The following is a 57,671-nucleotide window of genomic DNA, read 5'->3' as shown; positions in this document are numbered from 1 at the left end:
TCTCCACGGTGGTCAGCCTGCTGTTCCTGCCGACCATCTACGCGATGCTTGATGACATGAGCACGGCGGTGTCGCGGATCATCCGGCGCGCGCGTGGCCGCGGCGTCGAGGCCCCGGTGGTCGAGCCCGGCGCAGAATCGGTTTGAGGGTGCATGGAGGCCCGTTGGGCGGGCCTCCTTTTTTTCGGACCGCACCCACGTATGGCATCCATCTACGAATGGAAACGGCGGTCATCACCCTGGTACGTAGCCCGGCACTACCTGCGGTTCCCCATTCGTGCACAAAAAAGGCCACGCATTGCGTGGCCTTTCGATTCACAGCCAGCGCGGGAATCACCCCGCGACTTTGCCCCACACCTGGAACCCGGTCAGCCACAACCCGAGCATGCTGCCCAGGTTGGTCAGCATGAAGGTCAGCACCACGCGCGTCACCCGGTTGCGGTACCAGCCCTTGATGCTCTGCGCGTCGTCGCGCAGCTTCAGGAAATCCTCGTAGGCAGGCTTGCGCAGGCGCGCTTCCACCAGGGCCGAGAACGCACCGGTCGGGATGCTCAAGCGGAACGGCTTGAACGGTGCCACCACGATCGCGGTCAGGATGCTCAACGGGTGGCTGCCGGCCAACAGGCAGCCCAGGCCGGCCAGGCCGCCGGTATACATCGCCCAGACTGCCAGCAGTTCACTGCCGACCCCCAGGCCACCACGGTAGAAGCCCACGCCGATGCCGGTCAGCACGATGGCCAGGATCGCCAGCGTGATCCACGGAATGTTGCGCTTCTTCGGCACGTCTTCCAGCGACTCGCGCAGCGGGCCCGGCGCATCGGTGTCGGTTTCCAGGTACTTGGCCAGACCGGCCAGATGACCGGCGCCGACCACCGCCAGCACTTCGCGCTGGGCCGGGTCATGCACTTCGCGCAGGCGCGTGGCCATGTAGCGGTCGCGCTCGCCGATGATGGTTTCGTACAGGGCCGGGCTCTCGCTGGCGAACTCGCCGAAGCTGGCTTCGAGCATGTCGCCCTGCTTGAGCTTCTCGATCTCGTCTTCGCCGACTTCCTCGGAGGCGAACAGGCCGGCGCCCAGGCCCATCACCAGCTTGATCTTGCCGAAGAAGCCCAGCCGCTGCGAGGCGCGCTTGAAGGTCAGGCCGACCTCGCGGTCGATCAGGTGCACCGGCAGGTTGCGTTCGTTGGCCATCACTACCGCGCGCTTGAGTTCGGCGCCGGGCTCGATCTCCAGCTGCTCGGCCAGGCGGCGCTGGTAGGCGGCCAGGGCGAGGTTGGCCGCGAACAGGGCGACGCGCCCCTTGCGGATCACCTCGACCAGGTCCAGCTTGGCCAGGGCGTCCGGGTTGGTCAGGGCCTGCAGGCGCTGCGCGTCCAGTTCGACCGCGACCGCATCGAAGCGGCCACTTTCAATTGCACGTTCCACCGCTTCCACGCTGGCCTGCGAGACGTGCGCGGTGCCCAGCAGGGTGTAGCGCACGCCATCGCGCTCGACCACGCGCACGGGTTGACCGGCGAACAGGGTGTCGCCGGCCTCGATCAGGGTATCTGTCATTGCATCATTCATTCGAAGGGGCGCTGTCGGCACCATCGCCGAGCGCGCGCTGCATCTGGACGGTATCCAGCCAGCGGCCATGCTTGCGGCCGAGGCCGCGGAAAACGCCGACGGTATGGAAACCGAAACGCTCGTGCAGTTTGATGGAGGCAGTGTTGGTCGGCTCGCCGATCACGGCCACCATCTGCCGGTAGCCGCGCGCGACGCAGGCATCGATCAGGCCCTGCATCAGCGCGGTGCCGACACCGCGGCCCTGGAAGGCGGCATCCACGTAGACCGAGTTCTCCACGGTCCACTGGTAGGCGATCCGGCCGCGGTAGGTATTGGCGTAGGCATAACCGGCCACCTGGCCATCGACCTCGGCCACGATGTACGGAAAACCACGGCCGACGATGTCCTGCATGCGGCGGCGCATTTCCGCCGCCTCCGGAATGTCGTACTCGTAGGTGTTGACGAAGTCGGTCACTTCCACCGCATAGATCGCGGTGATGGCCGCGATATCGGCATCGGTGGCGTCGCGCAGCTGCACGGTCACGGTGGGGTGTCCTGGTCGGTCAGTCGATGTAGCGTTTGAGCAGATCGCCGTAGGCATCGATGCGGCGATCACGCAGGAACGGCCAGATGCGGCGGACGTGTTCGCTGCGCTGCAGGTCCACATCGCAGACCAGTACGGTCGGCTCGCCACCGGCTTCGGCGATGAACTCACCCTGCGGGCCGAGCACATGGCTGTTGCCCCAGAACTGGATGCCCGACGCGCCCAGCGGCGACGCCTCATGGCCGACGCGGTTGCAGCTCAGCACCGGCACGCCGTTGGCCACGGCATGGCCGCGGTGACTGAGCACCCACGCATCGCGCTGGCGGCCCTGTTCGTCGCGCTGGTCATCCGGGTCCCAGCCGATCGCGGTGGGGTAGAGCAGCAGCTCGGCACCGGCCAGCGCCATCAGGCGCGCCGCTTCCGGATACCACTGGTCCCAGCACACGAGCACGCCCAAGCGACCCACCGACGTGTCGATCGGGGTGAAGCCCAGATCGCCCGGGGTGAAGTAGAACTTCTCGTAGAACCCCGGATCATCCGGGATGTGCATCTTGCGGTACTTGCCCAGCAGCGTGCCGTCTTTTTCAAAGACCACGGCGGTGTTGTGATACAGCCCGGCCGCGCGCCGCTCGAACAGCGAGCCGACGATCACCACGCCGTGCTTCCTGGCCAATGCGCCCAGGCGCTCGGTGCTCGGGCCGGGGATCGGCTCGGCCAGATCGAACTCATCGACCGACTCGTGCTGGCAGAAGTACGCACCGTTGTGCAGTTCCTGCAGCAGGATCAGCTTGGCACCCTGCGCGGCCGCTTCAGCCACGCGCGCTTCGATGACGGCCAGATTGGCCTCGGCATCGCCGTGGTTGCGCTCCTGGATCAGGGCGACGGAAAGGGTGTGGCGTGAGCTCATCCGGAGACGGTCCTGCAAGGGGAAAAACGCAGTTTATCGCGGATGGGTGCACGCAGCGTGCTGGCTGCTAAATGGCTGACACCCACGCGTCGGGTAGTGCCGGCCGCTGGCCGGCTCCGCAGCAGCATCGAGACAAGCCCAAGCGCGTGGCTGCGGCGGCTGGGCTGGCGGGTGCGAAGGTGCGGGACGCGCCGTAAACCCTTCCCTGGGGGCTCGTGGGCGCCATCCATGGCGCCCTGACGGTCCCGCCCCTCCACACCCGCCATCCCTTCGACCGTGCGTCGGTGGTCTGGCAAACAGCGGTAACCCACGACCGTTGGTCGTGGCGCTTAAGCCAGCAACCCCGCCGGCAGCTGCATCGTGATGCAGTGCAGGCTGCCGTTCTGCCAGATCAGCGAGCGGCACGGCACCGGCACGATCTCGCGGTCCGGATAGGCCTGGGCCAGCACCGCACGCGCGGCCTCGTCGGCAACATCCCCGTAGGCCGGCATCAACACCGCGCCATTGAGGATCAGATAGTTCGCGTAGGACGCCGCCAGGCGGCGACCTTCATCGATCACCGGCTGCGCCCACGGCAGCGGGAACAGGCGATACGGCTGGCCGTCGGCGGTACGCAGCGCCGCCAGTTCGGCGCCCATCGCCTGCAGTTCGGCGTAGTGCGAATCGCTGGCGTCATCGCAGGCCTGGTAGACGATGCTGTCGGTCGAGGCGAAGCGCGCCAGGGTATCGATGTGGGCGTCGGTGTCGTCGCCTTCCAGATAGCCATGGTCCAGCCACAGCACACGCTCCTGGGCCAGCCAGGTGGCCAGGTCGGCGCTGAGCGATTCGCGGCTGCGCTCGGGATGACGCTCGTGCAGGCACTGCCAGGTGGTCAGCAGGGTGCCGGCGCCGTCGGTCTCGATGCCGCCGCCTTCCAGGGCGAACGGAATGCTCTGCAGCTCGGCATCGTGGAACAGGCCTGCGGCATGCAGCACGCCGACCAGCTGGTCATCCAGGCTGGCGTCGAACTTGCCGCCCCAGCCGGTGAAGCGGAAGTCCAGCAGGCGGAAGCCGCCATCGGCGCGCTTGAGCGTGATCGGGCCGGAATCGCGCAGCCAGGTGTCGTCGTACTGGGCGGTCACGAACCGCACGCGGTCGGTATCGATCCGGTTCGAGCGCAGGCGCGCATCGGCGTACGCCTCCAGGTCGTCGTCGGCGACGATGATCACCACCGGCTGGAAGCGGGTGATGGCCGCGACGAGCGCGATGTAGGTGTCCTCGACGTCACCCAGGCGGTCGGCCCAGTCGGTGTCGGCGTGGGGCCAGGCGATCAGGATGGCGGACTGGGATTCCCATTCGGCCGGAAAGCGGAGCGTGTCGTTCATGATCTCGATGCGATGGCCCGCCGGCTGGCGGGCAAAGGGAAAGGGGTCAGCGGATCGGCGGTTTCGGCCCGATCTCGTTGGCGTCGGCGCGGTTGGCGACCACGTCGATCACCTTCTGCTTTTCGAAGTAGACGGTGAACTGCGGGTAGACCCAGCGGTTGATCGTCGGCCACTGGCGCTTCTGCCCGCCGCGCGGTTCCAGGCGCTCGCCCGGGTCGCCGAACTGGGCCTGGACCTGCTGCATGCTCTGGCCGCGGACGGGCAGGGCGATGGCGGGCTTTTCACGGCTGCGGTCGATCAGCAGGGTGTCGGCGTGGGCGCTGGAGATGGCCAGTACGGCCAGCAACGGCAGGGTGGTCAGGTGACGCTTCATCTCGATCTACTCCCCAGTGGTCAAGAAGGTGGAAGGTCCCGCGGCGACAGGTCTGACACCGGCGGCCGTGGCTACCCGGCGATTACAACAAAAATGGCAGCAAAAAGCCGCCCGGAGGCGGCTTTTTGTTCATCACCCGGCCCGGTGAGGGACCGGTGGCGGCCGTGAGGCCAGCCGGCTCAGCGCTGGCGAGCCTTGAAACGCGGGTTCGACTTGCAGATCACGAAGATCTTGCCACGGCGACGGACGACCTTGCAGTCGCGGTGACGGGACTTGGCCGACTTCAGGGAAGAAAGGACTTTCATTGCATACCTCGGCGTAAACGTTGGATTCGGTTGGAGCGCGGCCGCGATATGCAGATGACAATCGGCAGGTGACGCCCGTTCAAGCCCGCCATTCTACCGGGCTTTTTTCCATCCTTTCAAGTGGTTGCACCAAAAAGGTCTCGGGAGGCCCCGGGCAGGGGCTAGAATGGGCGGTCAATTTTACAGGGAAACCCATGAATCAGCTTCCTTCCGTGCTCACCATCGACGGTCCCTCCGGGGCCGGCAAAGGCACTGTCAGCCGCATTGTCGCACGCCGGTTGGGCTGGCATTACCTGGATTCGGGCGCCCTGTACCGGGCGGTGGGCGTGGCCGCCAGCTGGGCTGATATCGACACCTCCGACGCCTCGGCGCTGGTGCGCTGCACCTTCGACACCCACGTGCGCTTCGTGGAATCGGCCGACGGCGGGCTGCGGGTGCTGGTCAACGAGACCGACGCCACCGACGAGCTGCGCCTGGAGACCACCGGCGCCCTGGCCTCGGCCATCGCGGCCATCCCGGAGGTCCGGGCGGCGCTGAAAGAGCGCCAGCGCGCATTCAGGATGGAGCCGGGGCTGGTGGCCGACGGTCGGGACATGGGCACGGTCATCTTCCCAGACGCCCCATTCAAGGTGTTTTTGACCGCCAGCGCCGAAGAACGGGCCGAGCGGCGGCATAAGCAGTTGAAAGACAAGGGTGTTTCGGTTAACTTTGACGACCTCCTGCGCGAGATCATGGCCCGCGACGCCCGTGATGCACAGCGCACAGTGGCGCCCCTGAAGCCGGCAGACGATGCCGTCGTCATCGACACCAGTGGTATTGGCATCGACGCCGTCGTTGCCAAGGTATTGGATCTGCTTCCGGTTTCGGGTGCCTGATCCGTTGTAAAGGAGGGCCGTCAGTCCATCGACGGTGTCGCACCATCGCAAGGCAACAAAAGCTCCGTCCCGCAATGATGCGTGGCGGTTTTCCTACTTAACACACGACCTGCGTTACCGGGGTCGACCAACAGGCGGGCATCAAGCGGTTCCTTTCGGGGGCCAATGCCCATGTGTCCAACAGAGTAAATCTAATGACCGAATCATTTGCAGAGCTGTTCGAAGCCAGTCAGGCCAATCTGGCCAAGCTGAAGCCGGGCTCGATCGTCAGCGGTGTCGTTGTTGAAGTCCGCGGCGATGTCGTGGTGATCAACGCCGGCCTGAAGTCCGAAGGCATCGTGCCGATCGAACAGTTCCGTAACGACGCTGGCGAGATCGATGTCGCTGAAGGCGACGTCGTCAAGGTTGCCCTCGATTCCATCGAGAACGGCTTCGGTGAAACCGTTCTGTCGCGTGAGAAAGCCAAGCGCGCGATGGTGTGGGACGAGCTGGAAGAAGCGTTGGAAAAGAACGAAACCATCACCGGCCGCATCAGCGGCAAGGTCAAGGGTGGTTTCACCGTGGACATCAAGGATGTCCGCGCGTTCCTGCCCGGTTCGCTGGTGGATGTGCGCCCCGTGCGCGACCCGGCCTACCTGGAAGGCAAGGAGCTGGAATTCAAGCTCATCAAGCTGGACCGCAAGCGTAACAACGTCGTTGTGTCCCGTCGTGCAGTCGTCGAAAGCGAGCATTCGGAAGAGCGCGAGCAGCTGATGGACAAGCTGCAGGAAGGCGCGATCCTGAAGGGTGTCGTCAAGAACCTGACCGATTACGGCGCGTTCGTGGACCTGGGCGGTATCGACGGCCTGCTGCACATCACCGACATGGCCTGGAAGCGCGTGCGCCATCCGTCCGAAGTCGTGAACGTCGGCGACGAGCTGGACGTGCGCGTGCTGAAGTTCGACCGCGAGCGCAACCGCGTTTCGCTGGGTCTGAAGCAGCTGGGCGAGGATCCGTGGGACAACATCGCCCGTCGTTACCCGGCCAACAGCCGCGTCTTCGGCAAGGTCTCCAACGTCACCGATTACGGCGCATTCGTCGAGATCGAGCCGGGCGTCGAAGGTCTGGTGCACGTGTCCGAAATGGATTGGACCAACAAGAACGTCAACCCGTCCAAGGTTGTGCAGGTCGGTGACGAAGTTGAAGTCATGGTCCTGGACGTCGACGAGGAGCGTCGCCGCATCTCGCTGGGCATGAAGCAGGTTGCCGCCAATCCGTGGGAAACCTTCGCTGCCATCCACAAGAAGGGCGACAAGGTGTCGGGCCAGATCAAGTCGATCACCGACTTCGGCATCTTCATCGGCCTGGACGGCGGTATCGATGGCCTGGTGCACCTGTCCGACATCAGCTGGAACACCACCGGCGAAGACGTGGTCCGCAACTTCAAGAAGGGCGACAACCTGGACGCCGTCGTCCTGGCCGTCGATCCGGAGCGCGAGCGCATCAGCCTGGGCGTCAAGCAGCTGGAGCAGGATCCGTTCGGCCAGTACATGGCTGCCAACCCGAAGGGTTCCAAGGTCGAAGGCGTGGTCAAGGAAGTGGACGCCAAGGGCGCTACCATCGAACTGGCTGACGGCATCGAAGGCTACGTGGCCGCTCGCGATGTTGCGAACGAGCGCGTCGACGACGCGACCCAGTTCCTGAAGGTCGGCGACAAGGTGGAAGCCAAGTTCGTGGGCATGGATCGCAAGGGTCGTACCCTGCAGCTGTCGATCAAGGCCAAGGACGACGCGGAAATGCGCGAAGTGCTGGAGGAATACCAGTCCTCTTCGGCTTCCAGCGGCACCACCCAGCTCGGCGCGCTGCTGCGTGCACAGCTGAACGGCAACAAGTCCGAGTAATCGGTCTGTCGCTGTCGTAGTTTCCTGGACGGCCCGGACATCAGTCCGGGCCGTTTCAGGGTCTGAGTTCCTCCCCAAGAGCCCGTAATGACCAAATCCGAGCTGATCGAAATCCTGGCGCGCCGGCAGGCGCATTTGAAGTCGGACGATGTCGATCTGGCGGTGAAGTCGTTGCTGGAAATGATGGGTGGGGCGCTGGCCGGCGGGGATCGCATCGAGATCCGCGGGTTCGGCAGTTTTTCGTTGCACTACCGGCCGGCACGGCTGGGGCGCAATCCCAAGACCGGGGAATCGGTCGCATTGCCGGGCAAGCATGTCCCGCACTTCAAACCGGGCAAGGAACTGCGTGAGCGCGTCAGCGCCGTGGTGCCGCTGGAAAGCGATCCTGCCTGACGGGCCATCCGCCACGGGGCGGATGCATGATTTCCATGGAGTCGGCTGGTAGAGCGGAGTGTTAGTCCGCTACTCTTGAGCCCTACGGAACTGGAGCTGCTGCATGAACGTCGTACGTCTGCTGATCCTGCTGGCGGTTCTGGTGGTGGGTCTCATCATCGGTGCGCTCAACTCGCAGCCGATCATCATCAGCCTGGGCTTTACCCAGATCAATTCCACCACCGGCGTGGCGATCATCATCGCCCTGCTGTCCGGTGCCCTCATCGGCGGCGGCCTCGTGCTCGCCAGCATGGTGATCCCGCTGTACGCCAAACTGCGCCGTGCGCAGAAGGCCGCGCCTGCCGTGGTCGTGGCACCCCCTTCTTCTTCTACATTCGACGGACGCTGAGCGCCGATGGAATTTGTCTCCGAGTGGTTCTGGTTTTTCCTGTTCCTGCCCCTGGCCGCGTTGTCGGGCTGGGTGATCGGGCGGCGTGGCGGTCAGCGCCATGGCGACAACCAGGTCAGCCATCTGTCCAGCACGTACTTCCGCGGCCTGAACTATCTGCTCAACGAGCAGCCGGACAAGGCGATCGAGCTGTTCCTGCACATCGCCGAGCTGGACAAGGAAACCTTCGAGACCCAGGTCGCGCTGGGCCATCTGTTCCGCCGCCGTGGCGAGGTCGATCGTGCGATCCGCCTGCACCAGGGCCTGGTGAACCGCGCCGATCTCAGCGATCAGCAGCGCGTCCAGGCCTTGCTGGCCCTGGGCGAGGACTACATGAAGTCCGGCCTGCTCGATCGTGCTGAAACGGTGTTCACCGAACTGGCCCAGATCGACCAGCGCGCCCCGCAGGCACTCAAGCACCTGATCGGCATCTACCAGGCCGAACGCGACTGGGAAAAGGCGATCGACAACGCCAGCCGTTTCGAAGAAGTCACCGGCGAGCCGATGGGCAAGCTGATCGGGCAGTTCGAATGCGAACTGGCCGAGCGCTACCGTGGTGCCGGCAAGATCGACGAAGCGCGCGCTGCGATCGCACGCGCCTACCAGGCCGATGCGATGTCGGTCCGTGCCGGCATCATCGAAGGGCGCCTGGAGAACGACGCCGGCAATGCCGAAGCCGCCGTGCGCGCCTTCGAACGTGCCGCCCGCAATGATCCGGAGTACCTGCCCGAAGTGCTGCAGGCGCTGATGCAGAACTACCGCAAGGTCGGTGACCTCGGTGGTGCCCGTGCGTTCCTGTCGGAGATGACCGAGCACTATCGCGGCATCGCCCCGGTGCTGGCGCTGACCCAGCTGATGGAAGAGCAGGAGGGTGTCGCCCCCGCGCGCGCCTATCTCGGCCGCCAGCTCAAGGACCGCCCCTCGGTGCGTGGCGAGTCGGCGCTGATCGACCTGACCCTGGCCGAGGGCGCGGATTCCACCGCCACCCTGCACGATCTCAAGCACATCACCGACCAGTTGCTGGTGCGCAACCCGGCCTACCGCTGCACCCGCTGTGGCTTCGGCGCGCGCACGCATCACTGGCAGTGCCCGAGCTGCAAGGAATGGGGCACCGTCAAGCCGCTGCTCAACTACGCGGTGCTCTGAACCATGATGGTGGGCTGGATGGCAGGGCTGCTGGCGGTGCTGGCGGTCTCGGCGGGCCTGACCTGGGCCGCACGTGCGTACGCGCTCCGTCGCAACCTGTTGGATCAGCCGGGCGAGCGCCGCAGCCATGGGGTGGCGACGCCTCGCGGCGGTGGTATCGCGATCGTCCTGACCCTGCTGCTGGCCTGCGCGGTCGCCGCCGTGATCTGGCCCAAGGCCGGAATCTCGCTGGCGGTGTTCGCGCTGGGTCTGGTACTGGTGGCCGGGATCGGCTGGTGGGACGACCATCGGCCGCTGCCGGCGGTCCGCCGCCTGCTGGTCCATGTGCTGGCGTCCGCGCTGCTGGCTGGGCTGGTCTGGCATGCCAGCGGCAACCCCTGGCAGGCGCTGCTGGCCCTGTTGTTCGCCACCTCGCTGATCAACATCTGGAACTTCATGGATGGGATCAACGGCATCGCCACCACCCAGGCGATCCTGGCCGGTCTCGCCTTTGCGCTGGTGCTGCCGCCGCCCTACGGCCTGGCCGGTGTGGTGCTGGGGCTGGCCTGCCTGGGGTTCCTGCCGTTCAACTACCCACGGGCACGCATCTTCATGGGCGATGTCGGCAGCGGGGCGCTGGGCTATGCCATCGCGGCGCTGGTCTGCCTGGCCAGTGTGCGCACCGATATCCACTGGTTGCTGTTGCTGGTGCCGCTTTCGGCCTTTCTTGTGGACGCAGGCTTCACATTGCTTTCGCGCATCCTGTCCGGACAGCGCTGGATGGAACCCCACACGCAGCATCTCTATCAGCGCGCGGTGAAAAGTGGTGCAAGCCACACTTTCGTCACCGGGGTGTATCTTGTTTTTGGAATATTCAGTGCGGCAGTGTTTAATGCATGCACGAATTTGCAGCCGAGGTGGGAGGCTGCCGTGGCCATCGCGTGGTTGATCTTCGCGTACGGTCTTTGGCTGCTCCTGCGCAAGGGAATGCGCAACTAGAAGGAATACGTTGTTTATGACCCCTTGGCAGGACCGACTTACCGGCTTGATGCCGCGCGCGGCCATCGTGGCCCACGACCTGTTCATGGTCTGGGCGTGCTGGCAGCTGCTGCATGCCGGACGCTACTCGATGCTGGCCGACGCGCCGGCATTGCCGCTCTGGAACATCGACACCTCGCTGGTGCTGGTCATCCAGGCAGTGGTGTTCTGGCGGGTGGGTCTGTACCGCGGCCTGTGGCGCTTTGCCAGCGTTGCCGATCTGCTCAACATTTTCAAAGCCAGCTTCATCGGCCTGCTCGCCATCGTGGTGGCCCTGGCGTACAAGCGCTTTGAAGGCGTGCCGATGTCCGTGCTGGTCATCTACCCGTTCGCGCTGTCGGCGCTGCTGGGCGCGCCGCGCCTGCTGTACCGCGCATGGAAGGACTATCAGGCGCTGCAGTCCGACGTCACCGCGCGCCGTGTGCTGATCCTGGGTGCCGGCCAGGCGGCCGAGGCCCTGGTCCGCGACCTGCGCCGCTCGGGTGATTTCGAGCCGGTCGGCCTGCTCGACGACGCCCCGCATCTGCAGGGCGCCAAGCTGCAGGGCCTGCCGATCCTGGGCACCCTGGAAGATGCCCCGGCCGTGGTCCGCGAGACCGCCGCCAAGCTGCTGGTGATCGCCATCCCGTCGCTGGATGCCGTGGGCATGCAGCGGGTGGTGGCCATCTGCGAAAGCACCGGCGTGCCGTTCCGGATGGTCCCCAAGCTCAACGACATCCTGCTGGGCCATTCCTTGCCGGGTGAGCTCAAGGAAGTGGCGATCGAAGACCTGCTCGGCCGCAAGCCGATCCTGCCGGACTGGGCGCTGATCCGCGGCTGGCTGGGCGGGCGTACCGTGCTGGTCACCGGCGCGGGCGGCTCGATCGGTTCAGAGCTGTGCCGCCAGTGCGCGCGCCACGGGGCAGGGCGCATCGTCCTGGTGGAGATGAGTGAACTGCTTCTGCTGACCATCGAAGCCGAGCTGCAGCGCAGCTTCCCGGATCTGGTGGTGGAAGCGGTGCTGGGCGACTGCGGTGACCCCGCGGTAATCCGCCATGCGCTGTCGCTGTCGCGGGTGGACTCGGTCTTCCATGCCGCCGCCTACAAGCAGGTGCCGGTGCTGGAGCGCCAGCTGCGCGAAGCGGTGCGCAACAACATCCTCTCCACCGAAACGGTGGCGCGCGCCTGCGTCGAAGCGCGCATCGAGCATTTCGTCTTCATCTCCACCGACAAGGCGGTCGATCCGGTCAACGCGCTGGGTGCCAGCAAGCGCTACGCGGAGATGATCTGCCAGAGCCTGGACCAGAAGACCAGCCACACCCGTTTCGTGACCGTGCGCTTCGGCAACGTGCTGGCCTCGGCCGGCAGCGTGGTGCCGGTGTTCCGCGAGCAGATCCTCAAGGGCGGTCCGGTCACCGTGACCGACCCGGAAGTCACCCGTTACTTCATGACCATTCCCGAGGCCTGCCAGCTGATCCTGCAGGCGGCCGCGTCGGCCTCGCATGGGGCGATCTATACGCTGGACATGGGCGAGCCGGTGCCGATCCGCGTGCTGGCCGAGCAGATGATCCGCCTGGCCGGCAAGCAGCCCTACAAGGACATCGCCATCGTCTATACGGGCCTGCGGCCGGGCGAGAAACTGCACGAAACGCTGTTCTATTCCGACGAAGATTATCGTCCGACCGCGCATCCGAAGATTCTCGAAGCCGGCGTGCGCACGTTCGCGCGTGAGCAGGTATTGGCCAATGTGCCGAAACTGCGCGAGGCGATTGCCAGCTACGATACTGATGCGATCAACAGCATTCTGTTTGCGACCATGCCCGAATTTTCTCCTTTGCAACAGGACGATCACGTCAGCTCTGCTAAAGTGCTCGCCTTTCCGGCGCGTGAGGCCACTAGGTTCTGATGAGCAAGCGTATTCGTAAGGCGGTATTTCCTGTCGCAGGGTTGGGAACGCGATTCCTGCCGGCCACCAAAACCGTTCCGAAGGAAATGCTGCCGATCATTGATCGGCCGTTGATCCAATATGCCGTGGATGAGGCGATCGAGGCGGGCTGTGACACGCTGATCTTCATCACCAACCGTTACAAGCATGCGGTCGCGGATTATTTCGACAAGGCCTACGAGCTTGAGCAGAAACTCGAGCGCGCCGGCAAGCAGGAGCAGCTCGAATTGGTTCGCCATGTGCTGCCCAATGGCGTGCGCGCCGTGTTCGTGACCCAGGCCGAAGCGCTGGGCCTGGGCCATGCGGTGCTGTGTGCCAAGGCGATCGTGGGCGACGAGCCGTTCGCGGTGCTGCTGCCCGACGATCTGATCTGGAACCGTGGCAACGGTGCGCTCAAGCAGATGGCCGACGCCAACGAAGCCAGCGGCGCCAGCATCATTGCCGTTGAAGACGTGCCGCATGACAAGACCGGCAGCTACGGCATCGTGGCCACCGAGGCCTTCGACGGCCGCCAGGGCAAGATCAGCGCCATCGTTGAAAAGCCCAAGCCCGAGGACGCCCCGAGCGACCTGGCCGTGGTAGGCCGTTACGTGCTGAGCCCGAAGATCTTCGAGCTGCTCGAAGCGACCGGGACCGGTGCAGGTGGCGAGATCCAGCTGACCGACGCCATCGCCGAGCTGCTCAAGAGCGAGCGCGTCGACGCGTACCGTTTCGAGGGCCGCCGCTTTGACTGCGGTACCCACCTGGGTCTGGTCGAAGCCACGATCCGCTTCGCCCTCGACAACGAGAAGCTGGCCGGTCCTGCACGCGAAGTGCTGCAGAAGATGCTGGCTGAGGGCTGAGAACGAGCCAGCGGTAGTGCCGGCCGCTGGCCGGCTCCCGACGCAACAGAAAAGGGCAGCCGCGAGGCTGCCCTTTTCGTTTCCCGCCCTGCAACGACCAACGGTCGGTGGCGACCCGTTGCAATGTTGCCACCGGTCACGCCGGTCATACCCGTCGTCTCGGTGCCGACCCGCAGGCCGGCACCGATCAATCCTTACAGCGATTCGAAGATGCCCGCCGCACCCATGCCGGTGCCGATGCACATGGTCACCATGCCGTACTTCTGCTGGCGACGGCGCAGGCCGTGCAGCAAGGTGGCGGTACGGATCGCACCGGTCGCGCCCAGCGGATGGCCCAGGGCGATGGCGCCGCCCAGCGGGTTGACCTTGGACGGGTCCAGGCCGCAATCGCGGATGACGGCCAGCGACTGCGCCGCAAAGGCTTCGTTGAGCTCGATCCAGTCCAGCTGGTCCTGGGTAAGGCCAGCCTGCTTGAGTGCCTTCGGGATCGCGGCGATCGGGCCGATGCCCATCACTTCCGGGCGCACGCCGGCCACCGAGAAGCTGACGAAGCGGGCCAGCGGGGTCAGGCCGTAGTCCTTGATCGCCTGCTCGGAGGCCAGCAGCACCGCGCCGGCGCCGTCGCTCATCTGCGAGGAGTTGCCGGCGGTGACCGTGCCGCCGAACTGGCCGTTGCGGAACACCGGGCGCAGCTTGGCCAGGCCTTCGGCGGACGAATCCAGGCGCGGGCCTTCGTCGGTATCCACGATCTTGTCGCGGGTGATGATGCGGCGGCCGTCGGCCAGGTCCGGCTGGCGGGTGCGCACGTCGTAAGGGCTGATCTCGTCCTTGAACTCGCCGTTCTGGATCGCGGCGATGGCCTTCTGGTGCGAGGCCAGCGCAAAGGCGTCCTGGTCCTCACGCGAGACCTTCCATTCTTCGGCGACCTTCTCGGCGGTGATGCCCATGCCGTAGGCGATGGCGACGTGGTCATTGTCGAACACGCTCGGGGCCATCGCGATCTTGTTGCCCATCATCGGCACCATCGACATCGACTCGGTGCCACCGGCCAGCATCAGGTCCGAATTGCCGAGGCGGATCTGGTCGGCAGCCATGGCCACGGCCTGCAGGCCCGAGGAGCAGAAGCGGTTGACGGTCTGTGCGGCGATGGTGTCCGGCAGGCCGGCCAGCAGCACGCCGATGCGTGCCACGTTCATACCCTGCTCGGCTTCGGGCATCGCGCAGCCGATGATCGCGTCATCGATGCGGTTGACGTCCACGCCCGGCGCCTGCGCGACCACGGAGCGGAGCACGTGGGCGAGCATGTCGTCGGGGCGGGTATTGCGGAACACGCCCTTGGGCGCCTTGCCCACCGGGGTGCGGGTGGCGGCGACGATGTAGGCGTCCTGGATTTGCTTGGTCATTTCAGTGATCTCTTGAATAGGGGTGGAAGAGGTTGCCGGCCAGCGGCCGGCACTACCGATGTCTTCCGTCAGTTCCGCAGCGGCTTGCCGGTCTTGAGCATGTGCGCGATGCGGGCCTGGGTCTTTTCCTGCTGGGCCAGTTCGACGAAGTGCTTGCGCTCCAGGGTCAGCAGCCATTCTTCGTCCACCAGCGTGCCGCGATCCACTTCGCCACCGCACAGCACGGTGGCGATGCGCACGGCGATCTCGTAGTCGTACGGGCTGATGAAGCGGCCTTCCAGCATGTTGACCAGCATCATCTTGAACGTAGCGATGCCCACGTCACCGGCGACCTGGATGCGGCGGGCCGGCATCGGCGGGCGGTAGCCGCCTTCGGCCAGCGCCAGCACTTCGGCCTTGGCGATGTGCAGCGTCTCGAAGCTGTTGAACACCACCTTGTCGGTCGCGCGCATCAGGCCCAGTTCCTTGGCGTTGACCGCGGAATTGGAAACCTTGGCCATCGCGACGGTTTCAAAGGTCTTCTTCAGCTCGGCGAACACATCACCGCCCGGACCGGCCGCCTGCGAGGCGCGCACGGCCAGTTCCTTCAGGCCGCCACCGGCCGGCAGCAGGCCGACGCCGGCCTCGACCAGACCGATGTAGCTTTCCAGCGCGGCCACGCTCTTGGCGCTGTGCATCTGGAACTCGCAGCCACCGCCCAGGGCCAGGCCGCGCACCGCGGTCACCACCGGCACCAGCGAATACTTGATCGCCTGGCTGGTGCGCTGGAAGTTGTGCACCATCTCTTCGAACTGGTCGACCTTGCCGGCCTGCAGCAGGCCGAGCGCGCCGGCCAGATCGGCACCGGCGGAGAAGGGTTCCTTCTGCTGCCAGATCACCAGGCCCTTGTAGTCCTGCTCGGCGCGCTTGATCGCTTCCTGCAGGCCGTTGAGCACGTGGTCGGACACGGTGTTCATCTTGGTCTTGAAGCTGACCACCGCGATGCCGTCACCGTCGTGCCACATGCGCACGCCGTCATTTTCAAACACGGTTTCGCCCGGGCTGAAGTTCTCGCCCAGCAGCGGATCCGGGAAGCGCTGGCGCTGGTACACCGGCAGGGCCGAGCGCGGCAGCTTGGCATTGCGCGACGGGCTGTAGCTGCCTTCGGCGGCGTGCACGCCATCGCGGCCATCGAACACCCAATCGGGCAGCGGCGCATTGCTCATGCTCTTGCCGGCGACGATGTCATCGGCGATCCACTGTGCGACCTGCTTCCAGCCGGCAGCCTGCCAGGTTTCAAACGGGCCCAGCGACCAGCCGTAGCCCCAGCGGATGGCCAGGTCCACGTCGCGCGCGGTCTCGGCGATGTCGGCCAGGTGGTAGGCGCTGTAGTGGAACAGATCGCGGAAGGTCGCCCACAGGAACTGCGCCTGCGGGTGCTGGCTTTCGCGCAGCTTGGCGAACTTCTCGGCCGGGTTCTTGATCTTCAGGATCTCGACCACTTCCGGTGCGGCGGTGCGGTCAGCCGGACGGTAGTCCTGCTTCTCCAGATCCAGCACCACAATGTCTTTGCCGACCTTGCGGAAGATGCCGGCACCGGTCTTCTGGCCGAGCGCGCCCTTGGCGATCAGTGCGTCCAGCCACTTCGGCGAATTGAAGAATTCATGCCACGGATCGTTGGGCAGGGTGTCGCCCATGGTCTTGATCACGTGCGCCATGGTGTCCAGCCCGACCACGTCGGAGGTGCGGTAGGTCGCCGACTTCGGGCGGCCGACCAGCGGGCCGGTCAGGCCGTCCACTTCATCGAAGCCCAGGCCGAATTCCTGCGTGTGGTGGATGGTGGACAGGATCGAGAACACGCCGATGCGGTTGCCGATGAAGTTCGGGGTGTCCTTGGCATACACCACGCCCTTGCCCAGGGTGGTGACCAGGAACGCTTCCAGGCCTTCCAGCACGGCCGCGTCGGTGGTGGTGGCCGGGATCAGCTCGGCCAAGTGCATGTAGCGCGGCGGGTTGAAGAAATGCACGCCGCAGAAGCGGTGGCGCAGCTGCTCGGGCAGCACGTCGGCCAGCTTGTTGATACCCAGGCCGGAGGTGTTGGAGGCCAGCACCGCGTGATCGGCCACGAACGGGGCGATCTTCTTGTACAGGTCCTGCTTCCAGTCCATCCGTTCGGCGATGGCTTCGATGATCAGGTCGCAGTCCTTCAACTGCTCCAGGCCGGTCTCATAGTTGGCCGGCGTGATCGCCTCGGCGTAGGACTTGCTGGCAAGCGGGGCAGGGCTGAGCTTGCCCAGGTTGGCAATCGCCTTGAGCACGATGCCATCGGCCGGACCTTCCTTGGCGGGCAGGTCGAACAGCACCGTGTCGACGCCGGCGTTGGTCAGGTGGGCGGCGATCTGGGCGCCCATGACACCGGCACCCAGCACGGCGGCACGGCGGACTAGCAGGGAATTGGACATGTCGATAAGCCTTTGTTGTCTGGAAGCCGGTCAGCGCCCGGCTCTACGGGGTGGAAAGGGAGGACGTCGAAGCGCTCGAGGCCGCGCTGGCGCGGAATCCGGCTTCGGCGAAATGAATCAGTTCCTGGGCGGCATGGGCACGATGCGCCGCTTCGGTGACACCGGCGGGTCGCTTGATCAGGCCGAAGTCGGCCATGGCATAGGTCAGCGAGCCGGCGAGGAAATCCAGGCGCCAGTACAGCTCCTCCTTGCTGAGCTCCGGCACGCAGGCGGAGATCGCCTTGCCGAAGTCGCGCAGGACGTGGCCGTAGTGGTCGGAAAGGAATTTGCGCAGGTTGTCGTTCTTCTCCGCGTAAGCGCGGGCGATGACGCGCACGAAGGCGCCGCCGGTCTGGCGGTCCTGGGCCATGGCCAGGGCCGGCTCCACGAAGGCGGCCAGCACCGGGCGCAGTTCACCGGGGTGCTCGCGGCGGGCGCTGTCCAGCTGGCTCAGCCGGGCCGAGGTCATTTCATCCATGCGGCGGCGGAACACCTCGTTGACCAGGTTCTCCTTGGACCCGAAGTGATAGTTGACCGCGGCGATGTTCACATCGGCCTGGCTGGTGACCTGGCGCAGCGAGGTGCCCGCGAACCCGTGCAGGGCGAACAGTTCCTCGGCGGCGCCGAGAATGCGGTCCTTGGTGGAGAAGTGGGCAGGTTTGGCCATGGGGGCAGGGCAGTTCAATCAAACGATTGTTTGATATTAGACCCGTGGCTGCGCGCCCGCATTGTGCGGCGCAGCAGGAAGGGGCATTCGTTCATCTGCGCGTTGCCGCGCCTGTCCATGGCTGGCAACGTCGTCATTGCCTGAACGGGGGTGAGCTACCCCAGTGGGTGCAGTCCTGCCACGCATGGCGTGGCACTACCGGAGATGGGGAGGACACGTTAGAATTGGCGCACGTATATCAGGCTAAGCCCGCGTTTTGACGCGGGTTTTTTTCATGTTAACCTCGGGCCGATCAAGTGGCCCGCCCAACGGAGTATTCCCATGGCGCTGGAGCGCACCCTTTCCATCATCAAGCCGGACGCCGTCGCCAAGAACGTCATCGGTGAAATCTACGCCCGCTTCGAAAAGGCCGGCCTGAAGGTCGTCGCCGCCAAGTACAAGCAGCTGTCGCGCCGTGAAGCCGAAGGCTTCTACGCCGTGCACCGCGAGCGTCCGTTCTTCAACGCGCTGGTCGAGTTCATGATCTCCGGCCCGGTGATGATCCAGGCGCTGGAAGGCGAGAACGCCGTGCTGGCCCACCGCGACCTGCTGGGCGCCACCAACCCGAAGGAAGCCGCCGCAGGCACCATCCGCGCCGACTTCGCTGAATCCATCGATGCCAATGCCGCCCACGGCTCGGACTCGGTTGAGAATGCCGCGATCGAAATCGCTTATTTCTTCGCCGCGACTGAAGTCGTCTCGCGCTGAGAGTGATGCCGTGAACGAGGTCGTACAGCCAACCGCCATCCCATCCGTGCTCGTTCCGGGCCCGGCTGTGGCCAAGCAGAACCTGCTCGACCTCGATCGCGAGGGTCTGGAGCGCTTCTTCGCCGAGACACTCGGCGAAGCGCGCTACCGTGCCCATCAGGTGATGAAGTGGATCCACCATCACTACGTCACCGATTTCGATGAAATGACCGACCTCGGCAAGGCGCTGCGTGCCAAGCTCAAGCAGCATGCCGAGGTGCTGGTTCCGAACATCGTGTTCGACAAGCCCTCCGCCGACGGCACCCACAAGTGGCTGCTGGCGATGGGCACCGATGGCAAGAACGCCATCGAGGCCGTCTACATCCCGGACAAGAACCGCGGCACGCTGTGCGTGTCTTCGCAGGTCGGCTGCGCACTGAACTGCACGTTCTGTTCGACCGCTACCCAGGGCTTCAACCGCAACCTCTCCACCGCCGAGATCATCGGCCAGGTGTGGGTCGCCGCGCGCCATCTGGGCAACATCCCGCACAAGCAGCGTCGTCTCACCAACGTGGTGATGATGGGCATGGGCGAGCCGTTGATGAATTTCGACAACGTCGTGCGCGCCATGAGCGTGATGCGCGACGATCTGGGCTACGGCCTGGCCAACAAGCGCGTGACGCTGTCCACCTCCGGCCTGGTGCCGCAGATCGACCGCCTGTCCACCGAGAGCGACGTGTCGCTGGCGGTGTCGCTGCATGCGCCCAACGACGCACTGCGCGAGACCCTGGTCCCGCTCAACAAGAAGTACCCGATCGTCGAGCTGATGGCCTCGTGCGCACGTTACCTGCGCGCCAACAAGCGCCGCGAATCGGTCACCTTCGAATACACCCTGATGAAGGGCATCAATGACCAGCCCGAGCACGCCCGCCAGCTGGCGCGGTTGATGCGCCAGTTCGACAACGCCGTGCAGGCCTCGAACTCGGGCAAGGTCAACCTGATCCCCTTCAATCCGTTCCCGGGCACGCGTTACGAGCGTTCCGGCGAAACCGAAATCCGCGCCTTCCAGAAGATCCTGCTCGATTCGCAGGTGCTGACGATGGTGCGGCGTACCCGTGGCGACGATATCGATGCCGCCTGTGGCCAGCTCAAGGGCCAGGTGATGGACCGTACGCGCCGCCAGGCCGAGTTCAACAAAACGCTGCAGGACGGGAAAAACCGGGATGCCGCTGCCTGATCGCCGATTGCCAGCCGTTGTTTTCTTCGCGCTGGCATTGGCCGGCTGTGGCAAACAGCAGGGGATCAAGCCGCCGTCCGGTCCACTCGAGGTCGCGCCGACCTACGAGGCCCGCGACAACCCCGAGATCCGCAAGCGGGTGAACTACCAGGACCAGATGGTCCTGGCTGGCGAATCGCTGCGTGCGGGCGCCCCGGATGCCGCCGAGAAGCGGGTGCGGGCCGCGATGAAGATCGATGCACGCCGCCCCGAGGCCTACATGCTGCTGGCGGCGATTGCCACCCAGCGCGGCAACGAGGCCGAGGCCGGGCGCCTCTACGGCAAGGCGGCCGAGTTGGGGCCCGAGCGCGGCGACGTTCTCAACAATTATGGTGCCTGGCTATGTGCTCATGGCCAGCCGGCCGAGTCGCTGGCCTGGTTCGACCGGGCGCTGCAGGCCCCGGGCTATACCACCCCGGCCTCCGCCCTGGCCAATGCCGGCGGCTGTGCACTGGACGCAGGCCAGCCCGCGCGGGCGGTTCGGGACCTCCGGCGGGCGCTTGAGATAGATCCCGTCAATGCCTACGCGCTGGAGTCGATGGCCCGCAATGAGTACGCCGAAGGGCGTTATTTCGAGGCCCGCGCCTTTTCGCAACGGCGTTTGACGGCTGCACCGGCCACACGTTCCGTGTTACAACTTGCCTCTCAAATCGAGGCGCGGCTTGGCGACAGCGTGGCATCCGGTCGCTATCTGCAGCGAATTCATGACGAATTTCCGCAGGATGCGGCACCTAATCCCCGGGGTTGAAGCATTGTGATTGATGACCAGACTGTGAACGCTTTTGATACTGCGGCCGGTTGCGGAGCTCGTCTTCGCCAGGCCCGGGAAGCGGCCGGACTGACCCTGGAGGCCGTGGGGCAGCAGCTGCGCATGCCGGTCCAGGTAGTGAAGTCCCTTGAAGAAGAGCAGTGGCAGCGCCTTGGCGCGCCGGTCTTCGTCCGTGGCCAGCTGCGCAGTTATGCCCGCCTGCTGAAGGTGGACATCGACGACATCCTCGAGCAGGCCCATATCGGGCCGATCGTGCCGCCGCAGCTTGTCAGCCATACCCATACCCCGCGCGCCCGCCGCATTGCCGAGAGCCTGGGCCGTCGCGTCCTGTATGTCGGCATCACCGCGGTGCTGGCCGTGCCGGTCTGGTTCGCCACCCGGGGTCATTTCGATGGCACCGCCACCACCCCGAACACCGCGTCGCTGGATGTGATCCCGGCGGCGGTCCCGGTGGCCGGCGGTGACGCCCCGCAGGCGGCTGCACCGGCCACGGCCGAGACGGCCAAGCCGTCGGCCCCGGCGTCGCCGTACCTGGCGTCGCTGACCCCGGTCCCGCGTCCGGCCGCCGCGCCGGCAGCGCCGGCTGGTGCACTGAGCCTGCAGTTCAAAGGCGACAGCTGGGTGGATATTTCCGGGCCAGACGGCACCACCGTCGAAAAGGCCCTGATCAAGTCGGGCGAGACCCGCAGCTTCGCGCCAGGCCAGGTAGCCCGCATGGTGCTGGGCAATGCATCGGCGGTCGAGGTTCAGCAGGCCGGCACTATCGTCGACCTTTCGCCGTACCAGCGAGCCAACGTGGCACGCTTTACGGTATCCTCTGACGGCTCCGTGGTCCCAGTTTCGCACTGAGCCGCGTTTCCCCAATCCAATTCAAATAGCTCCTCCTCATGGGCGGGGCGAGAGTACGCATGGCGATCGACGACCTGCTCGACGAGCACGAACAAAGTGAACGCGTCCGCGGCTGGCTGCGGAAGAACGGTGTCAGCATCCTCGCTGGCGTAGCCATCGCGATCGGTGGCATCTGGGGCTGGAAAGAGTGGCAGACCCGGCACAGCAACAGCCTGGCCGGCGCCAACGTCCAGTACCAGATCGTCCTCAAGAGCCTGGAGGAAAAGGATCTGGAGCAGGCCGCCAAGGGTGTGAAGGACCTGGAAAGCGGCAAGGCCAACATCTACGCCGATCTGGCTGCCCTGCAGCTGGCCAAGGCCCAGGTCGATGCCGGCAAGAACGAAGACGCGCTGGCGACCCTGCGCGCGATCAAGGCCGACCCCGAATTCAAGCCGGTGATCGAGCAGCGCGTTGCGCGCCTGCTGGTGGCCACCGGCAAGACCGAAGATGCGATCAAGCAGCTCGGTACCGCGACCGACAGCGCCAGCCTGGAAATCCATGGCGATGCACTGATGGCGCAGGGCAAGCGTGATGCCGCCCGCGAGCAGTATGAGAAGGCGCTCAAGACGCTGGACGTGGCAGCGCCCCAGCGGCGCCTGCTGGAAACCAAGTTGACGGATGCCGGTGGCACCGTCACCGATCCTGCGGAGTCGGTGTAATGAATCAGATGGTCATGATCAAGCGCGTTGCCACGGTTGCCCTGTTGGGCATGGCCCTGACCGGCTGCAGCACGATGAAGGGCTGGTTCGCCGGCAAAGATGCCGCGGCCAAGAAGGCACTGGAACCGGCCGAGCTGGTGAAGTTCGATGCCACCGCCAAGGTCGACAGGATCTGGACGGCCAACGTCGGCAAGGGTGAGAAGCGCATCGGCGTCCGTCAGGGCCCGGTGGTCGCCGATGGTCGCGTCTACGCGGCCGCCATCTACGGTGGCGTGCATGCCATCGACCTGCAGACCGGCAAGAAGATCTGGACCTACGAACCGGCCAAGGTCAAGAAGCAGCCCAAGCTGCGTCTGTCCGGTGGCCCGGGCGTGGGTGACGGCCTGGTCGTCATCGGCACCCTGGATGGTGAAGTCATCGCGTTGAACGCGGCCGACGGCACCGAAAAGTGGCGTGCCAAGGTGCCGGGTGAAGTCATCTCCGCCCCGGCCGTGGGCCAGGGCTTGGTCTTCGTGCGCAGCAACGACGGTCGCGTGACCGGTCTGGATGCCGAGAACGGCACCCAGCGCTGGTTCAACCCGCGCGAGCTGCCGGCGCTGACCGTGCGTGGCAACGCGCCGGTCGTCACCGGCCCGGGCGTGCTGTTCATCGGCAACGACGACGGCTCCATCGCCGCGCTGGCCATGCAGGACGGCCGCACGCTGTGGGACCAGATGGTCGGCACCGGCGAAGGCCGTACCGAGCTGGAGCGCATGGCCGATATCGACGGCGCCCCGGTGCTGGAAGGCAATACGCTGTTCGTCAGCAGTTTCAAGAACCAGACCATGGCGATCGAAGGCCCGACCGGCCGTCCGCTGTGGGCACGTGATCATGGCGGCGCCGGTGGCGTGGCCCTGACCTCGGGCAATGTGTTCGTCACCGACAACAAGGGCGGCGTGTTCGGCCTGGACAAGGCCAGCGGTTCGGCCATGTGGTCGCAGACGGGCCTGGCCCGTCGTTCGCTGACCGGTCCGGTCATCCACGGCGATTACGTTGTGGTCGGTGATTACAAGGGGTATCTGCACTGGTTGCGGACCGATAACGGTGAGTTCGCGGCGCGCGCCAAGAGTGGCGGCGACGCCCTCCTGGCCCAGCCGGTAGCTGCCGATGGGATTCTGCTGGTGCAGAACGTTGATGGAAAGCTGACCGCGTTCCGGTTGGCACAATAAGGAGTTACCGCGATGCTGCCCTTGGTCGCCCTGGTTGGACGGCCGAATGTCGGCAAGTCCACGCTGTTCAATGCGTTTACCCGTACGCGCGACGCGCTGGTCCATGACCAGCCCGGCGTGACCCGGGACCGTAATTACGGTGTTTGTCGTCTTGATGAAGACCACCCGTTCCTGGTGGTCGATACCGGCGGTATCGCCGGTGAAGAAGAAGGTCTGGCCGGCGCTACCGCCCGCCAGGCCCGCGCCGCCGCCGCCGAGGCGGACCTGATCCTGTTCGTGGTCGATGCCCGTGAGGGCCCGATGGACGACGAGATCCTGTCCTGGCTGCGCAAGCTGGCCCGTCCGACCCTGCTGCTGATCAACAAGATCGACGGCATGAACGAAGACACCGTGCGTTCGGAATTTGCCCGTTACGGCTTCGGCGAAATGCTGACCGTCTCGGCCGCGCACCGTCAGGGCCTGGATGATCTGCTGGACGAGGTCGTGGAGCGGTTGCCGGAAGAGGGCACCACCGAGACCCTGGACACCGATCCGAACCGCATTCGCATCGCCTTCGTCGGCCGCCCTAACGTGGGCAAGTCGACGCTGGTCAATCGTCTGCTCGGCGAGGAGCGCATGATCGCCTCCGAAGTGCCCGGTACCACCCGTGATTCGATCGCGGTGGACATGGAGCGCGACGGGCGTGAGTACCGCCTGATCGATACCGCCGGCCTGCGTCGCAAGGCGCGCGTCGAGGAAGTGGTCGAGAAGTTCAGCGTCATCAAGACCCTGCAGGCCATCGAGCAGTGCCAGGTCGCGGTGCTGATGCTGGATGCCTCCGAAGGCGTGACCGATCAGGACGCCAGCGTGCTCGGGGCGGTGCTCGATGCCGGCCGTGCGCTGGTGGTGGCGATCAACAAGTGGGATGGCCTGACCGATTACCAGCGCGAGCAGGCTGAAGCCCTGGTGTCGCGCAAGCTCGGCTTCGTGCCGTGGGCGGAAGTGGTGCGCATCTCGGCCAAGCACGGCTCGGGCCTGCGTGAGCTGTTCCGCTGCATCCATGCTGCGCACGCCTCGGCGACGCACGAATTCAGCACCAGCGAAGTCAACAAGGCGCTGGAAACGGCCTACGAGACCAACCCGCCGCCGGCGATCCGTGGTCACGTGTCCAAGCTGCGCTACGTGCATCCGGGCGGTTCCAACCCGCCGACCTTCATCGTCCACGGCACCCGTCTGAAAGACCTGCCGGAGTCGTACAAGCGCTATCTGGAGAACTTCTTCCGCAAGCGCTTCAAGCTGGTCGGCACGCCCGTGCAGTTCATCTTCCGCGAGGGTGTGAACCCGTACGAAGGCAAGAAGAACGTGCTCACCGAACGGCAGCTCAAGCGCAAGCGGCGCTTGATCAAGCACGTCAAGGGCAAGTGATGCAGAAAAGAGCCGGCGCAAGCCGGCTCTTCTCATTTGGGCTGCCGGCGCGCCCGTGCGCGATAATCCTCCGCATGAGCACGATCCCCGAACTCACTCCGGCGCAGGCCCGCGAACGCCTCGCCCATGGCGCGCTGCTGATCGACATCCGCGAGGCGCACGAACGTGCCACCGGCATGGCCGAAGGCGCGCTCGGCATCGCCAAGGGCGATCTCCAGGCCGAGCCAGACACCCACCTGCCGGCAGCCGACCGCGAGGTCGTCCTGATCTGTCAGAGCGGCAGGCGTTCGATGGAGGCCGCGGTTTTCCTGTCGGACCTGGGCTACACGCATGTCGCCTCCGTCCACGGCGGCACGTCCGCGTGGCGCGCTGACGGGCTGCCGTTGGTGCAGCCGATGCAGAGCGATGCCGAGCGCGACTTCAACGAACGTTACTCGCGTCATCTGCTGTTGCCGCAGGTCGGTATCGAAGGCCAGAAGACGCTGCTCGCTTCGCGCGTGCTGGTGCTCGGCGCGGGCGGCCTGGGTGCACCGGCGAGCTTCTACCTGGCCGCGGCCGGGGTAGGGCACCTGCGCATCGCCGATGACGACGTGGTGGACCGCAGCAACCTGCATCGGCAGATCATCCACACCGATGCCAGCGTCGGCGAGCCCAAGGTGCTCTCGGCGCGCGCACGCCTGCTCGCGCTCAATCCCTCGCTGGACGTGGAGGCCGTGCAGGCGCGGGTCACCTCGGACAACATCGATGCGCTGCTGGAGGGTGTCGACGTGGTCCTGGATGGTTCGGACAATTTCCCGCTGCGCTACCTGCTCAACGATGCCTGCCTGCAGCACGGCATTCCGCTGGTGTATGGCGCGGTGGAGCGGTTCACTGGCCAGGTCAGCGTCTTCGACGCTGGCCGCCAGCGCGGCACCGCGCCGTGCTACCGCTGCCTGTTCCCCGAGCCGCCGCCGCCGGAGTTCGCGCCCAACTGCTCGGAGGCGGGCGTTCTGGGCGTGTTGCCGGGCATGGTCGGCCTGCTGCAGGCCACCGAAGTGCTCAAGCTGCTGCTCGGCATCGGCGAGCCGCTGATCGGGCGCCTGCTCACCTTTGACGCGCTGGGCATGCGCTTCCGCGAGACGCGGCTGCGGCCCGACCCGGGTTGCCCGTTGTGCGCGCCCGGGCGCGCGTTCCCCGGGTACATCGATTACGCCGCCTTCTGCAGCGGCGGAGGGGCCGCGTAGATCCACGCCATGCGTGGCTGCGGTTCGCCAGGGTCCACGTAGATCCACGCCCTGCGTGGATGCCGTTGGCGAGGGGCCGCCAGCTCAGCGCAGCCACGCATGGCGTGGCTCTGCCGCTGGGTTCGGTCGCGATTTCGGGACGATCTGGCATCCAGGTTCGATATCGTTCTGAATTCAGTACGATTAAACGCATCATCCGCGCTATTGCCCTTCCGCGCTTTGCCCTATCGTTGACCCATCTTGTGTAGTCCGGGGAAGCAACCGCATGGCGGTGGAAGCAGGTGCCAGTGAACTGGTGAAAGTAGTGGCGCTGCTGGGTGCGGCCGTGGTCATGGTGCCGCTGTTCCGCCGGCTTGGGCTGGGCTCGGTGCTGGGTTATTTCGCCGCCGGGCTGGCCATCGGCCCGTTCGGGTTCGGGTGGTTCTCCGATCCGCAGGCCATCCTGCATACCGCCGAGCTCGGCGTGGTGATGTTCCTGTTCGTGATCGGCCTTGAGATGCGGCCCTCGCATCTGTGGAGCCTGCGCAACGAGATCTTCGGGCTGGGCACACTGCAGATCGTGGTCTGCGGCACGGTGCTGACCGGCGTGTGCATGCTGCTCGGTTTCCCGTTGCCGGTGGCCTTCATCGGCGCGGCCGGTTTCGTGTTGACCTCCACCGCGGTGGTGATGCAGTTGCTCGCCGAGCGCGGTGACATCGCGCTGCCGACCGGCCAGAAGATCGTCTCGATCCTGCTGTTCGAAGATCTGCTGATCGTGCCACTGCTGGCCGTGGTCGCGTTCATGGCGCCGGTGCACAGCGATGCGGGCGAGAGCTCGCGCTGGGTCACCGTGGGTATCGCCGCCGGTGCGATCGTCGGCCTGGTGCTGGTCGGCCGCTTCCTGCTCAATCCGCTGTTCCGCATCCTTGCTGCCGCCAAGGCGCGCGAAGTGATGACGGCGGCTGCGCTTCTGGTCGTACTCGGCGCTGCGCTGCTGATGCAGCTGGGCGGCTTGTCGATGGCGATGGGCGCGTTCCTCGCGGGCGTGCTGCTCAGCGAGTCCACCTTCCGCCATCAGATCGAAGCGGACATCGAGCCGTTCCGCGGCATCCTGCTCGGCCTGTTCTTCCTCAGCGTCGGGATGGCGCTGGACCTCACCGTGGTCGCCAACAACTGGCCGCTGATCGTCTCCGGCGTGTTCGCGCTGATGCTGGCCAAGGCGGTCTGCATCTACGTAGTCGCGCGGATCCTCGGCAGTGATCATCGGCAGGCGCTGGACCGCGGCGTGGTGATGGCGCAGGGTGGTGAGTTCGCGTTCGTGCTGTTCTCGGCCGCGGCGGTAGCCGGCGTGATTGACGTGCAGGTCAACGCCAACCTCACCGCGATCGTCGTGCTCTCGATGGCGCTGACGCCGCTGTTCGTGCTGCTGCACGACAAGCTCATGCCGGATCGCGAAGTCTCGCTCGATGGCGTTGAAGAAGCCGAAGGCCTGTCCGGCAGCGTGCTGCTGATCGGCTTCGGTCGTTTCGGCCAGGTGGCGAGCCAGTCGCTGCTGGCGCGCGATGTGGATGTGACCATCATCGACAACGACGTGGACATGATCCATAACGCCGAGCGCTTCGGATTCAAGATCTACTACGGCGACGGCACCCGCCTGGATGTGCTGCATGCGTCTGGCGCGGGGTCCGCGCGTGCGATCGCGGTGTGCGTCAACAACGACCAGGATGCCGATCGCATCGTCGAACTGGTCACCCACGAGTTCCCCCAGGCCAAGCTGCTGGTGCGCTCGTTCGATCGCGAACATTCGCTGCGCCTGATCCATGCCGGCGTGGACTTCCAGATCCGCGAGACCTTCGAATCGGCCCTGCAGTTCGGCCAAGCCGCGCTGATGGAGCTGGGCGCGGATCCGGATGATGCGCGCGAGATCGCCGAGCAGATCCGCGAACGGGATGCGGAGCGCTTCGAGCTGGAGATGGCGGGCGGCGACCTGCGTGCCGGCGCGCACATGGTGTTCGGCAGCGCGTTGCCGGGCGTGCCGACGCCCACGCCGTTCACCGCGCCCAAGCGCAAGGCGCGCACGCTCAACGCCGACCAGGTGCCCGAAGAAGAATGAGGCGCCGGCACTACCGGTGGGCGGGGCGGGCCGAATCAGGGACAATAGCCGACCGTCGCCCCCCACGCCTGCCGCCCTCGATGAGCTCACCGACCCCCGACACCGTCTCTTCCGCCCGCATTCTCGACGGCCGCCGCATTGCCGAAGACCTGCTGGACAGCCTCAAGGTCCGGGTCGATGCCCGCCTGGCTGCCGGTGGCAGCCGTCCGGGCCTGGCCGTGGTGCTGGTGGGTGGCGACCCAGCCTCGACCGTGTACGTGCGCAACAAGCGCCGCGCGGCCGAGAAAGTGGGCATCGAAGCCTTCGATTACGACCTGCCGGCCGGCACCACCGAGGCCGAGCTGCTGACCCTGATCGACCAGCTCAACGCCGATCCCAAGATCCACGGCATCCTGGTCCAGCTGCCGCTGCCGGGCATCCCCGACGCCAACCGCCTGATCCACCGGATCGACCCGCGCAAGGACGTGGACGGCTTCCACCCGGAAAACGTCGGCCATCTGGCCCTGCGTGAGTTTGGCCTGCGCCCGTGCACCCCGCGCGGCATCGTGACCCTGCTGGGCCACACCGATCAGCCGGTGCGTGGCCGCAACGCCACCATCGTCGGCGTCAGCAACCACGTCGGCCGCCCGATGGGGCTGGAGCTGCTGATTGCCGGCTGCACCGTCACCAGCTGCCACAAGTTCACCCCCAAGGACGTGCTGGAGCAGTCGGTGCGCAACGCCGACATCCTGGTGGTCGCGGTGGGCCGCCCGGGCATCGTCCCGGGTGAATGGGTCAAGCCGGGCGCCGTGGTGATCGACGTGGGCATCAACCGCCTGGATGATGGCCGCCTGGTCGGCGACGTCGGCTTCGAGGCCGCCGCCCAGCGCGCCAGCTGGATCACCCCGGTCCCGGGCGGGGTAGGGCCGATGACCGTGGCCACCCTGATGCAGAACACGATTGAGGCAGCAGAAGCGTTCTGACCCGGGTAGTGCCGGCCGCTGGCCGGCGCAGGCTGCGGCCGCGATCCCGGGCCCACCGACACCTGCCGCCTCTGCGGTCCTGGCCTGCTGCCCCTGGTAGAGCCGACCGTTGGTCGGCTGCTCTCGGCGCAGTGGCAGATCGATCCAGAGGCAGCCGACCAACGGTCGGCTCTACCGTTTCAGGCGGTGCCGGCGGAGGCAGCCGACCAACGGTCGGCTCTACCCCCCGCCCGTCGGCGCGACACAGCGTCGCATCTGACCCCTGCCAAAGACGCCCGAATCAGGGTAAAATGTCGCGCTTCCCCACATCTCGGGTATGCCGATGCTGCGCATCCAGGCTGAAGCTCTCACCTACGACGACGTCTCCCTCGTCCCCGCTCATTCCATCATCCTGCCCAAGGATGTCAGTCTGGAAACGCGCCTGACGCGCGACCTGCGGCTGAAGCTTCCGATCCTTTCGGCTGCCATGGATACCGTTACCGAAGCCCGCCTGGCCATCGCCATGGCCCAGCTCGGCGGCATGGGCATCATCCACAAGAATCTGAGCGTCGAGCAGCAGGCTGCCGAAGTCGCCAAGGTCAAGAAGTTCGAGGCCGGCGTCATCCGCGACCCGATCACCGTCGGCCCGGAAACCACCATCCGCGACGTGCTGGCCCTGACCCAGGCGCGCAACATCTCCGGCGTGCCGGTGGTGGACGGCGGCGGCCAGCTGGTCGGCATCGTCACCCACCGTGACATGCGCTTCGAGACCGAGCTGGACGATCCGGTCCGCCACATCATGACCAAGAAGGATCGCCTGATCACGGTCAAGGAAGGCGCGGCCTCCGATGAAGTGCTGCAGCTGCTGCACCGCAACCGCATCGAGAAGATCCTGGTCGTCAACGATGATTTCGCCCTGCGCGGCCTGATCACCGTCAAGGACATCCAGAAGAACACCGATTACCCGAACGCCGCCAAGGACACCGCCACCCGCCTGCTGGTCGGCGCGGCCGTCGGCGTCGGTGGCGATACCGACCGCCGGGTCGAGGCGCTGGTCGCCGCCGGGGTGGACGTGCTGGTGGTGGACACCGCGCACGGCCATTCGCAGGGCGTGCTGGACCGCGTCAGCTGGGTCAAGAAGCACTTCCCGCAGGTGCAGGTCGTCGGTGGCAACATCTGCACCGGTGAAGCCGCACTGGCGCTGCTGGACAGCGGTGCGGACGCGGTCAAGGTCGGCATCGGCCCGGGCTCGATCTGCACCACGCGCGTCGTCGCCGGTGTCGGCGTGCCGCAGATCACCGCGATCGACCTGGTCGCCGAAGCGCTGCAGGACCGCATCCCGCTGATCGCCGACGGTGGCATCCGTTACTCGGGCGACATCGGCAAGGCGCTCGCCGCCGGTGCCTCCACCATCATGATCGGTGGCCTGCTGGCCGGTACCGAGGAATCGCCCGGCGAGACCGAGCTGTTCCAGGGCCGCTCCTACAAGAGCTACCGCGGCATGGGCTCGCTGGCCGCGATGGAGAAGGGGTCCAAGGACCGCTACTTCCAGGACGCCTCCAGCGCCGACAAGCTGGTGCCCGAAGGCATCGAAGGCCGCGTGCCGTATCGCGGCCCGGTCGGCGGCATCATCCACCAGCTGATGGGCGGCCTGCGCGCCACCATGGGCTACGTGGGCTGCGGCACCGTCGATGACATGCGCACCAAGCCGAAGTTCGTCAAGATCAGCGGCGCCGGCCAACGTGAGAGCCACGTCCACGACGTGCAGATCACCAAAGAGCCGCCGAACTACCGCGCCTGATGCGGCATGAGCAAAGAGGAACGAGGAAGCTGATTCCCGTTCCTCTTTCTCTATCCGCCGCCGGTAACGACGCTGTGTTTCCCGTATTTACTCCTGCATTGCCCGGGCACCATGACCAACATCCATAACGACAAGATCCTCATCCTCGATTTCGGCGCCCAGTACACCCAGCTGATCGCGCGCCGCATCCGCGAGCTCGGCGTGTACTGCGAGATCTGGGCATGGGACCACAACCCGGCCGACATCGCCGCGTTCGGCGCCAAGGGCATCATCCTGTCCGGTGGCCCGGAATCGACTACGCTGCCGGGCGCGCCTGCCGCACCGCAGGAAGTGTTCGACAGCGGCCTGCCGATCTTCGGCATCTGCTACGGCATGCAGACCCTGGCCGCCCAGCTCGGTGGTGCCACCGAAGCGGCCGACCAGCGCGAATTCGGCCACGCCGAAGTGAACGTGATCAACCCCGATGCGCTGTTCAAGGGCCTGAGCGACCACGGCGGCGAGCCGAAGTTGAACGTCTGGATGAGCCACGGCGACCACGTCTCCGTCGCGCCCCCGGGCTTCACCGTCACCGCCGTGACCGATCGCATCCCGGTGGCCGCGATGGCCAACGAAGAGAAGCGCTGGTACGGCGTGCAGTTCCACCCGGAAGTGACCCACACCCTGCAGGGCCAGGCGCTGCTGCGCCGCTTCGTGGTGGACGTGTGCGGCTGCGAAACCCTGTGGACCGCCGCCAACATCATCGACGACCAGATCGCCCGCGTGCGCGAGCAGGTCGGCGATGACGAAGTGATCCTGGGCCTCTCCGGTGGCGTCGATTCGTCCGTGGTGGCCGCGCTGCTGCACAAGGCGATCGGCGACAAGCTGACCTGCGTGTTCGTCGACACCGGCCTGCTGCGCTGGCAGGAAGGCGACCAGGTGATGGCGATGTTCGCCGAGCACATGGGCGTCAAGGTGATCCGCGTCAACGCCGCCGACCGCTACTTCGCCAAGCTGGAAGGCGTGAGCGATCCGGAAGCCAAGCGCAAGATCATCGGCAACCTGTTCGTGGACATCTTCGATGAAGAGTCCAACAAGCTGAAGAACGCCAAGTGGCTGGCGCAGGGCACCATTTACCCGGACGTGATCGAGTCGGCCGGCAGCAAGACCGGCAAGGCCCACGTGATCAAGAGCCACCACAACGTGGGCGGCCTGCCGGAGCACATGAAACTGGGTCTGGTGGAGCCGCTGCGCGAGCTGTTCAAGGACGAAGTGCGCCGCCTCGGCGTCGAACTCGGCCTGCCGCGCAGCATGGTCTACCGCCATCCGTTCCCGGGCCCGGGCCTGGGCGTGCGCATCCTGGGCGAAGTGAAGCGCGAGTACGCCGAGCTGCTGGCCAAGGCCGATGCCATCTTCATTGATGAGCTGCGCAAGGCGGACCTGTACGACAAGACCAGCCAGGCGTTTGCCGTGTTCCTGCCGGTGAAGTCGGTGGGCGTGGTGGGTGATGCGCGGGCTTATGAGTGGGTGATTGCGCTGCGGGCGGTGGAGACGATTGATTTCATGACCGCGCATTGGGCGCATCTGCCGTATGAGTTCCTGGGTACGGTGAGCAACCGGATCATCAATGAGCTGCGCGGGGTTTCAAGGGTTGTCTATGACATCTCTGGGAAGCCGCCGGCGACGATCGAGTGGGAATGAGTTGAAGAATGAGGGCGCCGAGAGGCGCCCTTGTTGTTTGTGAGTGGACCTTCAACTCTGTTCTGGCTCTACCTGCTGTTCTTGGGCGCCTATAGATGAGGTCCCTCAATGCGCACTTCGAATGCCGATACTCGCTAGTGTCTACTTTTGGGCGTGGAGTTGAGAAAGAAATCCCCAGCAGTCGCTACCCGTGACGTAGGAAGTCAATTAGAAACTGCGCAGAGCATTGGTCATTGTGAAGCTTTGAACGACGCGATGACATCGTTCCCGAATGAGGTTCCCTGTGCCCGACTTGCCGCAGTATGATCCAGACCGACGCTTCGTTATCACGTTTCGATCCGTCAAAAATCTGACGGCTCGGGCCGCAGGCGACTAAGTAGTGAATTGGGAATGCGGTGCAAAGGAAGGACGCATGACGGAAGAAAAATCCTTTACAGAAAAGACCAGTGCTGCAGATACAAGCATCGGCTTTGACTATCAACACTACTACTTTTTATACAGAATTCTGAACCTTGGTAAGGGTCAATCTGTTGGCCTTGAGGTAAAGGACGATGTCCACACTGAGCTGGACGCGGACTTTAATGTGCTTTATCAGCTAAAGCATACGGTTCAGACCAACTCCGGCGGAAGCCCAATAGCGCTCACCGAGCTGGACGGGGATTTGTGGAAGACTTTCTACAACTGGTCCAAAGTAATCTCGGACGGGGCAGACGGGCGTGGAGAAGTCAAGGAGCAACTGTCGTTCGTCGCGAAAACGGAATTTCATCTTGTCTCTAACAAATCCGAGAGCAAGACAAATGAATTCGTAAAAAAACTCGTGGCTAGTCAAGATTTTGCTGAATTTAACGATGTAGATGTTCATCTGGTGCAGCTTCATAAAAAAACAAAGGACGAAAAGATCGCTGCATATATATCTTCAGTCCTCAAGCTTGATGTTAATGTTCGATGGCGATTTTTTGCGAATATTAGGTTTGAGCTGGGTGCTGACGATATTATAGGGATGGTTAAAAGATCAATTCATGAAAAAATAATTGCAGAGCGTAAGGTTGACCAGGTTTTTGAGCGTCTCGATTCTCAGGTACGAAGTGATAACTTTATCGCAGTGAAGAGTGGTGGATTTTCTGTAATTTCGTTTGATGAATTTATTACAAGGTACCGAAAGATATTTGAGGATGCCCGGAACGGGAAATTGGTGCAGTACAACTTTGAGCCCGTAGTCCCGTCTGATGTGTTTAATCAGGTGTTTGTCGCCCGGCTGGTTGAAATTGGCGCGTTAAATTCTTCCGATAAAGAACGGGCAATAGAATACACCGGTCAAAAAATTCGTCTTTCAACAAACTTGGAAAAGTGGGTTCAGGCGGGAGATCTGGTTGGTGAAGATGTTGCTCAGTTTCATGATTCAGTCTATACAAGCTGGGACAATGAATTCCATGGGGCATTCGGTCAGTGCGACTCCATAGAGGATGTTGTCGACTGCGCGGTAAATATACTAAGGCGACTGAGAAGGGAGCGCTTTTCAATAAATGAAAGCGTGCTTGACGTAAAGCTAAGTAACGGTGAGCTCTACTATCTTTCTGATATTGGAAAGATAGGTTGGCACAGGGACTGGGCAGAGGTGGCTAAGTGATTGGATCCGCCTATAACAATCCAGCGATATGTGCCGCGTCAATCCTATCCGTGCTATCTCATTCCAAAGAATTGACCCTCGCCAAGGCGATTCTTATCATGCCACTGGTAATGCACGACTCAACCGTTCGGTACCTGGGGCGATCGAATGTGGCATTCCGTGAGGTGTCCGGCCTCGTCGCAGTGCGTCCAGATTTGTTCGCGAACTTCAACGAGAGATACTTCAGTAGCCTCGTGACGTCGGTCAATGCAATTCAATGGCTTGTCGCGGCCGGCTATGTGGAGTTTGATGGGGTCGTCAAGCTAGTGGCTTCCCTGAAAACTGGTCCTGAACTTGGTGATCGAGCAGCTCGCATCGCGAAAGCATCGGGCCATATTTCTGCTCTTTTGAATTCATCAGCTGAAGAGCTGTATCTAAATTTCAGGGTGAAGCTATGAATTTTGGTTTCGATAAAATTGTGCTCTGGTCAAGGAATGGCGAGCGCCGCTCCCTTGATTTTAAGAGAAACATGGTTAACGTAATTTCCGGCGAGAGTCACACTGGCAAGAGTGCTCTTCTGGATATCATTGACTACTGTTTTTTGGCAAGTACACATAAATTGCCGGATAGCGTGATAAATGAAAGCGTTGCATGGTATGGGGTTGTTTTCTATGTCAACGAAAAAGTGTACGCATTAGCCAGGAGAAGTCCGGAGGGGAACAAAGTTTCTTCGGATTACTATTTCTCTTCGATCGGCGACCTCCCCGATGTGCCTGTGTCAAATGCGCGCGAGGATGATATCAGGAAGATAATTGAGAGTGAATTTAGCATTGATGAGAATGTTGTCGTTCCTTTCGGGGGTGGAGCGATAAAGGCAGGATCCAAGGTTTCGTTCAGATATTTCTTTATGTTCAACACCATATCTGAAGACATCATCACTAATAGCAAGGTTTTTTTTGATAAGCAGTCTGAGGATCGCTACCGGGAAGCACTCCCTCGCATATTCGATATGGCTCTCGGAATTGACGATCTTGGGAATATGGCTGCTCGAGAGCGACGCGATGCTCTTGCAAGGGAGCTTGCAAAGGCGTCGCGTATAGAAACGCGGCTTCGCGATGGGCAGGATGACTTCGATGATGAAATACGCAGCATAGCTTCGCGAGCTGCCGAATATGGCATATTTGATTCAAGCGCCAAGAACATTTCACGCGAAGCTGTACGAGATGCAATCGAGCTCGCTGCCTCAGTTGATACGGGGAAGGCGATGGGGCGTCGCGCAGAGATCACTGCCGAGTCGTTCTCGGTTGATAAGAGGCTTCGACAGCTGCGACAGTTCTCGGCTGACTATAGAGAGTACAAGCGGGCGCTGAGCTCAGCGGAAGACAGCTTGCTTCCTGTCGATCATCTAATCAAAAATGCACCGTTATTGATTAAGTCTGAAGTGTTCGACGATTTGATGGCGAGTTTGAAGGTCGATCTTTTGGAGATAAGGCGATCCACTGGAAAGAAACAGCCCGTGGACGGCCAGGTGGGATCGATCATTGATGCACTGACGGCTAAGCAAGTCGAGCTTCGCCGTGAGCTAGAAAAGCTGCCTGAGGAGCCTAAATCATTCGATTCGGAACGCGATAAATGGCTGTTCGTGGGCGAAACAAGGGGGCGGCTTCGTGTATTTGATTCGGGTCAAAAGGTCCACACAACTCATCTTCAGTCATCCGTTGATCAACTGCGTAGCGAGATTGACTCGATCAACGTTCGTGATGTAGATGAAACAAGAGCATCCGTTGTTTCGATGATCAACGAGATTGCGCAGGACTTTCTTGCCGAGACCGGTGGCGCCCTTGCGAATTATTCAAGATACCAGACGGATTTCTCCTACAAGGAGAAAAGGCTTAGACTCAGGAAGCCAAAGACTAGTCTGATTGAGAACGTCGGGAGTAGTTCAAATCACATGTTCTTGCATCTGCTGCAATTTCTTGCGCTTCATGCAGTGGCAGTTAGCCATGGCTCGCCTTTTGTCCCAAGGTTCCTGATTATTGATCAGCCGAGTAGGCCATACTATCCTGATGAGGGCGCGATGGACGGCGTCGCACTAGATAATAGCGATAGTGAGAAGGTTTCGATAGCTTTTGAGTTGCTGAGTGATTTTATTGGAAAGATGAATAGGGAGTATTCTGCTCAGTTCCAGATGATAGTTTTTGAGCATGTTCCCCGAGCTACATTTCAGGGGATGGAGCATGTACACTTGCTTCCCGAGTTCCGCGGTGGTGAAGCATTGATTCCGAGATCTTGGCTCGCGTAAATTTGTGTTTAGCACGGATGGTCTGGAAGTGCTGGCGTAATTCATCCCATTGATTCTTCGGGATTGGCCGAGTTTGATTGAGTGCACTAACTTCAAGGTGTTGAAAGGCTAGAAACAATTATTCAGCCTCATCCTCATCCAGAGGCCGCTCCGGCTTCGCTGCCATCAGGCAGTGGTTGCCGAGAGCGGCATCTCCGGCACCTAGGCCAGATCCACCAATGCTAGCTCGGTCCTTGCCAAACTAAAATTCCCGCCCGATGACACGTCGATCTTCTGCCAAGGCAGTTCGTCGGTCCCCTCACAACCACGGATCCGCCTGTGGATGGAGATGCGTGGCTGCAGCCCATGCGTCAAATCTTTAGTAATCGGCGGGTCCAAGGATCCCTACGCGCCGCCTGCGATAGAGCGCCACGGATTGTCCGCTGGCATCGGTTAGAGATGGTGCCGCCGGGCAAGCCGGAACAGCTGCCTGTCTCCAGATTTGACTACCGGCCTCTTCGCCGCTTGCATGCCGTGGTTTTCACGCTTTTGCTCTGAATGTTAATAGATTTTCGAGAATGAATTGCGGAGTTCGGGGTTATATAGCTTTTGTTGCACCCACCCTCTGTTCAACACGCGACGCCAGCAAAGGCTTTCCCGTAGCTACTGTGTTAAGGGTGGATCAAGATTGCGGAATTGCCGCGCTGCACGCGGTTAGCACATTGGAGTTACTCGCAACACGTCGTGATTCGCGCCTGCAAGCAACTGTTCCCAATCATCCGCATAGCCTGAAGACCGGGCTTTACCCGACATCCTAGGCGAGCGTCGGACTCCTCAGCCGACGCGATTCTCACCCGCATTTCCCAGCAACAGCCCAATCATCGCCCGAGCCGCGGCCGACTGCCGCCGATGCGGCGCATAGATCACCGAGAACGGCCGCGATCTTCCCCGCAGTTGCGGCAGCACTTCCACCAGCTGCCCACGCTGCAACCGCTCCCGCACGATGAATTCATAGCTCTGGCAGATGCCGACGCCCTGTTCGGCCAGCGACACCACGCCCAGCACATCGTCGGAGGTCTCGATGGACGAACGCGGCAGCCAGTCCACGTCGCGCCCGCTGTCGCGGAAGATCCACGGCGCAAGCCGCCCGGTACGTGGCATCACGAAGGGCAGGCACAGGTGTTGCTGCAGATCGTCCAGCGTCTGCGGCGTGCCGCGGCGTTGCAGGTAGTCCGGCGCGGCCACCAGCAGCAGCGGTGCGTCTTCCAGTTTGCGCGCCACCAGCCCACTGTCTGGCAGCTGGCCCAGACGGATAGCCAGGTCGAAGCCTTCGGCCACCAGGTCCACGTTGCGGTTGGTGATGTTCAGTTCCACCTGCACTTGGGGGTACTGCTGCGCAAAGCGCGCCAGCACCGGCGGCAGCCGGTAGTGGCCATAGGTGGTGGGCACGCTCAGGCGCACGCGGCCGGCCAGCGCGCCGTCCTGGCCCTGCACGTCGCGCTCGGCGTCGTCCAGCAGGCCGAAGGCAGTGCGCACGTGTTCCAGATAGAGCCGTCCGGCGTCGGTCAGGCCCACGCGGCGGGTGGTCCGCTGCAGCAGCTGGCGGCCCAGCCGCGCTTCCAGGCGGGTAACCGCGCGGCTCAGCACCGAGGGCGTGGTAGACAGCGCCACCGCGCCAGCCGTGAACGAGCCGTGCTCGACCACCGCCAGGAACACCTCCACATCGCCCAGGTAGTCGAACTTGCGGCTCATTTGGCTCTCCGGGGAACAGATGTTTTGCGATGGGGCCAATTTATCGCCGCTGCGGCGATGAATAAAGTGGTCGCCATTCCCCGATAGGAGCTCCTCATGAACCTGATGACCCGGCTGGCCGCAGCGCTGGCCCTGACCCTGGCCGCCAGCGGCGCGCATGCCGCCAACGTGCTGGTGGTGCTGTCCGACGAAAACCACCTGGACCTGAAGGACGGCAAGGTGCTGTCCACCGGCTTCTATCTCAATGAGCTGATGCAGCCGGTCAAGCTGCTGTTGGATGCGGGCCACGAGGTGACCTTCGCCACGCCGCAGGGGCGGGCGCCGACGGTGGATGCGTCCTCGGTGACGCCGGCGTACTTCGGCAATGATGCCGCGCAGCTGACGCTGCATAAAGACCTGCTGGAGAAGCTGGCGTTGACTTCACCGACGGCCTCGCCGGTGGTCAGCCTGGCACGCGTGGAGCAGCAGGGTTACGCGCGTTTCGATGCAGTCTACGTTCCCGGTGGCCACGCGCCGATGCAGGACCTGCTGAAGAGTCCGGCCTTGGGCCGGTTGCTGGCCTACTTCCACCAGCGCAACAAGACCACCGCGCTGGTCTGCCACGGGCCGATCGCGCTGCTGTCCACGCTGCCGGATGCGGCGGGTTTCGTGGCGAAGCTGGACGCGGGTGCGATGCCGGCCACGCCGAAGTGGATCTACAGCGGCTACCAGATGACGGTGATCAGCAACCAGGAAGAAGAGCAGGCCAAGCCGCTGCTGGGCGGCGGCGAGATGAAGTTCTACCCGCAGACCGCGCTGCAGCGGGTGGGTGCGAAATTCAGCAGAAATGCCACGCCGTGGACGGGGCATGTGGTGGTGGATCGCGAGCTGATCACCGGGCAGAACCCCGCGTCGGCGCTGGAGGTGGGGCAGCGGTTGGTTGAGCGGTTGAAGATGGAAAAGAACTCGGCGCTGGATTCCAGCAGACACCAGAAGTAGCAGCCTGGCGGCCGATCATCGCGCCATGTGGCACAGGCCGGTACACGCGCGTGCCGCAGCGTTTGCCGCCAACAACAAACGGCCCGCAATGCGGGCCGTTTGTTTTTTTGCGTGCCTGCCAGGGCGTCCGAGCATGGCTCGGACCTACAGACCTGCCTCAGATATGCAACGCATGCCCCAACGCACGCAGCGCCGCTTCCTGCACCGCCTCACCCAGCGTCGGGTGCGGGTGGATCGTGCCGGCGATGTCTTCCAGCGTGGCGCCCATCTCAATCGACTGCACGAAGGCGATCGACAGTTCCGACACCTGCACGCCCACGGCCTGCCAGCCGAGGATGCGGTGGTCGCTGCTGCGCGCGACGACGCGCACGAAGCCGTCGGTGGATTCCAGCGACATCGCACGGCCATTGGCCGCGAACGGGAACAGCGCGACCTTGGTCTCGATGCCCTGTGCCTTGGCTTCGTCCGGCGACAGCCCGACCACCACGATTTCCGGGTCGGTGAAGCACACCGCCGGAATCGCGGCGGGCACGAAGTGGCGCTTCTTGCCGCTGACGATCTCGGCCACCAGTTCGCCCTGTGCCATCGCACGGTGCGCGAGCATCGGCTCACCGGCGACATCGCCGATGGCCCACACGTTGCGCATCGAGGTCCTGCACTGGTCGTCGATCTTGATCGCCTTGCCGGTCAGATCCAGCTGCAGTGATTCGAGGTTGAAGCCGTCGGTCTTCGGGCGACGGCCGACCGCGACCAGGATCTGGTCGGCGTCCAGCGCGATCTCGTTACCGTCCTTGTCGCGCACGCGCAGCTGGCCGTTGTCGGCCAGGCCGAGCACGCTGTGCCCGGTCAGCAGCTTCACGCCGGACTTCTCCAGGTGCGTGGCGACCGGCTTGGTCAGCTCGGCGTCGTAGGCCGGCAGGATGCGATCCTGGGCCTCGACCACCGTCACTTCGCAGCCCAGCTTGCGGTACACCGTGCCCAGCTCCAAGCCGATGTAACCGCCACCGACGACGATCAGCTGCTTCGGCAGCGAGGTCGGCGAGAGGGCCTCGGTGGAGGAGATGACCTTGCCACCAAACGGCAGGAACGGCAGTTCCACCGGCACCGAGCCGGTGGCCAGCAGCAGGTGCTCGCAGGAGATGCGCAGCGTGCCGCCGTCTTCGGCGGCGCCGGCGATCTCGACGGTCTTGCCGTCGACGATCGTGGCCCAGCCCTTGATCAGCTGCGCGCCGTTCTTCTTCAGCAGTGCGCTGACGCCACCGGTGAGCTTCTTGACGATGCCGGCCTTCCACGCCACGGTTTTGGCCAGGTCCAGCGAAGGGGCCTGCACGCTGATGCCCAGCGGCGAGGTGCCCGCCGCATAGGCGGTGACCTTGGCGAATTCCTCGGCGGCATGGATCAACGCCTTGGACGGAATGCAGCCGATGTTGAGGCAGGTGCCACCCGGATTGACGCCCTCGACCACGATGGTCTTGACGCCGAGCTGGCCGGCGCGGATGCCGGCGATGTAACCGCCGGGACCGCCGCCGATGATCAGCAGCTGGGTTTGAAGGGTATTGGACATCGCTTACTCCACGAACAGCAGGGCCGGGGTTTCCAGGCGCGTACGAATGGCCTGCACGAACTCGGCCGCATCCATGCCATCGACGATGCGATGGTCGAACGAGGACGACAGATTCATCAGCTTGCGGGCCACGACCTGGCCCTCGCGGAACATCGGGCGTTCGATGATGCGGTTCACACCGACGATCGCCACTTCCGGATGATTGATGATCGGGGTCGACACCACACCGCCAACGGCACCGAGGCTGCTGATGGTGATGGTCGAGCCGGAAAGCTCCTCACGCGTTGCCTTGCCCACGCGCACGGCATTGGCCAGGCGCGCGATCTCGGTGGCGGTCTGCCAAAGGTCCAGCGACTCGGCATGCGCGACCACCGGCACGGACAGGCCGACCTCGCTCTGGGTCGCGATGCCCAGCTGCACGCCTTCATAGCGGGTCACGATGTTGGCCTGGTCATCAAACCGGGCGTTCATCTGCGGGAAGTCGCGTGCGGCCAGCACCACGGCGCGTGCCAGCAGCGGCAGCAGGGTCAGCTTGCCGCGCTCCTTGGCCCAGCGCTCGTTGAGCTTGGCGCGCAGCGCTTCCACTTCCGTGACGTCGATTTCTTCCACATAGGTGATGTGCGGAATGGTCGACCACGACTGCTGCATCTTCTGCGCGATCTTGCGGCGCAGGCCCATGATCGGCACCTGCTGCTCGCCGGTACGGCGCGCGTAGCTGCTGCCACCGGCACTGCCACCGACCGGCTGCGCCTTGCCACCGGCGGCGGCGTAGGCATCCAGGTCGGCCTGCAGGATGCGACCACCCGGGCCGGTAGCCGGCACGTAGCGCAGCTCGATCCCCAGGTCCCAGGCGCGGCGGCGCACGGCCGGTGACGCCAGCGGGGCTTCACCGGCGTTGAGCACGCCGTTGGTGACCGCGCCGCGCGCGTCCTGCATGGCGGCAGGGGCGGGTGCGGAGGCAGCCGTGGCTTTCACGGGCGCTGCAGCCGGTGCGGCTTCAACGGCTGCCGCAGGTGCAGCAGCAGTCGCAACCGCCTTGGGTGCAGCAACCGGTTCGGCCGGCGCGGCGGCGGCCGGCGCACTGGCGGCGCTGGCATTGCCGGCGCCTTCCACTTCCAGGCGGATCAGCTCGCTGCCCACGGCCATCATCTGGCCGGGCTTGCCGCCCAGCGAGACCACGGTGCCAGCCACGGGCGAGGGGATCTCGACCATGGCCTTGTCGGTCATGACCTCGGCCACGACCTGGTCTTCGGCGACCGGGCCACCGACCTCGACCTTCCAGGTGATCAGTTCGACTTCGGCGATACCTTCACCGATGTCCGGCATCTTGATGACGTGATGTCCCATGGTTCAGTCCTCCAGCACGCGCTGCATTGCATCGATGACCCGGGACGGACCCGGGAAGTAGTCCCATTCCTGCGCGTGCGGATACGGGGTGTCCCAGCCGGTAACGCGTTCCACCGGGGCCTGCAGGTGATAGAAGCAGTGCTCCTGCACCAGCGCGACCAGTTCGGCGCCGAAGCCGCAGGTGCGGGTGGCTTCGTGCAGCACGATGCAGCGGCCGGTCTTCTTGACCGAAGTGACGATGGCCTCCAGATCCAGCGGCCACAGGCTGCGCAGGTCGATCACTTCGGCATCGATCCCGGCATCTTCGGCGGCGGCCTTGGCCACCCACACGGTGGTGCCGTAGGTGATGATCGTCAGTGCCTTGCCTTCGCGGGCGATGGCGGCCTTGTCCAGCGGCACGTTGTAGTAACCCTCCGGCACCAGGTTGTCCGGGTACTTGGACCACGCGGTGACCGGGCGGTCGTGGTGACCGTCGAACGGGCCGTTGTACAGGCGCTTGGGCTCCAGGAAGATCACCGGATCGTCGTTCTCGATCGAGGCGATCAGCAGGCCCTTGGCGTCGTACGGGTTGGACGGCATGACGGTGCGCAGGCCGGTGGCATGGGCGAAGATCGCCTCCGGGCTCTGGCTGTGGGTCTGGCCGCCGTAGATGCCACCGCCGCACGGGGTGCGGAACACCAGCGAGGAGGTGAAGCTGCCGCCGGAGCGATAGCGCATGCGCGCCGCTTCGGACACGATCTGGTCGTAGGCCGGGTAGATGTAATCGGCGAACTGGATTTCAGCGACCGGGCGCAGGCCGTAGGCGGCCATGCCGATCGCCGCGCCGGCGATGCCGTTCTCGGAAATCGGCGCATCGAACACGCGCTGCTTGCCGTACTTGGTCTGCAGGCCGTCGGTACAGCGGAACACGCCGCCGAAGTAGCCCACGTCCTGGCCGAAGATCACCACGTTGTCGTCGCGTTCCAGCATCACGTCCATCGCCGAGCGCAGCGCCTGGATCATGGTCATCGGCGTACCGCCGGTGTTGTTCTGTTCAATCCCGCTCATGTGTTCAGACTCCCAACTGCTGACGCTGGCGACGGAGATGTTCGGGCATGTCCTTGTAGACGTCTTCGAACATGAGGGCCGCACCGGGACGGTTGTCGCTGCCGAGCAACCCGTGGGTCTCGGCCTCCTTGAGGGCACGCAGGATCTCGGCATCCAGTTCAGCGCGGAGCGCGTCGTGCTGCTGCTCGCTCCACAGGCCGCGCTTGATCAGGTGCTGCTTCAGGCGGTCGATCGGATCGCCGAGCGGGAACTGCTGCGCATCGTCGGCAGGGCGGTACTTGGAGGGATCATCCGAGGTCGAATGCGGGCCGGCGCGGTAGGTGACCCACTCGATCAGGGTCGGTCCCAGGTTGCTGCGGGCGCGTTCGGCGGCCCAGCGCGAAGCGGCGTACACGGCCAGCAGATCGTTGCCGTCCACGCGCAGCGACGGAATGCCGTAGCCCACGCCGCGCGCGGCGAAGGTGGTGTTCTCACCGCCGGCGATGGCCTGGAAGGTCGAGATCGCCCACTGGTTGTTGACCACGTTGAGCACGACCGGGGCGCGGTACACGTGCGCGAAGGTCAGCGCGGCGTGGAAATCGCCTTCGGCGGTGGCGCCATCACCTACCCATGCGGTGGCGATGCGGGTGTCGCCCTTGATCGCCGAGGCCATCGCCCAGCCCACCGCCTGGATGTACTGGGTGGTCAGGTTGCCGGAGATCGAGAAGAAGCCGTAATCCTTGTAGGAATACATGATCGGCAGCTGGCGGCCCTTCAGCGGGTCGGCCGCGTTGGACAGCACTTGGCACATCATGTCCACCATCGGCACTTCCTTGGTGACCAGGATGCCCTGCTGGCGGTAGGTCGGGAACTGCATGTCGTCGTCGCGCAGCGCCAGGGTCTGGCCGACGGCGATGGCTTCCTCACCCAGGCACTGGATGTAGAAGGAGGTCTTCTTCTGGCGCTGGGCGATCAGCATGCGCGCGTCATAGGCGCGCGTCTTGAGCATGGCGTGCATGGCACGCAGCAGCACGGCGTCGTCGATATCGGCGGCCCACGGGCCCACGGCGTCGCCGTTGTCATCCAGCACGCGGATCAGCTGGCTGGTCAGCGGTGCGGTCTGGCTGGCGCTCACGTCCACGGGCGGCTTGTCGACCGCGCCGGCGGGGCTCAGCTTCAGATAGGAAAAGTCGGTGGCCTCGCCGGGACGGGCGCTGGGCTCGGGCACGTGCAGACGCAACGGCTCGCTCGTGGCGGGGATCTGGGGTGATGACATGTCAGGGGCCTCGCTGGGCTTGGGTCATGGAGCTACAGGCATACCGCAGGCGGGGGGCAACGGTAATGGCGATGTTGGCGCGCCGACATCCGGTCAGGATCTCGTCGCGAAGCGGGTAAGGACCAGCGCTTGCAAGGCGGCTGGGGCCATGGCGCATTGCACCCGATGTGAAGTCTAGAGGCACAGCGGCTTATCGTAAATTTGTTTAATTGCGTATGAGGTATTGTTTATTCAGATATCTTCATTCCGCGGGAGCTCGTGCATGCAAATCCCAGCCAACATGACCCTGCGCCAGCTGCGGTACTTTGCCGAAGCTGCCGAGTTGGGGCAGTTCTCACAGGCCGCACGCAAGCTGCACGTCTCCCAGTCGGTGATCACCACGGCGGTCGCCCAGCTGGAAACCTCGCTGGGGCTGAAACTGTTCGACCGCATGCCGCACGGGGTCGGGCTGACCGCCGAGGGGCACCGTTTCCACCAGCATGTCCGGCACATCCTGGACACGCTGCAGGACGCGCTCAGCGAGCCGATGTTCCTGGCCAACACCCTGCCGGGCCGGGTCCGGATCGGCGCGTCCTATACGGTGCTGGGCTATTTCCTGCCGAGCCTGCTGGCGCGCTTCAAGCGCTCCTACCCGCAGGTGGAGGTGGATCTGGTCGATATGGACCGTGCTGCGATCGAGCAGGGCGTCGGCAGCGGCGACCTTGATTTCGGGCTGTGCATCATTTCCAACATGGCCGAGCCCTATGTGCTGCGGCGCCAGGTACTGATCCGCTCGCGCCGCCAGCTGTGGCTGTCCGAGTCGCACCCGCTGCTGCAGCTGCCGGTGATCAGCCCGGCCGACGTCGAGCCGTATCCCTACATCATGCTGATGGTGGACGAAGGGCAGGAGTCGGCGATGCGCTACTGGCGCTCGGTCGGGCGCGAACCCAACGTGGTGTTCCGCACCTCGTCGCTGGAAGCGCTGCGCGGCATGGTCGCCTACGGCTTCGGAGTCAGCATCCTGTCGGACATGGTCTACCGCCCGTGGTCGCTGGAGGGGCGCCGGATCGACGTGCGCACCCTCACTGATGCGGTGCCGCCGATGGAAGTCGGCCTGGTCTGGCGCCCGGACGAAGACCTGTCCGCGCCGGCACGCGCACTGCATCAGTTCCTGGTCTTTGCCTGTGGCGGGTGAGCGCCGAGCGCATCGGCCAGCGCAGGCCGCGGATCGGGCAGCTCGCCCACGGGCGCGGTGAAGGCCTGCCCACGGCGCGTCCAGATCTGCCACGCCGAGTACGCCAGCAGCGGCACCACGTAGGTGGCCAGGATGGCGTAGGCCAGCAGCCGGTAGCCCTTCGCGATCAGCGCGACCAGTCCGATGCCATCGGCCAGGAACACGGCCATCAGCAGGATGGCGGCAATGATAGCCACCCGCATGCCGCGGCCGGGGGCGGCGCCGGTGCGTTCCTTCCAGTTGACGCTGATGCGGCCGTCCACCGAGGCCATCAGCGTGACCCCGGTTTCGACCAGCGCGACCATGATCATCAGCCGGAACAGCCACTGGAACCACGGCAGGCCCAGCTGGCCGAGCATCAGGTCCGAGGGCAGGGGGGCGTCTGCGATGTCCGGCAGGAACGCGATCATGCAGACGTAGAACACGATCGCCGGCAGGATCGCCAACGGGCCGGCCAGGGCGCCGGCGATCACCGCATCGCGCCGGCACAGCAGGTGGCGCACCACCAGCAGGATCGAGACCGCCGCGAACATGTTGTAGCCGGCGTAGGTCACGCCGTTGAGCACCCAGTCCTGGCCTAGCTCATGGGTGTTGGACAGCTGCGCCATCGCGCCGCCGCCGAAGCGATAGAGGATCAGGCACGCGGCAATGGCGTAGACCAGGTACATGAACGCCGACATCAGCTTGAACATGCGTTCGACGGCGTTGGTCCCGGCCTGTACCACGCCGGTGATGATCGCCACCAGCACCAGCGTGCCGACGATGCGTGGCCAACCGAACATGGTCGCGGCCAATTCGCCGGCGGCCGCGCCGAACACCGCCAGCACCACCACGATCAGCGCCAGGTAGGCCACTTCGAAGGTCCACCAGCCACGGCCCAGCAGATGCCGGAAGAAGGTGCGGTAATCGTTGGCCCGGATCGCCCGGGCCAACAGGAACGTCAGGATGCAGATCACGCTCCAGATCAGCATCGACAACACCATCGCGGCCAGGCCGCCCCAGGGGCCCGATGGCAGGAAAAACTCCGCCAGCTCACGGCCGGTCGCGTATCCGCCGCCGATCACGGCGGACTTGAACGCCAGGCCGGGCAACAGGTACCGCTGGAACCGGCTGGCGGCGGCGGTCACTTGCGCGCGGCCGTCGGCTGCAGCAGGTAGAAGTCGCGCACGGTGCGGGCGATCTCGGCGATCACACGCTCACGTTCGCTGCGCGGAGCATTGCTGGCTTTGACGAACACGGAGATCGCGAACTGGCTGCCGTCGGGCAGGGTAACCACGCCGACATCATTGACGGTGCCGGCCACGGTGCCGCTCTTGTCGGCCACCTTGGTGCCCGGCGGCAGGCTGCCACGCAGGCGCGCGCTGCAGGTCCGGCAACGTTCCATGATCTGCACCAGCACCTCGGTGCTGGCCGGGCTCAGGGCCTTGCCGGTGAACAGTCTGGTCAACAGGGTCGACATCGCGCGTGGCGTGGAGGTATCGCGCGGGTCCTTGTCGAAGGCCTCGTTGCCGGCTTTCGTGCGCTTGACCACCTCCGGATCGAGGGTCAGTTCGGCGACGCGTTCCTTGGTCAACGGCTCATCGCCGAGGCCGAAGATATCGCTCAGCAGCTGCCGGGTGTTGCGATCCAGGCGCTGGCCTTCGATGCCCTGCGCGCGCAGCCAGGCGGTGACTGCGGCCGGTCCGCCGGCCTGCGCCACCAGCACGTCGGTGGCGGTGTTGTCGCTCTGGGTCAGCATGACCTCCAGCAGGTTGTGCACCGACAGGCTCACACCGTCATGGATGAAGCGGTCCGCGATCACTTCCGAATCGACATAGAACGATTTCGGCACCGGCACCATCGTGGTCAACGCCAGTTCGCCGGCATCCACCTTGGTCAGGATCACCGCCGCGACCGCCACCTTGAACGTGCTGGCCATCGGGAACCCTTCGTCGGGGTTCAGATGGACCTGCTCGCCCTTGCCATCCAGGCGCCACGCCGAGACACCGACCTTGCCGTCGATCAGGGTGGCCAGCCGCGCGACCTCGGTTTCCACCGGGCTGGTCTTGCCTGCGCTGAACGCGGCGAGCGGGCTCAGGCCCAGCAACGCCGCCACGCACAGGCTCAAGGTACGGGATGTCATCTTCATGCGATGCAGGCCTCCAGCAGGCGGTTGAATTCCCCATCTTGCCGCATCGGATCGGCCACCGGCAGACCAAGACGCGCGCTGACTTCGGCGCAGGCGGCCGCTGCCGCGGCGTCGGTCATGCCATGGGTATTGAGACTGACGCCAACGCAGCGGATATCCGGATTGGTCCGGCGCCCCAGCTGCACGGTCAGCGCGATCACTTCCTCGATGGAGGGCAGCGGGTAGTCCGGATAGCCGAGCACGTGCTTGCGCCCCGGCTGGTGGCAGACCACGAACACATCGGGCTGGCTGCCGTGCAGCAGGCCGAGGCTGACACCGGCGTAGGCAGGATGGAACAGGGAGCCCTGGCCTTCGATGACATCCCAGTGATCATCGGCCGCGTTCGGGCTGAGCAGTTCGGCGGCGCCGGCGGAGAAGTCGGCCACCACCGCGTCCATCGGAATGCCGCTGCCCGCGATCAGGATGCCGGTCTGGCCGCTGGCGCGGAAGTCGGCATCCACGCCGAGGCCACGCAGGCCACGCGCCAGCGCCAGGGCGGTGTATTTCTTGCCCAGCGCGCAGTCGGTGCCGACGGTCAGCACGCGCTTGCCGGTGCGCTTGCGGCCGTTGCCGACCGGAATGCCACGCGGCGGCACGCGCACGTTGATCAGTTCGCGCCCGTGGCGTTCGGCTGCGGCCGCCAGTTCCGGAATGTCACCCAGCTTCTGGTGCATGCCGCTGACCAGGTCCAGCCCGTTTTCCAACGCATCGACCAGGGCCGGCAGCCACTGCGGCGGAATCACGCCACCGCCGTTGGCCACGCCGATCACCATCGCACGTGCACCGGCCGCGCGCGCCTGGGCCGGCGTCATGCTCGGCAGGCCGGTGCTGATCGGGCAGCCCGGCAGGCTCCACTCGGCCACGCACACTTCCGGGGCCCAGTCGTGCAGGCCGATCGCGGTCTTGGCGAAGCCGGCTTCGGTGGTGTCGCCCAGGAACAGCAGGTACGGCTGGGGGAGGGCGGCAAGGGCCTGCACGGCGGCAGTGGGCGTCGAGCTCATGGCGGATCCAGTGGTCGGGGGAGAGAAGAGAGCAGGGGAAGCATTCACGAGGGGCTCGCTGTTGTTTGACCTGGTTGGATCTGTATAAGTCCTAATCAGAGAATATGCAACCTAATTAGGATTATTCCCTTTCTCTTCCGACGGGTGGTCCGGCGGCAGCTCCGGGCGCCGCCATGGCAGGTGGCTGGACTCAGTAGCGATAGTCGATGGACATGCCGATCGTGCGCGGCTGCAGCGGTACGCCGGTCACCGCGACATAGCGGTTGAGCGCGTCGCGCACCGAGCCGGTGGAGACGTACGCGCGCTCGTCGGTGGCGTTGCGCGCATACAGGCGGACCGTCCACGTCATGTTGGTCAGCTCGGCATGCAGGTCCAGCGCGTTGTAGCTGTCGATGTCGTACGCCCCGGCCACGCGCTCGCCGGTGACCCGATAGCCGGCACCGACCCGGCCCCGCCACTGGTCGCTCACATCGACGTCGTAGTCGATCGTGCCCGACCAGCTCAGCCGCGGCGTCATCGGCATGCGGCTGCCCGAGACCAGGCCGCTGGAGGCCGGTACGTCGCCGATCGTCGAATCGATGTAGGCCGCATTGAGGCCGAGTGTGAGGCGCTCGGCCGGCCGCACCATCAGGCTCAGTTCCGCCCCCTGGCTGCGCGCGCTGCCGGCGTTGCCCATCCAGCTCAGGCCGTTCTCGGAGACGCGCACCTGGATGTCGTCCCAGTCGATCCGGAACAGCGCCAGATCGATCATCGCGCGGCGGTCCCAGAAGTGCGATTTGAAGCCGAGCTCCAGGTTGTCCAGGGTGTCGGCCTTGGTCATCGGCACCACGCCGGAGGTCGATACGTTCGGTCCGCCCGGGCGGTAGCCGGTGGCGTAGCGCGCGTAGATCATCGCGCTGTCGTTGAGGTGCCAGCGCGAGGCCAGCTTCCACGTGGTCACGCTGTCATCGGCGGAGTCGGCCAGATCGATCGGCCGCGGGCCGTACAGCAGGCCGGTGCTGTGCTGCTCGAAATCCTGCTGGTTGCGCGCATGCCGCACACCGGCGGAGACATCGAAGCGCGGGCTGAACTTGTAGGTGACGTCGGCGAAGATCGCCTGCTCGTCATAGGTGCCGGGCAGGCTGGCGGTGCCGGGATTGAACGGCAGCGGGATGCCGTTGGCATCGTAGGCACTGACCTGCTGGCGGTTGGCGTTCTTCTCGCCGGTGAAGAAAGTGCCCAGCAACCATTCAAAGCGCTCACTCTCCTTGGAGCTGAGGCGGAATTCCTGAGTCCATTTGCGGGTGCCAAGGAATACATCGAACTGCGCCTGGCCGGCCGGGTACGGGGTCAGCAGCGGCCATGCCACGCCATAGACCAGCGTGGAGTCCTGCACCTCATCCATGCGGGTCTCGGAGAAGCTGGTGGCGGAGACGAAATCAACGTTGCCCAGATCCCAGTCCAGGATCGCCGAGTAGTAGTCGGTCTCCATCCGGTACGGGGTCGCGCGCTGCAGGATGCCTTCGAGCGGGCCGCGGATCGGTTCCAGCGTGGGATAGGTCAGGCCCACCGCGCTGGAGTTGTCAGCATCCACGATCTGCGACAACGCCTGTACGCGCAGGTTGGCGGTGTCGCTGATGCGCCAGGTCAATGCGAGCCGGGAGGCGAGCTGGTAATAGCCGTTGCTCTCCTTGGCGTCGTCGCCGGTGAGGTCGGGCTGGTCCACATAGCCGGGCGTGCCCTGGCGCGACAGGCTGGCACGCAGCCCCAGCTTGCCTTCGATCAGCGGCACGTTGAACGAGGTGCGCACGCCGGTGCCCACGTCGCCCGCTTCCTTGGTGGCGTTGACGTCCATGCCGGCGCGGAACTCGAAGCCGTCCGGATCGGCGGCCTTGGTGATGTACTTGAACAGGCCTCCCATCGAGCTGGCGCCATACAGCGTGCCCTGCGGGCCGCGCAGCACTTCCACGCTCTGGATGTCATACGGCAGCAGATCCAGTGCGTAGGTGGTCGCGCGCTGCTTGTTGCTGCTGGGGCCGATCGGGGTGTCATCGATGTAGGTACCGATGATCGAGCCGCCGCCGAGGGGCGCGACACCGCGCAGCGCCATCGTGGTCTGGCCGGGCGCGCCGCCACTGTCGACCTGGAAGCCGGGCACGTAGGCGGCGAAGTCGTTCAAGCGGGTCGCACCGAACGCTTCCAGGCGTTCTTCGCTGATCACGCTGACGCCGGCCGCCACCTCCATGACGTTCTCGCTGCGCTTCTGCGCGGTGGCCACCACGCGGTCCAGCTCCACGACATCGGGGGTGCTGCGGCTGTCATCGGCGTCGGCATCCTGCGCTATCGCGGTGGTGGCAAGGCCCATGCAGCACAGGGTGATGGTGGAGGCGAGGATCGAGCGGTTGATCGGCTTGCGCATGTGGCGGTCTCTCCGGAATCAGGGACGGGGTCAGGCAGAAAACACGGTCGCCAGCCACGGCTGATACAGCCGCGTGGCGTCAGTCCGCAGGGGATTGGGTGGGGGCTGCGTTGTTGGCGAGCAGTGGCCGTGCCCGACGCTCCAGGCGCAGCAGCAGGACCGCAACGAACATGCAGGTGCCCGCCATCAGCGCGAAAAACACCGTGCTGGAAAGCGTCGACCACAGCGTGCCGACCGCGCCGGCCAGCAGGTTGCCGCCGAACGAGGCCAGGAACCAGAACGCGATGATGGTGGCACCGAAGCCCACCGGCGCCAGGCGGGCGAACAGGCCCAGCCCCACCGGCAGGATGAAGAGCTCGCCAAAGGTGAAGATCGCGAAGAACAGCGCGGCCCACAGCCAGCCGACCTTGGCCGACGGTTCACCGCCGAGCACCGCCACCAGCGCGAACGACAGCCCGACCACCGCGGCACCGATGGCCATCTTGGTCAGTGCGGCCGGCTCGCGGCCGTCGCGTGCCTGGCGCGTCCAGCGCCGTACCAGCAGTGGGGTGATCAGAAACACCAGCAGCGGATTGAGCGAGAAGAACCAGGTCATTGGCAGGGTGAAGTCTGCGGTGAGCACGCGGTCCACCCCGGTGTCGAGCCAGATCGCGATCGTGTTGCCGATCTGCTCGTAGGCCAGGCGGAAGATCACGATCAACCCGGCGATCATCGTCATCAGCTGCAGCAAGGGCCGGTAGGCCGGCTGCCACAGCGCCGAGAACGGCAGCGTGGCGCGCTCGCTGCGCGGCGGATCCGGTGGCAGGTGGCGGCGGCCGGTGATGTAGATCACCAGCCCGAGCAGCATGCCGATGCCCGCGGCGGAAAAGCCCACGTGCCAGCCATACACCTCGCCCAGCGTGCCGCAGACCAGCGGCGCCAGAAACGCGCCGAGGTTGATGCCCACGTAATACACGTTGAACGCTGAGCCACGGCGCGGATCATCGCGCGTGTATAGATCGCCGACCTGGCCGGGCAGGGTGGGCAGGAACAGCCCGTTGCCCAGGATGATCGCCAGCAGCGCTGGATACAGCAGTGCATCGAAGGCCATCAGGAAATGGCCAAACGCCATGATCGCCCCGCCCAGGATCACCGCACGCCGTTTGCCCAGCCAGCGATCGGCGAGCATGCCGCCGAACACCGGGCTGAGGTAGGCCAGCGCGGTGTACAGGCCATAGACCAGCGAGGCCTGTTCCTGCGAAAACAGCAGCTGCTTGGTCATGTAATAGACCAGCAGGGCCCGCATGCCGTAGTAGGAGAATTTCTCCCACATCTCGGTGAGGAACAGGATGGTCAGGCCTGGCGGTTGCCCGAACCAGGCCTTGCGCGGTACTTGGAGGCTCATCGGGCGGGGCGTCCGGCGGTCAGAGCTGCAGGCCGGTACTGATCAGGCGCTGGGTGATGGCGACGAACGCGACCACCAGGCCTGCCAGTGCGACCACCCAGGCGCCGTAACGACGCACGCGCGGCCAGCTGGCCGGCGCGCGGACCGCCACCCAGACCAGCGCCACGGCGGCCAGGACACTCAGCCACGACAACGCCTGCACCAGGATCAACGGCCCGTTGGTGTACGAGGAGATCGCGCCCGGGCCAGCGATCGATTTCACGTACAGCGCCCAGGCGATCACGGTGCCCAGCTGCGTGGTGAGCGCCAGCGTCTGCAACCAGCGCAGGCCACGGCCTTCGACCGGTGCGATGGCACGGTAGTAACGTCGCACGAACACGCCGCCGATGCGCAGGACGGCCGACAGCGTCAGCAACCCCAGTGCGACGAACAGCGCAGGGCGCAGCCACGCCGGCGAACGCCAGCCCGGAATCGGCTCGAAGCCGAACACCGAGGCGAACGGACCGCCGGAGAAATACACCGGGCGGCCATCCTTGACCTTCACTTCCAGCAGGCCACGCCCGTTTTCCTGCTGCCACAGCCACGGTGACACCTCACGCCAGCGCAGCAGCTGGCCGTTCAGGCCCTTCTGGCCGTCAACGGTGATCGTGCCGTCTTCCTGCGGGTGCACGCGGGTCGGTGCGAACAGCGACAGCATGCGCAGATAGGAACTGTCCGAACGGCGCGTGCTCTGCCAGTTCACCCCGGCCAGCGCAGCGGCATGCTCGCGGGCAGTGGCGGCATCCACGCCCGGGCCGGCGCGTTCGATCGGCAGGGTCGGCAGGAAGTTCTCGACGAAGCGCTCCCACACCTGGGCGCGCAGTGCCGAGCCGGCGGCATCACGGCCCACGCTGTTGGTGGAAACGAACACGCCGATGTTGCGTTCCGGAATCATCCACAGCCACGAGTAGAAGAACAGCATCGTGCCGCCGTGCGAGCGGGTGTCATAGCCGCCGGTGTCCGAGGCCATCCAGCCCAGGGTCATGCGCGGCAGGTGCGGCAGGATCGCCGCCTGCGGGGTCAGCATCTGTGCGTTGGTCTCGGCCCGCATGATGCGCTGGCCGTCCAGTTCGCCGTGGTTGAGCGTGGCCATCATGAAACGTGACATCGCCGAGCCGGAGGCGTACAGACCGCCCACGCCCGGCGCGGTGTTCTTCTCGGCCGGATAGCTTTTGCCCGAACCCAGCAGATAGCCCTTGGCGGCGTGCGGCAGCAGCTCGGCCGGCAGTTTCTGTTCGAAGCTGGCGTACTGCATGTCCAGCGGCTGCAGGATGTGCTGCCTTGCGTAATCCTCGAAGCGCTGGCCGCTGACGCGCTCGACGATGTACGAGGCGATACCCGTGGCGTAGTTCGAGTACGCCGGTGTGGTGCCGGGTGCGGAGATCTGATTGGGCACCCAGTCCTTGAGGTAGTTGTCGCGGTTGGCCGGATGGTCCGGACCCAGCACGATCAGGTAGCGCATGCGCTCTTCCAGACCGCTGGTGTGGGTCATGATCTGGCGCAGTGTGATCGGCTCACCCTTGGCCGGGACCTTGATGTCCAGGTAGGTGTTGATGTCGGCATCCAGGTCCAGTTTGCCCTGTTCAACCAGCTGCATCACCGAGTTCCAGACGAACAGCTTGGAGATCGAACCCGGGCGGAACAGCGTGGTTTTGGGATCCACCGGCGTGCGTTTTTCGACATCGGAGAAACCGAAGCCGCGCTCGGTGACGACCCTGCCGTTCTCGACCACGGTGACGACGGCGCCGGCGAGGTCGCCCTGGGCCATCAGGTAGGGCACCAGGCCATCGAGGAAGGTATCGACCCGGGCCGCATCCAGCGTGCCGGTCGGCGCCGACGCGGGCGTGATGGTGTCAGGCGATTCGGTGGTCGCGGGCACCGGTGCCGCAGCAGGCGTCGGCGCCTGCGCATGCAGCGGCGAGAACGCTGCGGTCGATGCCAGCAGCATGCCGGAGATCAACGTGCGCCACTGGGTCGCGCGCGGACGATGCGATGTCGTGTTCATGCGTGCACTCCCTTGCCCCATACGGCGTCGTCGCAGTGCACCAGGCCCTCGTCGTAGCGCAGGCCCGGCACCCGGTCATCGCGCAGGAACAACGGGCCATCCAGATCGACCACGTCACAATGCTGGCCCACGATGAAGGCCGGGCCCATTGCCCAGCTGCTGCCGATCATGTTGCCGACCATCACCTGCATGCCGAGGGCGCGCGCCTTGCCGACCATCGCCAGGCCTTCGGTCAGCCCGCCGGCCTTGTCGAGCTTGATGTTGATCACGTCGAACAGACCCGCCAGCGCCTCGATTTCCGATGCGTCCTGCACGCTCTCATCGGCCGCGAACGGCAGCGGCCGTGCAAAGCCCTTGAGTTCGGCCTCGCGCCCGCGCTGCAGCGGCTGTTCCAGCAGCTTGATGTCGTTCTCCAGCAGCACCGGGATCAGGGCATCGAGCGCATCCACGGTATAGCCCTGGTTGGCATCCACGCCCATCCAGACATCCGGGCGCACCTTGCGCACCGCGCGCACGCGTTCGACATCGATATCCAGATCGCCGCTGAGCTTGAGCTTGAGCGCCTTGGCGGGTGCATAGCGGCCGGTGGCGATCGATTGCATCGTCGCCGGGTCATCGGCGCCGAGGGTCCACGTGGTCAGCAACGGACGCGTCTGCGAAAGACCGGCCAAGGCCCAGGCAGGCTTGCCGGTGCGGCTCGCTTCCAGGTCCCATAGTGCGCAGTCCAGTGCATTGCGCGCGCCGCCGCGCGGCAGCAACTGCTGCAGCTCGGCACGGGTGATGCCGGCTTCGATCCGCGCACGCAGCAGTTCCAGCGTGGCCAGCATCTGCTCGGGGGTGTCATCGAAGTAGTACACGCCGCTGGCTTCGCCACGGCCGCGATGGCCGCCGTCTTCCAGTTCCACGCGCAGTACCGGCGCGTGCTCGAACACGTAGCCGCTGATCCGGAACGGGGCCAGCAACGCAAGCGAGTCGATCTGCAGGGTCAATTTCACAGGATGTCTCCAGCCCCGTGGTCGGGGCTACGGGTCAGTAGTTGAGTGCGAAGTCGGCCAGGCCCATCAGGACCAGGGCATAGGCGAGCACGCAGGCCGAGATCAGCAGCAGCACCGCCCACAGGCGCGCCAGCCAGCCGCGTCCGGCGCGGCAGGTCTGCACCAGGTTCCAGGCGGTGGATCCGATCCCGCCGATGATCGCGATCACCGAAGCGATGCCGAGCCCGATCACCGCCGGATCGAGACGATCATCCAGTCGCGCGAAGTCCGCCGAGGCCCAGGCCATTACCGCCATCGCCACGGCGGGTACCAGCAGCATGAACCAGCACGCTGCGCGGCTGAGGCGGTAGGCCAGCAGCGTCCTGCGCGGCCAGCCCAGCCCGCGGCCATGGCGACGCCGCACCCACGCGGCGATCGGCCATGCCAGCGCGGAGAGCGCCAACACCGCGACGGCCGCGGTCAGCACCGGCTTGAGCCACACCGCGGAGCGATAGCCTTCCGCGCGCAGGAACACGTTGAACGGGGAGGATGAGTCCACCGCGAAGCCGACCGGCTTGCCGTCCTTGAGGATGGCGGCAAGGCGCAGCTCGCTGTTGTTCGCCTGCCACAGCCACGGTGCGATCGGCTTGAAGGTGGTGGGCTGGCCATTTGGCTGCTTCATGCGCGGCAGGCGCAGGCTGCCATCGCCGAGGGCCTCCAGGCGCGTCTGGGTAAGGATGCCGGTGCGGCCGATACCGGTTTCGGCGCGGCGCGAATCGAGGTAGCTCGGCCCGGCCAGCTGGCGCGCCTGGTCCTTGGCGAGCGCGGCGTCGACCACCGGTGCCGCGGCCACGGCGGGCGCCGGGAAGTAACGGTCGGCGAAGTTCTCCAGCAGCTCCCGCCGGATCTGGCCGGTGATGCCATTGGCGCCGGCGCTGTTGAGGGTGATGAACAGGCCGACATCGTGGTCGCGGAACAGGAACAGCTGCGAGTGGAACGAGTACGTGTCGCCGGCATGGGAGACCACGCGCTGGCCGTTGACATCGATCTCGTAGAACCCGAGCGCCATGGTGTTCAGCGGCGGTGCGAAGCGCGTCTGCGGGGTCAGCATCAGCTGGCTGGTGGCCGCTTTCAGAATAGCCGTGTCGTGCCCGCCCGCCGCGTTCAGATGCGCGATCATGAAACGCGCCATGTCGCTGGCGGTGGCCGACAGCGCACCGGCCGGGGCCGATGGGGTGACTTCGAACTCGCGCGGCTTGCCCGATCCCAGTGCGTAGCCCTTGCTGACCAGCGCACGCAGCGCTGGCGGCAGGGGCTGGCGGAAGCTGGCGTGCTGCATCTGCAGCGGGGCGAAGATGTGCTGTTGGACGTACTCGGCGAACGGCTGGCCGGACACGCGCTCGACGATGTAGCCGGCCAGGCTGGTGCCGTAGTTCGAATACGCCGGCACGGTGCCCGGCGCGAAGATCTGCGCCGGTATGCGGCGCTTGAGATACGGCCCCAGTTCGACGCCCCCGGCCTCGGCCACCGCCTCGGTGGTCCACATGTACTTGATGTTGGCTTCGAAGCCGCCGGTGTGCGTCATCAGCTGCCGCAGCGTGATCGGCAGACCGCGTTCGGGCACCTTGAAATCCAGGTACCGGTTGATGTCCGCGTCCAGGTCCAGCTTGCCGGCTTCCACCAGCTGCATGACCGCGGTCCAGGTCATCAGCTTGGAGACCGATGCCATCCGGAACAGGGTGCGGTCCGGATCCACCGGGGTCTGCTTCTCCACGTCGGAGACGCCGTAACCGCGACGGACCAGGATCCGTCCGTCCTTGACCACCGTCACCGCGGCACCGGCGATATCGCCACGCGCGATGGCGTAGGGCACGAAGCCGTCCAGCCAGGTGGTCGCATCCTCGG

At 64.9% G+C, this 57,671-nt stretch carries 48 protein-coding genes (1 of these 48 running past the window's edge); 26 read left to right on the top strand and 22 right to left on the bottom strand.

Features of this window, described 5'->3' with window-relative positions; translation table 11 throughout:
• On the top strand, nucleotides 1-146 hold the 3' end of the coding sequence (locus ORK51_RS06480) for an efflux RND transporter permease subunit (RefSeq protein WP_261997438.1). The gene continues 2,950 nt to the left of window position 1, outside the view; 146 of the gene's 3,096 nt are visible here — the last part of the coding sequence; its start codon lies off the left edge, out of view; it ends in the stop codon at nucleotides 144-146.
• 186 nt (nucleotides 147-332) lie between these two features.
• Here the strand turns inward: ORK51_RS06480 and ORK51_RS06475 are convergent, their stop codons facing one another.
• The 6 genes from ORK51_RS06475 to ykgO all read right to left on the bottom strand — a co-directional run bounded on the left by ORK51_RS06475 (nucleotide 333) and on the right by ykgO (nucleotide 5,037).
• Complete coding sequence (locus ORK51_RS06475) at nucleotides 333-1,565, bottom strand: TraB/GumN family protein (RefSeq protein WP_429000623.1); 1,233 nt, start codon at nucleotides 1,563-1,565, stop codon at nucleotides 333-335.
• Entirely contained in the window at nucleotides 1,558-2,088 is a 531-nt protein-coding gene (locus ORK51_RS06470; RefSeq protein ID WP_266084575.1) for a GNAT family N-acetyltransferase, read from the bottom strand. Before ORK51_RS06470 ends, ORK51_RS06475 begins: the two co-directional genes overlap by 8 nt.
• Nucleotides 2,089-2,107: 19 nt before the next feature.
• Nucleotides 2,108-2,995: a carbon-nitrogen hydrolase gene (locus ORK51_RS06465; protein ID WP_266084574.1), complete on the bottom strand. Its 888-nt coding sequence runs from the start codon at nucleotides 2,993-2,995 to the stop codon at nucleotides 2,108-2,110.
• Nucleotides 2,996-3,324: 329 nt separating this feature from the next.
• Nucleotides 3,325-4,359, bottom strand: a complete 1,035-nt coding sequence (locus tag ORK51_RS06460; RefSeq protein ID WP_266084573.1) for an agmatine deiminase family protein — start codon at nucleotides 4,357-4,359, stop codon at nucleotides 3,325-3,327.
• Nucleotides 4,360-4,405: 46 nt separating this feature from the next.
• A complete protein-coding gene (locus ORK51_RS06455; protein ID WP_266084572.1) occupies nucleotides 4,406-4,732 on the bottom strand; it encodes a hypothetical protein in 327 nt (108 codons plus the stop codon).
• Nucleotides 4,733-4,911: 179 nt separating this feature from the next.
• Nucleotides 4,912-5,037, bottom strand: a complete 126-nt coding sequence (ykgO, locus tag ORK51_RS06450) for a type B 50S ribosomal protein L36 (protein WP_017355593.1) — start codon at nucleotides 5,035-5,037, stop codon at nucleotides 4,912-4,914.
• Nucleotides 5,038-5,231: 194 nt separating this feature from the next.
• On the opposite strand from ykgO, the gene cmk reads away from it, so the two are divergent.
• The 8 genes from cmk (at nucleotide 5,232) to galU (ending at nucleotide 13,541) form a co-directional block, all read left to right on the top strand.
• On the top strand, nucleotides 5,232-5,912 hold the full coding sequence (cmk, locus tag ORK51_RS06445) for a (d)CMP kinase (RefSeq protein WP_046273768.1): 681 nt from the start codon (nucleotides 5,232-5,234) through the stop codon (nucleotides 5,910-5,912).
• Between the two features lie 194 nt (nucleotides 5,913-6,106).
• Complete coding sequence (rpsA, locus tag ORK51_RS06440) at nucleotides 6,107-7,792, top strand: 30S ribosomal protein S1 (RefSeq protein ID WP_019183099.1); 1,686 nt, start codon at nucleotides 6,107-6,109, stop codon at nucleotides 7,790-7,792.
• 87 nt (nucleotides 7,793-7,879) lie between these two features.
• Nucleotides 7,880-8,185: an integration host factor subunit beta gene (locus ORK51_RS06435; protein WP_019183098.1), complete on the top strand. Its 306-nt coding sequence runs from the start codon at nucleotides 7,880-7,882 to the stop codon at nucleotides 8,183-8,185.
• A gap of 103 nt (nucleotides 8,186-8,288) precedes the next feature.
• The gene (locus ORK51_RS06430) at nucleotides 8,289-8,573 is read left to right on the top strand and encodes a LapA family protein (protein ID WP_019183097.1); all 285 of its coding nucleotides are present in this window, start codon (nucleotides 8,289-8,291) and stop codon (nucleotides 8,571-8,573) included.
• 6 nt (nucleotides 8,574-8,579) lie between these two features.
• Nucleotides 8,580-9,758, top strand: a complete 1,179-nt coding sequence (gene lapB / locus ORK51_RS06425; protein ID WP_019183096.1) for a lipopolysaccharide assembly protein LapB — start codon at nucleotides 8,580-8,582, stop codon at nucleotides 9,756-9,758.
• Between the two features lie 9 nt (nucleotides 9,759-9,767).
• On the top strand, nucleotides 9,768-10,736 hold the full coding sequence (locus ORK51_RS06420) for an MraY family glycosyltransferase (RefSeq protein ID WP_429000631.1): 969 nt from the start codon (nucleotides 9,768-9,770) through the stop codon (nucleotides 10,734-10,736).
• 16 nt (nucleotides 10,737-10,752) lie between these two features.
• Nucleotides 10,753-12,660 carry a polysaccharide biosynthesis protein gene (locus tag ORK51_RS06415; protein ID WP_046273767.1) on the top strand — a complete coding sequence of 636 codons (1,908 nt, stop codon included), beginning with the start codon at nucleotides 10,753-10,755 and terminating at the stop codon, nucleotides 12,658-12,660.
• A complete protein-coding gene (galU, locus tag ORK51_RS06410; protein WP_019183093.1) occupies nucleotides 12,660-13,541 on the top strand; it encodes a UTP--glucose-1-phosphate uridylyltransferase GalU in 882 nt (293 codons plus the stop codon). The genes ORK51_RS06415 and galU overlap by 1 nt, the downstream gene beginning before the upstream one ends.
• Nucleotides 13,542-13,735: 194 nt before the next feature.
• Here galU and ORK51_RS06405 read toward each other — a convergent pair whose 3' ends face one another.
• From ORK51_RS06405 to ORK51_RS06395, 3 genes are all read right to left on the bottom strand, one after another.
• Nucleotides 13,736-14,944 carry an acetyl-CoA C-acyltransferase gene (locus ORK51_RS06405; protein ID WP_019183092.1) on the bottom strand — a complete coding sequence of 403 codons (1,209 nt, stop codon included), beginning with the start codon at nucleotides 14,942-14,944 and terminating at the stop codon, nucleotides 13,736-13,738.
• Between the two features lie 68 nt (nucleotides 14,945-15,012).
• Entirely contained in the window at nucleotides 15,013-17,385 is a 2,373-nt protein-coding gene (locus ORK51_RS06400) for a 3-hydroxyacyl-CoA dehydrogenase/enoyl-CoA hydratase family protein (protein WP_266084570.1), read from the bottom strand.
• Nucleotides 17,386-17,428: 43 nt separating this feature from the next.
• Complete coding sequence (locus ORK51_RS06395) at nucleotides 17,429-18,091, bottom strand: TetR/AcrR family transcriptional regulator (protein ID WP_019183090.1); 663 nt, start codon at nucleotides 18,089-18,091, stop codon at nucleotides 17,429-17,431.
• A 321-nt stretch (nucleotides 18,092-18,412) separates the two neighbouring features.
• On the opposite strand from ORK51_RS06395, the gene ndk reads away from it, so the two are divergent.
• The 15 genes from ndk (at nucleotide 18,413) to ORK51_RS06320 (ending at nucleotide 36,663) form a co-directional block, all read left to right on the top strand.
• Nucleotides 18,413-18,838, top strand: a complete 426-nt coding sequence (ndk, locus tag ORK51_RS06390; protein WP_008265389.1) for a nucleoside-diphosphate kinase — start codon at nucleotides 18,413-18,415, stop codon at nucleotides 18,836-18,838.
• Nucleotides 18,839-18,848: 10 nt separating this feature from the next.
• Nucleotides 18,849-20,054: a dual-specificity RNA methyltransferase RlmN gene (gene rlmN / locus ORK51_RS06385; RefSeq protein WP_019183089.1), complete on the top strand. Its 1,206-nt coding sequence runs from the start codon at nucleotides 18,849-18,851 to the stop codon at nucleotides 20,052-20,054.
• Nucleotides 20,041-20,841, top strand: a complete 801-nt coding sequence (gene pilW, locus ORK51_RS06380; RefSeq protein WP_070427200.1) for a type IV pilus biogenesis/stability protein PilW — start codon at nucleotides 20,041-20,043, stop codon at nucleotides 20,839-20,841. Before rlmN ends, pilW begins: the two co-directional genes overlap by 14 nt.
• Before the next feature lie 6 nt (nucleotides 20,842-20,847).
• Nucleotides 20,848-21,711, top strand: a complete 864-nt coding sequence (locus ORK51_RS06375) for a RodZ domain-containing protein (protein ID WP_070427201.1) — start codon at nucleotides 20,848-20,850, stop codon at nucleotides 21,709-21,711.
• Nucleotides 21,712-21,770: 59 nt separating this feature from the next.
• A complete protein-coding gene (locus ORK51_RS06370; protein WP_019183086.1) occupies nucleotides 21,771-22,409 on the top strand; it encodes a YfgM family protein in 639 nt (212 codons plus the stop codon).
• Nucleotides 22,409-23,617: an outer membrane protein assembly factor BamB gene (gene bamB / locus ORK51_RS06365; RefSeq protein WP_070427202.1), complete on the top strand. Its 1,209-nt coding sequence runs from the start codon at nucleotides 22,409-22,411 to the stop codon at nucleotides 23,615-23,617. Before ORK51_RS06370 ends, bamB begins: the two co-directional genes overlap by 1 nt.
• A 12-nt stretch (nucleotides 23,618-23,629) precedes the next feature.
• Complete coding sequence (gene der / locus ORK51_RS06360; RefSeq protein WP_019183084.1) at nucleotides 23,630-25,021, top strand: ribosome biogenesis GTPase Der; 1,392 nt, start codon at nucleotides 23,630-23,632, stop codon at nucleotides 25,019-25,021.
• A 74-nt stretch (nucleotides 25,022-25,095) separates the two neighbouring features.
• On the top strand, nucleotides 25,096-26,244 hold the full coding sequence (gene moeB / locus ORK51_RS06355) for a molybdopterin-synthase adenylyltransferase MoeB (protein ID WP_266084569.1): 1,149 nt from the start codon (nucleotides 25,096-25,098) through the stop codon (nucleotides 26,242-26,244).
• Nucleotides 26,245-26,509: 265 nt separating this feature from the next.
• Nucleotides 26,510-28,336 carry a monovalent cation:proton antiporter-2 (CPA2) family protein gene (locus ORK51_RS06350; protein WP_266084568.1) on the top strand — a complete coding sequence of 609 codons (1,827 nt, stop codon included), beginning with the start codon at nucleotides 26,510-26,512 and terminating at the stop codon, nucleotides 28,334-28,336.
• An 80-nt stretch (nucleotides 28,337-28,416) separates the two neighbouring features.
• Nucleotides 28,417-29,298, top strand: coding sequence for a bifunctional methylenetetrahydrofolate dehydrogenase/methenyltetrahydrofolate cyclohydrolase FolD (folD, locus tag ORK51_RS06345; protein ID WP_019183081.1), 882 nt, complete (start codon nucleotides 28,417-28,419; stop codon nucleotides 29,296-29,298).
• 322 nt (nucleotides 29,299-29,620) lie between these two features.
• Nucleotides 29,621-31,078, top strand: a complete 1,458-nt coding sequence (gene guaB / locus ORK51_RS06340; RefSeq protein ID WP_046273777.1) for an IMP dehydrogenase — start codon at nucleotides 29,621-29,623, stop codon at nucleotides 31,076-31,078.
• A gap of 111 nt (nucleotides 31,079-31,189) precedes the next feature.
• Nucleotides 31,190-32,755 carry a glutamine-hydrolyzing GMP synthase gene (guaA, locus tag ORK51_RS06335; RefSeq protein ID WP_266084567.1) on the top strand — a complete coding sequence of 522 codons (1,566 nt, stop codon included), beginning with the start codon at nucleotides 31,190-31,192 and terminating at the stop codon, nucleotides 32,753-32,755.
• A 412-nt stretch (nucleotides 32,756-33,167) separates the two neighbouring features.
• Entirely contained in the window at nucleotides 33,168-34,382 is a 1,215-nt protein-coding gene (locus tag ORK51_RS06330) for an ABC-three component system protein (protein WP_266084566.1), read from the top strand.
• Nucleotides 34,379-34,819: a three component ABC system middle component gene (locus ORK51_RS06325; RefSeq protein ID WP_266084565.1), complete on the top strand. Its 441-nt coding sequence runs from the start codon at nucleotides 34,379-34,381 to the stop codon at nucleotides 34,817-34,819. Before ORK51_RS06330 ends, ORK51_RS06325 begins: the two co-directional genes overlap by 4 nt.
• The gene (locus ORK51_RS06320; protein WP_266084564.1) at nucleotides 34,816-36,663 is read left to right on the top strand and encodes a DUF3732 domain-containing protein; all 1,848 of its coding nucleotides are present in this window, start codon (nucleotides 34,816-34,818) and stop codon (nucleotides 36,661-36,663) included. Before ORK51_RS06325 ends, ORK51_RS06320 begins: the two co-directional genes overlap by 4 nt.
• Before the next feature lie 813 nt (nucleotides 36,664-37,476).
• Here the strand turns inward: ORK51_RS06320 and ORK51_RS06315 are convergent.
• A complete protein-coding gene (locus ORK51_RS06315) occupies nucleotides 37,477-38,394 on the bottom strand; it encodes a LysR family transcriptional regulator (RefSeq protein WP_266084563.1) in 918 nt (305 codons plus the stop codon).
• A 96-nt stretch (nucleotides 38,395-38,490) separates the two neighbouring features.
• Here ORK51_RS06315 and ORK51_RS06310 point away from each other — a divergent pair, with 96 nt between their 5' ends.
• Nucleotides 38,491-39,372: a type 1 glutamine amidotransferase domain-containing protein gene (locus ORK51_RS06310; protein ID WP_266084562.1), complete on the top strand. Its 882-nt coding sequence runs from the start codon at nucleotides 38,491-38,493 to the stop codon at nucleotides 39,370-39,372.
• A 157-nt stretch (nucleotides 39,373-39,529) separates the two neighbouring features.
• On the opposite strand, the gene lpdA is transcribed toward ORK51_RS06310, so the two are convergent.
• Genes lpdA through ORK51_RS06290 form a run of 4 tightly spaced genes read right to left on the bottom strand, consistent with a single transcriptional unit; the run spans nucleotide 39,530 to nucleotide 44,585 of the window.
• Nucleotides 39,530-40,936, bottom strand: a complete 1,407-nt coding sequence (lpdA, locus tag ORK51_RS06305) for a dihydrolipoyl dehydrogenase (protein ID WP_266084561.1) — start codon at nucleotides 40,934-40,936, stop codon at nucleotides 39,530-39,532.
• A gap of 3 nt (nucleotides 40,937-40,939) precedes the next feature.
• Nucleotides 40,940-42,283: a dihydrolipoamide acetyltransferase family protein gene (locus ORK51_RS06300; RefSeq protein WP_266084560.1), complete on the bottom strand. Its 1,344-nt coding sequence runs from the start codon at nucleotides 42,281-42,283 to the stop codon at nucleotides 40,940-40,942.
• A 3-nt stretch (nucleotides 42,284-42,286) separates the two neighbouring features.
• Nucleotides 42,287-43,330, bottom strand: a complete 1,044-nt coding sequence (locus ORK51_RS06295; RefSeq protein ID WP_088434370.1) for an alpha-ketoacid dehydrogenase subunit beta — start codon at nucleotides 43,328-43,330, stop codon at nucleotides 42,287-42,289.
• 4 nt (nucleotides 43,331-43,334) lie between these two features.
• Nucleotides 43,335-44,585 (bottom strand): 3-methyl-2-oxobutanoate dehydrogenase (2-methylpropanoyl-transferring) subunit alpha, encoded by a 1,251-nt coding sequence (locus tag ORK51_RS06290; RefSeq protein WP_102788364.1) that lies wholly within the window; start codon nucleotides 44,583-44,585, stop codon nucleotides 43,335-43,337.
• Nucleotides 44,586-44,847: 262 nt separating this feature from the next.
• On the opposite strand from ORK51_RS06290, the gene ORK51_RS06285 reads away from it, so the two are divergent.
• Complete coding sequence (locus tag ORK51_RS06285; RefSeq protein ID WP_046273747.1) at nucleotides 44,848-45,759, top strand: LysR substrate-binding domain-containing protein; 912 nt, start codon at nucleotides 44,848-44,850, stop codon at nucleotides 45,757-45,759.
• On the opposite strand, the gene ORK51_RS06280 is transcribed toward ORK51_RS06285, so the two are convergent.
• The 8 genes from ORK51_RS06280 to ORK51_RS06245 all read right to left on the bottom strand — a co-directional run.
• On the bottom strand, nucleotides 45,729-46,925 hold the full coding sequence (locus ORK51_RS06280; RefSeq protein ID WP_019183072.1) for a YkvI family membrane protein: 1,197 nt from the start codon (nucleotides 46,923-46,925) through the stop codon (nucleotides 45,729-45,731). The two genes, ORK51_RS06285 and ORK51_RS06280, sit on opposite strands and share 31 nt — an antisense overlap.
• Entirely contained in the window at nucleotides 46,922-47,926 is a 1,005-nt protein-coding gene (gene bla / locus ORK51_RS06275; RefSeq protein ID WP_019183071.1) for a class A beta-lactamase, read from the bottom strand. The genes ORK51_RS06280 and bla overlap by 4 nt, the downstream gene beginning before the upstream one ends.
• Nucleotides 47,923-48,966 carry an N-acetyltransferase DgcN family protein gene (locus ORK51_RS06270; RefSeq protein WP_266084559.1) on the bottom strand — a complete coding sequence of 348 codons (1,044 nt, stop codon included), beginning with the start codon at nucleotides 48,964-48,966 and terminating at the stop codon, nucleotides 47,923-47,925. Before ORK51_RS06270 ends, bla begins: the two co-directional genes overlap by 4 nt.
• Nucleotides 48,967-49,156: 190 nt before the next feature.
• On the bottom strand, nucleotides 49,157-51,364 hold the full coding sequence (locus ORK51_RS06265; protein ID WP_266084558.1) for a TonB-dependent receptor: 2,208 nt from the start codon (nucleotides 51,362-51,364) through the stop codon (nucleotides 49,157-49,159).
• 79 nt (nucleotides 51,365-51,443) lie between these two features.
• Nucleotides 51,444-52,748: a peptide MFS transporter gene (locus ORK51_RS06260; protein ID WP_266084557.1), complete on the bottom strand. Its 1,305-nt coding sequence runs from the start codon at nucleotides 52,746-52,748 to the stop codon at nucleotides 51,444-51,446.
• A 19-nt stretch (nucleotides 52,749-52,767) separates the two neighbouring features.
• Complete coding sequence (locus ORK51_RS06255; RefSeq protein ID WP_266084556.1) at nucleotides 52,768-54,792, bottom strand: serine hydrolase domain-containing protein; 2,025 nt, start codon at nucleotides 54,790-54,792, stop codon at nucleotides 52,768-52,770.
• Nucleotides 54,789-55,787: a dipeptide epimerase gene (locus ORK51_RS06250; protein ID WP_266084555.1), complete on the bottom strand. Its 999-nt coding sequence runs from the start codon at nucleotides 55,785-55,787 to the stop codon at nucleotides 54,789-54,791. The genes ORK51_RS06255 and ORK51_RS06250 overlap by 4 nt, the downstream gene beginning before the upstream one ends.
• Before the next feature lie 34 nt (nucleotides 55,788-55,821).
• A partial coding sequence (locus ORK51_RS06245) for a serine hydrolase domain-containing protein (protein ID WP_266084554.1) occupies nucleotides 55,822-57,671 on the bottom strand: 1,850 nt, incomplete at its 5' end.

Source organism: Stenotrophomonas sp. RIT-551 (assembly GCF_026241915.1).
GTDB lineage: Bacteria > Pseudomonadota > Gammaproteobacteria > Xanthomonadales > Xanthomonadaceae > Stenotrophomonas > Stenotrophomonas bentonitica_A.
This window is presented reverse-complemented; position numbering and strand designations above follow the sequence as displayed.

Excerpts from the sequence above, each read along its gene's own strand:
- ORK51_RS06315 (WP_266084563.1), bottom strand. The coding sequence starts at position 38,394 with ATGAGCCGCAAGTTCGACTACCTGGGCGATGTGGAGGTGTTCCTGGCG.
- galU (WP_019183093.1), top strand. The coding sequence starts at position 12,660 with ATGAGCAAGCGTATTCGTAAGGCGGTATTTCCTGTCGCAGGGTTGGGA.
- ORK51_RS06265 (WP_266084558.1), bottom strand. The coding sequence starts at position 51,364 with ATGCGCAAGCCGATCAACCGCTCGATCCTCGCCTCCACCATCACCCTG.
- ORK51_RS06295 (WP_088434370.1), bottom strand. The coding sequence starts at position 43,330 with ATGAGCGGGATTGAACAGAACAACACCGGCGGTACGCCGATGACCATG.
- ORK51_RS06430 (WP_019183097.1), top strand. The coding sequence starts at position 8,289 with ATGAACGTCGTACGTCTGCTGATCCTGCTGGCGGTTCTGGTGGTGGGT.
- ORK51_RS06320 (WP_266084564.1), top strand. The coding sequence starts at position 34,816 with ATGAATTTTGGTTTCGATAAAATTGTGCTCTGGTCAAGGAATGGCGAG.
- bla (WP_019183071.1), bottom strand. The coding sequence starts at position 47,926 with ATGAAGATGACATCCCGTACCTTGAGCCTGTGCGTGGCGGCGTTGCTG.
- ORK51_RS06435 (WP_019183098.1), top strand. The coding sequence starts at position 7,880 with ATGACCAAATCCGAGCTGATCGAAATCCTGGCGCGCCGGCAGGCGCAT.
- lpdA (WP_266084561.1), bottom strand. The coding sequence starts at position 40,936 with ATGTCCAATACCCTTCAAACCCAGCTGCTGATCATCGGCGGCGGTCCC.
- ORK51_RS06405 (WP_019183092.1), bottom strand. The coding sequence starts at position 14,944 with ATGACCAAGCAAATCCAGGACGCCTACATCGTCGCCGCCACCCGCACC.
- folD (WP_019183081.1), top strand. The coding sequence starts at position 28,417 with ATGAGCTCACCGACCCCCGACACCGTCTCTTCCGCCCGCATTCTCGAC.
- ORK51_RS06415 (WP_046273767.1), top strand. The coding sequence starts at position 10,753 with ATGACCCCTTGGCAGGACCGACTTACCGGCTTGATGCCGCGCGCGGCC.
- ORK51_RS06455 (WP_266084572.1), bottom strand. The coding sequence starts at position 4,732 with ATGAAGCGTCACCTGACCACCCTGCCGTTGCTGGCCGTACTGGCCATC.
- ORK51_RS06475 (WP_429000623.1), bottom strand. The coding sequence starts at position 1,565 with ATGAATGATGCAATGACAGATACCCTGATCGAGGCCGGCGACACCCTG.
- rpsA (WP_019183099.1), top strand. The coding sequence starts at position 6,107 with ATGACCGAATCATTTGCAGAGCTGTTCGAAGCCAGTCAGGCCAATCTG.
- bamB (WP_070427202.1), top strand. The coding sequence starts at position 22,409 with ATGAATCAGATGGTCATGATCAAGCGCGTTGCCACGGTTGCCCTGTTG.
- ORK51_RS06310 (WP_266084562.1), top strand. The coding sequence starts at position 38,491 with ATGAACCTGATGACCCGGCTGGCCGCAGCGCTGGCCCTGACCCTGGCC.
- ORK51_RS06330 (WP_266084566.1), top strand. The coding sequence starts at position 33,168 with ATGACGGAAGAAAAATCCTTTACAGAAAAGACCAGTGCTGCAGATACA.
- moeB (WP_266084569.1), top strand. The coding sequence starts at position 25,096 with ATGAGCACGATCCCCGAACTCACTCCGGCGCAGGCCCGCGAACGCCTC.
- ORK51_RS06400 (WP_266084570.1), bottom strand. The coding sequence starts at position 17,385 with ATGTCCAATTCCCTGCTAGTCCGCCGTGCCGCCGTGCTGGGTGCCGGT.
- ORK51_RS06350 (WP_266084568.1), top strand. The coding sequence starts at position 26,510 with ATGGCGGTGGAAGCAGGTGCCAGTGAACTGGTGAAAGTAGTGGCGCTG.
- guaA (WP_266084567.1), top strand. The coding sequence starts at position 31,190 with ATGACCAACATCCATAACGACAAGATCCTCATCCTCGATTTCGGCGCC.
- ORK51_RS06465 (WP_266084574.1), bottom strand. The coding sequence starts at position 2,995 with ATGAGCTCACGCCACACCCTTTCCGTCGCCCTGATCCAGGAGCGCAAC.
- der (WP_019183084.1), top strand. The coding sequence starts at position 23,630 with ATGCTGCCCTTGGTCGCCCTGGTTGGACGGCCGAATGTCGGCAAGTCC.
- ndk (WP_008265389.1), top strand. The coding sequence starts at position 18,413 with ATGGCGCTGGAGCGCACCCTTTCCATCATCAAGCCGGACGCCGTCGCC.
- ORK51_RS06285 (WP_046273747.1), top strand. The coding sequence starts at position 44,848 with ATGCAAATCCCAGCCAACATGACCCTGCGCCAGCTGCGGTACTTTGCC.
- ORK51_RS06290 (WP_102788364.1), bottom strand. The coding sequence starts at position 44,585 with ATGTCATCACCCCAGATCCCCGCCACGAGCGAGCCGTTGCGTCTGCAC.
- ORK51_RS06370 (WP_019183086.1), top strand. The coding sequence starts at position 21,771 with ATGGCGATCGACGACCTGCTCGACGAGCACGAACAAAGTGAACGCGTC.
- pilW (WP_070427200.1), top strand. The coding sequence starts at position 20,041 with ATGCCGCTGCCTGATCGCCGATTGCCAGCCGTTGTTTTCTTCGCGCTG.
- ykgO (WP_017355593.1), bottom strand. The coding sequence starts at position 5,037 with ATGAAAGTCCTTTCTTCCCTGAAGTCGGCCAAGTCCCGTCACCGCGAC.
- ORK51_RS06255 (WP_266084556.1), bottom strand. The coding sequence starts at position 54,792 with ATGAACACGACATCGCATCGTCCGCGCGCGACCCAGTGGCGCACGTTG.
- cmk (WP_046273768.1), top strand. The coding sequence starts at position 5,232 with ATGAATCAGCTTCCTTCCGTGCTCACCATCGACGGTCCCTCCGGGGCC.
- guaB (WP_046273777.1), top strand. The coding sequence starts at position 29,621 with ATGCTGCGCATCCAGGCTGAAGCTCTCACCTACGACGACGTCTCCCTC.
- ORK51_RS06460 (WP_266084573.1), bottom strand. The coding sequence starts at position 4,359 with ATGAACGACACGCTCCGCTTTCCGGCCGAATGGGAATCCCAGTCCGCC.
- ORK51_RS06300 (WP_266084560.1), bottom strand. The coding sequence starts at position 42,283 with ATGGGACATCACGTCATCAAGATGCCGGACATCGGTGAAGGTATCGCC.
- lapB (WP_019183096.1), top strand. The coding sequence starts at position 8,580 with ATGGAATTTGTCTCCGAGTGGTTCTGGTTTTTCCTGTTCCTGCCCCTG.
- ORK51_RS06395 (WP_019183090.1), bottom strand. The coding sequence starts at position 18,091 with ATGGCCAAACCTGCCCACTTCTCCACCAAGGACCGCATTCTCGGCGCC.
- ORK51_RS06260 (WP_266084557.1), bottom strand. The coding sequence starts at position 52,748 with ATGAGCCTCCAAGTACCGCGCAAGGCCTGGTTCGGGCAACCGCCAGGC.
- ORK51_RS06270 (WP_266084559.1), bottom strand. The coding sequence starts at position 48,966 with ATGAGCTCGACGCCCACTGCCGCCGTGCAGGCCCTTGCCGCCCTCCCC.